Source organism: Pseudoalteromonas xiamenensis, assembly GCF_017638925.1.
Classification (GTDB): domain Bacteria; phylum Pseudomonadota; class Gammaproteobacteria; order Enterobacterales; family Alteromonadaceae; genus Pseudoalteromonas; species Pseudoalteromonas xiamenensis.
Genome location: NZ_CP072135.1, coordinates 576713 through 634383 on the forward strand (window position 1 = coordinate 576713; position 57671 = coordinate 634383).

Below are 57671 nucleotides of genomic sequence, written 5' to 3' on the forward strand. Positions count from 1 at the left end.
TTATTATGAGAATTTAGATGCAACTTTCAGTCGTTTCTGGTCAGCATACCTATCAGTTGAAACCACAGCCTAAAGTGGACAGGAAAGTTGCGTCATCTGATCCCCAGCCTTCTCAATTAGATAGTTATGTCCGTTCAAATGAAAAAGCCATTGCGATGCTTGATAAAGGTGGTTTTGATGGTGAAAAACAGGCTATCTATGACCAACCTAGTTTCAAAAACGGTGTAGCTATCTCTGCATATAAGTCTATCGCCAATGAAGATAGAAGAAATGAGATTAAACAGCTAATCGGCGTCAGTGTTTACGCGTGATATGTAAATTGCTGAAACAAAGAAAAGACGTGTTACAAGAATTTGGCGGCGCAATTGCGCCGCCAAACGTTTTTACTGTTTAATATACCCGATCAACTTATCTGCGATAGCCGTGTTGTTTTGTGAACCTACAAAGTCCATCGCTGAATTGCCGTGAGCAAACACTTGTACGTCAACAGCGGTATGACCGCCTGTTGTCCAGCCAGTGAAACTTGCTGTATTAATAATATTTTTGATAGCTTTGTTTAGCGCTTTGTCGCTTTCTTTTTTAGCGGTTTCAAGCGCCGCTAAGTCTTCTTTACTAAGTGAAATGTCTGAATACGCCGTCCAAGTTTTCGCGATATCATCTGTTTTTAATAACGCTTCAGTGATAGTAACCGCTGAGGCTTTAACGCCGCGTACAACATCCGTAAGCCATTTGTATTCACCGTTTGCACCGAGTGTTAAACCCCCAGTCGAATGATCGGCTGTAATAACGAGTAGTGTATCTGGGTTATTATCTACATAGCGCTTAGCAACCGTGATGGCATTAGCAAAATCATGCATCTCATGCATCGCACAAGCAACGTCATTAGCATGCCCACACCAATCAATCTGTGAGCCTTCAATCATAATGAAAAAGCCTTTCTCATTTTGCTTATCAAGTAAAGAAAGCGCTTTAGTGGTCATTTTCTCAAGACGATTTGGATTGGCATCGATCGCTGAAGGAAACGCCACTTCCGCAAATAAACCTAATGCGGGTAATGATTTAATGTCGTTTAACTTATTAAAATCATCTGCATAGACGTAACCTGCTTCTTTGAACTCATTAACTATATTGCGGTCTTTGCGGATAAAATACTTAGTACCACCGCCTAACATCAAGTCGACAGCCAACTTTCCATCGATTTTGTTGTCGATGTAGTCATTGGCGATTTCATCGTAATTACGACGACTTTCGTTATGTGCTGCAAAACTTGCAGGTGTTGCGTGGTTGATTTGTGATGTTGCAACTAATGCAGTTGTTTTACCCAAGTGTTTCGCAATTTCCAACATTGTTGTTAAATCATGTTTTTGCGTATCAACCGCAATAGCACCGTTATAGCTTTTCGTGCCTGTTGCAAGCGCCGTAGCACCTGCTGCACTGTCAGTTACGTAGGTATGATCATCTGGATAGGTGTGCGCCATACCCTTTAGCATTGAATCAAAAACAGTAGGGTCAACCACTTTCGTTTCAGGGTTGTCCATGTAATAGCGGTACGCAGTCGTGTAAGCAGGTCCCATGCCGTCACCGATCATGTAGATGATGTTTTTCGGTGCCGCGATTGTTACAAATGGCAGCAATAGAGCCGTACATAAGGTTGTTTTAATTTTCATGATTAAATCCCAAAGAGTATCCCGTGTAGATGAAACTGTGCGATGATAAATAAAGAGCTCTTAGTTTACACTTATAATTATGAAAATAGAGACAAAGCGACAAATATTTCAGTTTAAACAAGATGGTATTGCTGGCGTCGAATGGGGTAATCTCGAATCAGGTGCTGAAACGGTTTTGTTCCTTCATGGTTGGTTAGACAATCTAAATAGTTATTTCCCATTGTTAAGTTGTGAGCAATTTGACCCCAAACTACGTTGTATCGCGATAGATTTCCCTGGGCACGGCCTTTCCGATTGGCGCTCGCACGATGCGCAATATTATTTTGTGGACTATGTCGCGGATATCGTAAATTTTCTGGATAACAAAAACATTGAGCGTTGTCATTTTGTTGGACACTCGATGGGCGCCTTAGTCGCAAACGTGGTTGCGAGTTGTTTTCCCCAAAAAGTAATTTCATTAAGTTTGATAGATGGGATGGGGATCCTCTTTTCAAATGAAAATACAGCTAAATCTCAACTAACCCGTTCAATCGAACAGCGCCAAACGATAAAAAGAAGAAAGCCGAAACGGTTTAAGTCAAAAGAAGACATCATACAAGCGCGTAAGTTAGTGAGCGATTTGAGTGAATCACTAATCCGAATTTTAATGGAACGGTCAATCACTGAAACGGATGGTGGATGGACACTGACTTCCGACCCGAAATTAAAAGTTGCCTCTCCATTTCGCTATTCTAAGCAACAAGCCCTATCTTTATTAAGCGGTATAGAAGCATCAACACTTGTTGTGTTTGGTTCTAAAGGGCTTGAAGACATGAAACAGCAAGTAGACGTGTTTAAGGCGTGCTACAAAACAATTAACACCGTGTTTATAGAAGGTGGGCATCATTGCCATATGGAATCACCTAGCCTAACTTTTAAGCACATTTCGGCGCATATTAATGCAAATAACCGAAGTGAATTGTAACTTTGCCGTAAATGTGGGAATATCTCGCGATTAGAGTAAATGCTCGATTGTGTAACTGCCTTAGATAGATTAAGGTTTATTCAACATAAAAATAACGAGAACAGGAGCTAAGAGTGGAAAAAATCTGGCTAAAGCGCTACCCAGAAGGTATGCCTGAGACTATCGATCCAGAGCATTACAACTCGCTGCTTGAATTATTCGAAAAGAGTTTTGCAGAATTTGCTGATTTACCAGCTTATACCAACATGGATAAAACGCTTACATACCGTGAGCTAGACAAAGAAACCAAAGCGGTTGCAAGCTACGTTCAAAATGAATTAAAACTTGGCAAAGGCGATAAAATCGCTGTGATGATGCCTAACTTGCTACAGACACCGGTCACTATTTTAGGCGTGTTACGCGCAGGATGTACGGTGGTAAACGTAAACCCACTTTACACGGTTCGCGAACTAGAACATCAACTTAATGATTCAGAGTCTAAAGCCATTTTTATTCTCGCGAATTTTGCTGATACATTGCAAAAGGCGCTACCTAAAACCGCGGTAAAGCATATCATCGTGACTCAAATTGGTGATATGTTGGGTGGCATTAAAAAGCACCTTGTTAACTTTGTCGTAAAACGAATCAAAAAAATGGTGCCGGATTATTCGCTACCTAATGCCATTCCATTTGCTAAAGTAGTGAACTTCGATGGTTCGAAGTACAAAAAGCCTGAAGTTACGTTAAAAGATTTAGCGTTTTTGCAGTACACAGGTGGTACAACGGGCGTCTCTAAAGGTGCGATGTTAACGCACGGCAACATGGTAGCGAATTTAGAACAAGTATCAGGTTGTTTAGACAAAGTACTTGATAACGGAAAGGAAATCGTCATTACAGCGCTTCCGCTCTATCATATTTTCGCACTAACGGCTAACTGCTTAACCTTTATGAAGTATGGTGGTCACAACATTTTGATCACCAACCCGCGCGATATGCCTGGTTTCGTGAAGGAACTACAGAAATACCGTTTTACGGCGATCACAGGGGTAAACACGCTGTTCAACGGCCTTTTAAATACGCCAGGATTTGCGGAGCTTGATTTTTCAACGTTGAAGATGTCGTTAGGCGGTGGTATGGCCGTACAGCGACCAGTTGCAGAAAAATGGCAGAACACCACCAAGACAAAATTGATGGAAGGCTACGGCCTGACCGAATGTGCGCCACTGGTAACAATTTGTCCTTATGACTTAGATGGATATAACGGTTCAATTGGTCTGCCTGCTCCAAGTACAGAACTTAAAATCATGCTTGATAACGGTGAAGAAGCGCCAAAAGGCGAGTCCGGCGAGCTTTGGGTTAAAGGACCACAAGTGATGGCGGGATATTACAACCGTCCAGATGCTACGGCAGACTGTCTTCGTGATGGTTGGTTTGCAACTGGGGATATCGCGACTTACGACGACGAAGGATTTTTCTATATTGTTGACCGTAAAAAAGACATGATCATTGTGTCTGGATTTAACGTGTTCCCAAATGAAATTGAAGAAGTCGTAGCGATGCACGATGGCGTGCTTGAAGTGGCTGCTGTTGGTGTACCTCACGAAGTGAGTGGCGAGCAGGTTAAAGTATTTATAGTAAAAAAAGACCCATCGCTCACAGAAAAAGATATAATAAACCATTGTCGAGCGAACTTAACAAATTATAAAGTACCAAAATTTGTTGAGTTTAAGGATGAATTGCCAAAAACAAACGTTGGTAAAATTCTTCGAAGAGCTTTAAAAGAAAAAGCATAAAAGAGACCGGCGAAAGCCGGTTTCTTTTTGGTTTAATGAGGGACACCCAGTGCAGTATCAATTTATCAACTCTCAAACTGAGCTAGATAGTTTCGTCAGTAAAATTCGTTCTTCCGCTATTATTGCGATAGACACAGAATTTATGCGCCGTAAAACGCTATACCCAGAAATTGCGTTAATCCAAGTGTATGATGGAAACAGTTTGGGCGTTATTGATCCCCTTGCACCTTTAGAGTTCGAAGGTTTATTCGACATATTACAAGATACTTCGGTGATGAAAGTAATTCATTCGCCTTCAGAGGATATTGAAGTATTTCAAAAGTTTGCAGGCTTTGTACCCGCGCCATTGTTCGATACACAATTCGCTCTGTTGCTACTCGGTCATGGTAACTGTGTTGGCTTTGCAAATATGGTGAAGTCGCTTCTAGAGCCTCGAAATTGATAAAAGTGAAAGCCGTACTAACTGGTTACAACGTCCTCTGACTCAAGAACAGCTAGATTATGCAGCAAGCGACGTTTATTACTTGCTTCCTTGTTTTGAACTCCTCAAACCGCAAATTGATGTGCGAAATTGGAATGAAATTGTCGTCGAAGAAAGTGCGTTAGTGGCAAGGAAGCGTTCAGAACGTTTGCCGGACGACGAATTGTTTACTGATATAAAAAACGCTTGGCAACTGAAACCACGAGATTTAGCGGTATTAAAAGTACTTTCTAAATGGCGCCAAAATAAGGCCGAGTTGAAAAATCTAGCGTTGAGTCATGTGCTGAAAGAACACAATATGGTTGAAATAGCCAAACGACGACCGACTAGTTCAACGTCGCTTCGAAATATTCCCGGTGTCGAGCCGATGGAAGTAAATCGTTATGGTAAAGAAATCCTTGCGTGCGTAGAGCAGGGGAAGCAAATCCCTGAATCTGAATGCCCAGAGCGTTTAAAGCGGTTGGTCGATTTTCCAGAATATAAAAAAGCCTTTAAACAAATTAAACACGTCTTAGTTGAAGTCGCCCACAAGCACGACATACCATTTGAAGTCCTTGCATCTAAAAAGCAAATTAACCAAATCATCAGTTGGAAGTGGAAAAAATCAGATGAGTTGAAAGAAGGATTGTTGCAGCCAGACCTTTTTCAAGCTTGGAGAACGGACTACATTGGCAATAAATTAGACGAATGGAAAAGCTAATCTGTTTTATGTAAGTGAAGCGCTCATATCACAAAATAAACGTCCGAAAACGAGGCCAAAGGTCTCGTTTTACTACCAATAGTAATCGAGTGTTAAATACCAAGCGGCAAAATTCCCATCATTGATTTTCATATCACGGTCAAACCAAGCGTTTTGATTTAGATATTCTAAGTAGATCCACCCGCCACCATAGTTGTATCTCACGCCGGGCGCATAGGCGATGGCCATTTTATCTAAACCTCCGACCGTGTTTGATTTCGCTAAGGTTACATCGATTAGAAACGTCCATTTATCGTATTGATAGGATAGTTCACTGTTGTATCGCTGGTTTCTTATGGATTCGGGTAGGCCAGTAAGAGAAAAATAAGCATCAGGCAGATGACGGACGCCTTTGATGTAACTTACTTTAAAAGTAAATTCATCAAATGTGTAGTCGTAATAGAGTGTGTACGCGTGATGCTCGCCATCTTTTTCGTCGCGTCCAGTGATAGACTCTTGTAATTTTCCCTTCTGAACTGAAACTCCAATTTTCTCAGACGACTGAAGCGTCCATGTTATGTCGCCGACCCACGTGTCCAGTTTATGGTAAGTTTTTCTACTGCCCCAATGCCGATTGTCATCAGTACTATCTGTCGAGTCTTTGCGCCAATCGTCTCGTGGGTAAAAGGCCGCTGCCACATTGATACTATCGTACCGACCAACGTATTTTAAACCGACATCCATTTGGTCACCATAAGCCGCTAGAAACATGTCACCGGGCCAAAAATTTCCAGTTTTCCAACCAAACGGCAACTGACTTTTACCTAATATGAAAGTGTGCTGATCATTTTTGCTGTAACTTATCCAAGCCTTATGAAGAACATAGTTGGAGCCGGTTGTGTTGTTTTCAGTATCGCTAAAGCCGCCGGGACCAATCCTAAACTCAGCCGAGTAATTCCAAGGAGTTTGCTCTTCATGTTGTTTGTCTAAATAGATAACGAGTGCTTCATCACCAAAGTGTGAGTCGTGCGTTTGTTGGTTGATATTGTAGTTAAACCAAAATCCGCCGGAAAAGGTTGTTTCACTATGAGATGTAAATGAAACGAGCGAGCAAAGTAGTAGACAGGTATAGTTACATCGCTGAGTTAAGTACATGCCTTTCATCTACAATTCTAATTTGTTCTGCTAATAACAATAGAATAGATTTCCAATATTTGAAGGCTTGAATTTGTAAACGATGGGCAGAGCAAAAGAAAAAGGCGCAGAATGCGCCTTTGATTATTTGTGTTTATCGTCGTCTGGCAAGGTAATGTTTAGTTCTAAAACAGCTAAATCATCTTCTGTTTGCTCAAACTGAACGTTAATGGCATCGCTATCAACGTGTACGTACTTTCTGATTACCTCAAGAATGTCCATTTTTAGTTGAGGTAAGTAATCTGGCGTGCCTCTTTTCGAACGCTCGTGCGCAACAATGATTTGCAAACGTTCTTTTGCTAAAGAAGCCGTGTTTTTCTTTTGTGATCGAAAGTAATCTAATAACGACACATTACCCTCCAAAAATCCGTTTCAATAGGCCTTTTTTCTCAACTGACAAAAATCTAAAATCGATTTGTTCGCCAACTAAGCGACTCACTGTGTCTAGGTATGCTTGGCCCGCATCCGATTCGCTATCAAGAATGACTGGCTGACCAGAGTTAGATGCGTTCAGAACCGCTTTCGATTCTGGAATAACACCAAGTAGGTCAATTGCGAGAATTTCTTGAACGTCATCAACCGAAAGCATCTCACCACGTTCAACGCGTTCAGGGTTGTAACGCGTTAAAAGTAAATGTTCTTTTACTGGTTCTAAACCTTCTTCAGCACGTTTTGACTTACTTTGTAAAATGCCAAGAATTCGGTCTGAGTCGCGTACAGAAGAAACTTCAGGGTTCGTGGTTACGACCGCTTCGTCCGCAAAGTACAGGGCCATTAGTGCTCCAGCCTCGATACCAGCAGGTGAATCACATACGATGAAATCGAATTCTTGTTTTAGTTCATTCAGTACGCGTTCTACACCTTCTTTAGTTAAGGCATCTTTGTCACGCGTTTGTGACGCAGGCAAAATGAAAAGCTTGTCTACGCGTTTATCTTTAATAAGCGCTTGCTTTAAATTTGCTTCACCATTAATCACGTTAACGAAGTCATAGACGACGCGACGTTCGCATCCCATGATTAAGTCTAGATTACGAAGGCCAATATCAAAGTCAACGATTGCTGTTTTGTATCCTTTTAGCGCAAGACCTGTACCAATGGCCGCGCTAGATGTTGTTTTACCAACACCACCTTTACCTGAAGTAACGACAATTATTTTTGCCATATGATTTATCCTTTGACCAAAGCTTGAATTTCTAAAGATTCATTTTTCTGTTGTATTTGTGCAGGCTTGCCCCAAAACTCACCTTGTAACGAGTCACTTATCCAGTAACTGCCATTTATTGAGACTAATTCTGCCTCAAGTTTTTGACAGAAAATACTGGCTTGTTCGTTACCTTTTGCGCCAGCAATCGCTCTACCACGTAGCGCGCCATAAATGTGTACGTTGCCATCTGCAATGACTTCTGCTCCGTGACTTACCGCACCGAGTACGATTAAATCGCGGTCTTTAGCATACACTTGCTGACCTGAACGAACGGTGCCATTTATGATTTGGGCGGGGAGATAAACGGTTTTTTCTACTACTTCTTGAGCCTGAGTGGTTTGTACCGCAGGTTTTGAATCTTGTGAATAATTTAACACTGACAACCCAATTTCTTTAGCTTGGGCGTGTTGGATATCGCTTCCATTGCATACACCAACGGGGTTTAACTTTAAGTTGATGAGTGTTTGGCGGAGCGTCTTAAGATCAATGTCGATTTCTTGTAGATGCGAAAGATTTACAACAATTGGCGCACCTTGAAAAAATTTAGGTGCCTGAGAAATTTTGTTGTCTAATTCATTAGCGAGCTGTTCTGGGTCAAACTTATAAAGATGTAACACCGACAGCGTGAAAAGGTTTCCTTTTAACTCAAAAATTTGTTCTGACATAAGCGCTCAATTACCTTTGCGACTCTTATTCTTGTGTAGTTAAATCTGTATTAGGTACATCTAGCTGAGCCGCAAAACTTTCCAAATACAAGTTGAGTCATGGTATAGTGATGCGCATCGTTAAGCAAGAATTTATGGGCGTTAGAATGCTTTCAGCAGTTTATAAGAGCAGTAAAAAGGCAGATACCTATCTGTTTGTCGAAAAACGTGACGATTTTACAAAAGTACCAGAACCACTTATGGTCACCTTTGGGCGTCCTATCTTTGTGATGTTGATTAATCTTGCAACAAAAGAGAAATTGGGTGTCGCAGACATCAATTCTGTTAAGGCCTCTTTAGAAGAAAAAGGTTTTTATCTTCAGATCCCACCACCAGAGCAGAATTTACTTGATGAACACAAAAAACAAAACGGAGTAGTTAGTGATTAAAAAAATTAGTGCGTTACTTGTTTCCATAGCACTGTCCGGTAATGTTTTAGCTAAAACAGAAGAAGAGTTTTCTCAATATGTTGAGCAACTTAAAGTTGAAGCGACAGAAAAAGGCTATTCACAATCGTTAATTGATACCGCGTTTGCAACCGTTAAATTTAAGAAGAAGGTCATTGCTCAAGATAAGAGTCAGCCTGAGGTCGTTGAAACGCTGGAAACGTACCTGCCAAAACGCGTACCCCAGTGGAAAGTTGACAAGGCTCGCGAGCTTTACAAAGAGAACAAGACTCTGCTTGAAAAAATTGCTAAAGAATATGGTGTTCAAGCACGCTTTATCGTGGCGCTCTGGGGACTTGAAAGTAATTTTGGTCGAGTACAAGGCAGTTACCCAGTTATCAGTGCTTTGGTTACATTGGCATTTGATGGACGCCGTGAAGAAATGTACAAACGGCAATTGTGGGCAGCGTTGGACATCTTAAAAGATGGACATATCGACATTGACCATTTCAAAGGTTCGTGGGCAGGAGCGATGGGGCAAACCCAATTTATGCCAACATCGTTTAATTCCTATGCTGTGGACTACAATAAAGACGGCCGAAAAGACATTTGGACAACACGAGAGGACGCCTTTGCCTCAATTGCAAACTACTTAAGTCAAGTGGGTTGGAATGAAGATTTAACGTGGGGTCGCCAGGTTAAATTACCAGATAGCTTCCAAAAAGAATGGATTGTTCGTCGAGGCACTAAATCGCGTAAAGAGTGGCTAGAAGCATGGAGCAGCTCTGAGCGTTCGCTTCAAGAGTGGCAGCAACTAGGCGTTAAGCGCGCGGATGGGAGCGATTTGCCGAAGGTTGATTTAAAAGCCGCGTTGGTCATGCCTGATGATGAAAAAGGACGCATGTATCTCGCATATGACAACTACAAAGCACTTATGCATTGGAACCGATCATATTACTTTGCAACGAGTGTCGGTTATCTGTCGGACCGAATTGGTTACCCAAAAATCTAATTTAAATATAAAAAAGGCAGCGTCCAACTCGCTGCCTTTTTTGGTTGGGCTAATGCAAATGTGAAAATGGAAGACTCACTACGATTTTCTAAGCAGCTTGTCTTTTAAATCGATGACTTTGCTTACGGAAGCGCCGAGCTTCATCAACGATTGAAGTTGTTCAGGAGAGAGTCTTTGTAACTCGGCTGACCATTTGGTTACGGTTTCAAGCAAATCGTGGATAGTTTGCATTTGTCGCTGTGCATAACGTTCTTCCTCTGATTTTGCTTCGTCTAAAATTTGATCGCGTAACAAACTAAGCGTGGGGTCAATTTCTCGTTTTCTACGTTCTTCAAAAACTTTATTCGCTAGATCCCAAATACTGCCGTTTGGTGCGTAATATTCTTTTCTGTCTCCGGGTATATGATGTACACGAACCAGTTGCCACGATTGCAGTTCTTTGATCCCCATACTGACGTTACCACGAGAAATTTTTAGTGCGTCTGCTATTTCATTCGCTGTTAATGGTTTTTCGTTTATGACCAGCAAACCGACCATTTGTCCAATGGTCCGATTGAAGCCCCAACGGCTGCCCATTTCCCCACAGTGGAGGACAAAATTTTCTATTTTTGGTGTTAACATCATTATGGGTTTTAAAGTTTCAATAAAAACTGAAATTAATATATGGGTTGGGTGGTGTAACTTCAACTTTTATTTCTGTCCTTTCTTTGATGTAGATAAAGTTTTTGTTCGATTTTGTGTTGAGATATATGCAATAGTCCTTGTTCATTGCTTTACCGGAGCAAATTGACCTGTCAGAATGCGCTTCTTTTTTGACGGCAAGAAACGAAATAGGGAATCCGATGTTTAAACCTCTCCTCGTTGCAGCAACCATCGCTAGCGTATTAGCGGGTTGTAACAGTACTACTCAGACAACTCAAACTGTTGTAGAACAAAAAGTAGAAAAAATAACGACAGTATCGTCTCAAGAAACAAAGAAGTTTAATGATCTTCTTGATCGTTTTTTTGCTGAGTCTATCGATCTTACGCCGATCGATGGCACGTATTTGGGTGAAAGAACTTATAACGATAAGTTCGAACTACCACTTCCCCTGAGCAAAGTGAAGTTCGATGCACTCTATGATAAGTACGACGCCTTACTTAAAGGTATAGACCGAGCGACGCTCGATCCACAAGCTCAAATAAGTTATGACATTATTTTGCGTGACTTCGATTTGAGAAAACAAGGTAAGCTATTTGGTGATGAGTACCTACCAATCAATCAGATGGATGGCTTACACAATGAATTCGCCGCATTTGGTTCGGGAGAAAGTGCCCAACCATTTGAAACAGTCGAAGATTATGACGCGTTTTTAGCTCGCGCAAAAGGATTCCAACCTTGGTTAGACAGTGTAAAAACAGCCATGACGACGGGGTTGTCTCAAGGTGTTACTTTACCTAAAGTTATCGCTGAAAAACTAGTACCTCAATTTGCCGCACACGTTGTGTACAACGCGGAGGACTCCTTATTTTGGGGTCCTATCAAGCATATGCCTGAATCATTTAGCAAAGAAGACAAAAAGCGCCTTGTAGAAGCTTACCAAACATTGATTATGGAAAATATTGTTCCGGCATACCGAGATATGGCGGAATATTTAGAAGAAATCTATATACCTCATTGCCGTACAAGTGTTGGTTACAGTAGTTTACCGAACGGCCAAAAATGGTATCAGTATGAAATTGAACATCACACGACATTGAGCTTAACGGCAGAAGAAATTCATGAAATTGGATTGAAAGAAGTAAGCCGTATTTTGAGCGAAATGAAAAAAGTAAAAGACACGGTAAAGTTTGAAGGTGATTTACCTGCGTTCTTCAATCATTTACGTGAGAGTGATGAGTTCTATTTCAGTTCACCTGAAGAACTTATTAAGGCGTACGAAGATGTAAAGAAAAAAATAGATACTCGTATTCCATTGTTGTTCAACATCGCGCCAAAAGCGGATTACGTTGTTAGGCCAGTTGAAGCGTTCAGAGCTGAGTCAGCACCAGGCGCTTCATATCAAGGTCCATCAGCGGATGGTACTAAACCTGGCGTATTTTACATCAACACGTTTAATCTAAAAGCACAGCCCAAGTTTATTGTCGAAACCTTGTCTATTCATGAAGCAGCGCCCGGACATCATTTCCAAATCGCGTTGCAACAGGAAATCGACAATTTACCGATGTTTAGAAAGTTTAGTGGTTATACCGCGTTTGCTGAAGGTTGGGCGCTTTATGCTGAAAGTCTTGGAAAAGAACTTGGATTATTTACGGATCCGTATCAGTGGTATGGTCGTTTAGTTGATGAACAACTTCGAGCAATGCGCTTGGTGGTTGATACCGGTTTACACGCGAAAGGATGGACTCGTGAGCAAGCAATTGAGTTTATGTTAGCGAATTCCTCTATGGCAGAAACCGATGTTGTTGCAGAAGTTGAACGCTATATCGCTTGGCCAGGACAAGCGCTCTCTTATAAGCTAGGTCAGTTTAAAATTCGCGAGTTACGTGATTATGCGGCGAACGAATTGGGTGACAAGTTTGACGTTAAGGAATTTCACACTCAAATTTTAATTGACGGTTCAATGCCAATGAACATCTTAGAAGCTAAGATAAAACGCTGGGTCGCAGCACAAAAAGCGTAATTAAGACGGGGCTTAGCCCCGTTTTTATTTAAATAAACGTTTGTCTATAAATCAAAGTGGTTTAAACATCTTGTGTACACCGATGTCAAATGACGAATAGCTTTATAAATGTAATGAATCATCCGTACTTTTTTTAGTAAAATGTCCGATGTATTGACGTTTAAAGGCCGCACAATGAATTTCTGGGAATTAAAATCACTTAACGAAATGTCTGACACGGAATGGGAGTCGTTATGTGACGGCTGTGGTAAGTGTTGCCTACATTCCTTTATCGACTCAGATTATGAAGATGATGCGGATGGTTTTACAGCCCTTCGTCCCGGTGAAACCTTGGTGTTTACCAACATTTCTTGTGAGTACCTTGACGATCAAACCTGTGGTTGCAAAGACTATATAAATCGACTTACCAACGTGCCAACTTGTGTAAAGCTGCATAAAGATAACATCGAACAAGCGTATTTTATGCCACAGAGTTGTGCATACAGACGAATTTTAGAGGGAAGAGGATTACCGAGTTGGCATCCGCTTCGACATAATGGTAGTCGAGACAAAATGGAAGAGTTGGGCATGACGGTCAAAGGGAGAGTGATTAATGAAACAAACGCTAACTTTGACCAATTTGAAGACTATGTTGTCGATTGGGCTGAAAAAGACTTAGATTAAACCTTTGATTGTTTACAAGTATTGCTATGTTTTACCTTTAAGCTAAACGTAGAACAATGTAGCGAAATGTCTATAAGTAATGAAAAAGAAACAATGTTCCAAAAGTAGGGCGGACGCCCTACCTCGAATCTAAATTGAAACGTCCTGCTGTTCAGGCAATGAGGAAAAAGCGCCTTTTTTTGTAACAGCAAAAGCACCGCAGCGTGACGCAAACTCAAGCATCTTAGTAATCACACTAATATTATTAAGCTCTGATCCCATTTCAGTGAGTGACCGTTGCTTGTCCAAGTACGCAAGCATGCCACCGACAAAAGCATCACCCGCGACGGTTGTGTCAATAGCCGTAACCTTGGGTGTTTCTACCTTTCCCGAAAGTCCCATGTTTGTATAAAAGCGAACAGGGTTAGCGCCGTCAGTAATGATGAGTAATTTTACACCCTTAGAGAGAAGTTGAGATATCGTGTGTTCTATCCCGAGGTTAGCGTGGCTTTTTTCAGTTAAATAATCGAGTCTCTTCTTTCGATAGCTTCACAATATCGCTTAGCGTTATCACATGCCACACGCGTTCAGTAATATAACGTGTCGAGACCCATAAATTCTCGCGTAGGTTCATATCAAAACTGACTACTGCACCATGTTCCTTAGCCTGCGTAAGAGCATGAACGGTTGTTTTATAGATGCGTTGTTCTGTAAGACTGTTGCTACAAACGTGGAGAATGCCTGCTTCTTTGAACATACGACTTTCGAAATCGGAAGATTTGAAAAGTAGGTCAGCTGCGGGGGGACGATAAAAACTAAAGCTTCTTTCGCCTTGTTGGTCAAGTGAAACAAACGCTAACGCTGTTTTTGCTTCATTTGTCATTTTGCAATACTGCGTATCTACGCCAAGACGTTCAAGCTCAGCGAGCAGAAAGTGCCCGAACATATCATCGCCAACCATGCCACAAAAAGCACTTTTAACACCTAATTTCGCGGCAGCAACGGCAACATTGGCAGGTGCACCTCCTGCGTATTTTGTAAATGATTCGGGCGTTTTTCCGTCGGAAAGAAAATCGATCAATACTTCGCCAAAGCAAACTAAACTCATTAAGCTGATCCTTTTAGTTGATAGGCTCTTAACACTTCGTAGCACGCCCCCATGGTGTGATAGTCTGTTTTACCGGCAGGACTTTTTTCGTCGCTATAAGCGTTATTCTGTTGTGATAAAATACGATACCAAGCACCATGTGTATGGTCTATCATGTGTGCCCAGCTATAAGCCCAGATTTTATCATACCAATCCCAGTATTTAGGATCGTTAGTTTCTAATGCGAGCAATGCTGCTGCGGCAAAACTCTCAGCCTGTACCCAAAAGTATTTATCACCGTCGCAAATCTGATATGTAGGGTCAAAACCGTAGACGATACCTTTGTGCTTGTCATCCCAAGCATATTTAAGCGCAGTATCAAACAAGGTTTTTGCTTGGTCGACCAACCATGGGCTGGGCTTATGTCTATTCAGAAGTAGTAATAGTTTTGACCACTCTGTTTGATGTCCAGGCTGAAAACCCCATGGACGAAATAGATGTTTCGGATCTGATTTATTGTAATCCCAATCAATTTCCCAATCGCGATTATAGTGCTCCCAAACTAGTCCGTTCGCAAGCGACGCTTGTACATTTATCATTGTGTCGGCCAACGTATAGGCTCTTTCTAGGTACTTTTGGTCACTGGTTGCTTCAAATACCATAAGAAGTGCTTCGCACATGTGCATGTTGGCATTTTGCCCACGATAGCTGCCCGCTATACTAAAGTCGCTATTGTATTCGTCTAAATAAAGTTGGTACTTAGGCTCGAAGTATTTGTCCTCTAATAGCGCCCAAACTCGTTCGATTGTATTTTTTGCAGATGTCACACCTGCTTTTAACGCGATTGCATTTGCTAACAGTACAAAGGCAAGACCATAACAGTGATTTGTGCCATCGAGTACCTTATTACCTTTGATTAGCCATGCGTACCCACCCGTAGGTTGTTTGTGAACATTTTCCAGAAAAGCGAGACCATGTTCTACAAGTTCTAAGTCTTTTTGCTCGGCAGTGTGGAGGTAGCGCATTGCGTAATTAAAAACAAAACGCGTACTCGAAACAAGATGACGTGTATCTTTGTCATATACCGCACCACTATCTTTAAAATAGTGAAAAAAACCTCCATTCTCATCAACTGCTCGAGGATGATAAAAGGCATAGATCGAGTCGATGTGTTGGTTTAAAAATTCTGAACTTCTAAAATTTGGCGACATATAAAAATCCTAGTTTTTATTTAGCCGTACTATAGTACGTTCAAGTGCGAATTGGAACGGTCCAATAAAACATTTGTGATTTTCTTGTAACAATGTGTAGAATCGAAAAATCCCTTGATCTGGAGACAACAAGTGAGTGAGATAAACACCAATCAAACTTATGTTGCGGCGAGTAATGACGAGAATAAAAATTACGCATTACCGTTGGCAGCAATGACAACTCTATTTTTCTTGTGGGGTTTCATCACGGTACTTAATGACGTTTTGATCCCGCGTTTAAAAGGCGTTTTTGACCTAAGTTATACTGAAGCAATGATGATTCAATTCTGCTTTTTCAGTGCATACTTTGTTATTTCTTTGCCAGCTGGCGCATTAGTTAAAAAATTTGGTTACAAAAATGGCGTGTTAAGCGGTTTGCTCATCGCATCGGCTGGTTGTTTACTTTTTTATCCAGCAGTTGTTGTTCACGAATTTTGGCTATTTTTAGGCGCGTTGTTCGTACTTGCTTCGGGTATTACCATTTTGCAAGTGTCTGCAAATCCATACGTTGCGGCGTTAGGCCCAGCTAAAACAGCGTCTAGTCGACTCAACCTTGCTCAAGCACTTAACTCTTTGGGCACGACTATTGGTCCTTACGTTGGAGCAATGTTGCTGTTTGGTGCTGCAGGCACACTAGCTGCAGATGCAGGTACAGCTGACAACGTTAAAGTACCATATTTAATGCTTGCCGCCGCGTTGCTCACAATTGCAGTCGTATTTGCTTTTTTAAAATTACCTACAATTGCCGCACACTCTGAAGAGCAGGATTGCGTTGCTAAAGGGCACACATTAACGGAAGCGCCGCATTTGATGTTTGGTGTCGCAGCTATCTTTTGCTACGTTGGCGGCGAAGTGGCAATAGGTAGTTTCTTAGTTAACTACTTTGGTCAAGCAAACATTGCCGGACTAGAAGAACACGCTGCAGCTAAACTCATTGCCTATTATTGGGGCGGCGCAATGGTTGGTCGTTTTATTGGTTCAGCCGCGTTACAAAAAGTTCTGCCATCTAATGCTCTGTTATTTAATGCCATTTGTATTATTGCACTTCTTATTATTACGATGAATACGAGTGGAAATATTGCGATGTACAGTGTACTTGCAATCGGTTTATTTAACTCAATTATGTTCCCAACAATATTCTCAATTGCGATAGATGGCTTGGGAACTCACTCACCAGTAAAGGCTCGGGTTGGTTGTGTTTAGCCATTGTAGGTGGAGCACTTGTACCTTTACTTCAGGGTGTTATAGCGGATTCGGCCGGTATTCAGCTGTCATTTGTTATTCCACTTATCTGTTATGTTTATATAGCTTGGTACGCAAAGAGTTACGTCAAACTGCATTCTATATGGAATGAAAAAGTAGGACTTAAATAGTTAAATAGCGCTAGGCATAAAACGTATTAAGGATTTAAGTTCAAACAGCCAACAACGCTGGATGTTTGAATACCCTTACAGGATGTAATCATTTCTGCTCAAAAGGTATGGATCCCCATACCTTTTTTCATTTGTACTTTCTGAATGCACATTGTTACTAAGTTATTAACTGCTGTTCGTCGAATAGGTATTGAATACGTATTCATCCTAGGTATATGATAAGTAAAACTGGAACGATCCAATAATAATTAAAGGAACGAAAATGAAACGTTCAGCTTTGCTTTTAACCCTAATTTGTGGGCTTACGAGTGCCTTATTTAGCGTAGCTGTAAAAAGCGCCAATTTGAGCAAGACTAACCTCGACTATGTAGATCCATTTATTGGAACAGGAGGGGATGGGCATTTGTTTCCGGGAGCCGTTGTGCCTTTTGGAATGGTTCAGTTGAGTCCGGACACGGACAATCCAATGCGTGGAGAAAGTCCACAACCAGAGATTTACAAACGGTGCGCGGGCTATCATTACGACGACAATACAATTACTGGATTCTCACACACACATTTTTCAGGTACGGGGCATTCAGATCTTGGGGACTTATTGATGATCCCAATTACAGGGGAGGTAAAAACGTCCGCTGGGACAAAACAAGATCCCGACTTAGGCTATCGCTCTCGATTCTCACACAATAAAGAATCCGCTTCACCTGGCTATTATCAAGTTGAGCTATTGGATTACAACATTAACGCCGAACTTACTTCATCACCTCGTGTAGGCATGCATCGTTATGACTTCAAAGGGCAAAAAGAAGGCCACGTACTACTGGACTTAACGGCGGCAATCTACAATTTTAAAAACAAAGTATTGTGGAGTGATATTCGCCAAATTGACGCAACGACGTTAGTTGCTTATCGCGCCACCAATGGATGGGCCGAGAATCGTTCAATGTACTTCGCGATTTCATTTTCAAAACCAATTCAACGTTTAGATTTTATCAATGAAGATAACATGCGTTACCGCTGTATGGGATGCCTCGGCACGAGTAAACATAGTACCATCGAAAATAAGGCTGTAAAAAAAGCATCGGGTAAAGCGTTAAAAGTCGTTGCGTCTTTTAACGAGTTAGACAAAGAACCTTTGCTTGTGAAAGTTGCGCTCTCTGCGGTGAGTCGAAAAAATGCACTTGAAAATTTGACGACCGAAATACCACATTGGGATTTTGACAAAGTGCGATCAGACGCAGAAACACAGTGGTTGAGCTATTTAAATAAAGTAAATGTAGAGGGAACAAACGCTCAAAAACGCCAGTTTTACACCGCTTTTTATCATGCGCTTCAAGCACCAAGTCTATATCAAGATGTAAACGGTCAATATCTCGGCGTTGATGGTGAAATTCACGATGGAAAACACTTTAAACACTATACGCTGTTCTCTCTATGGGATACGTATCGTGCACTTCATCCACTTCTAACGTATGTAGACCCTGAACGCGTGTCTGACATGATCCAATCTATGCTTGTTCACTACCAACAAAGTTACGAAAAAATGCTACCTGTTTGGTCATTTCACGGGCATGAGACATGGACAATGATAGGCTATCATGCCGTTTCAGTTATCGCGGATGCCTATTTAAAAGGTATTCGTAATTACGATGTGGATTTAGCTGTCGAAGCCATTTTAAAGACATCGAATAACCCAGTCTACGACGCCATTCCGGAGTATTTAACGTACGGTTACGTGCCTCGAGACGTATTGCCAGAGTCCGTTTCGATGACGCTGGAATACGCCTATGATGATTTCGCAATTGCCAGAATGTTCGAATCAATGGGCAAGCAAAAGGAAGCCGCAACCTATTATGCAAGAGCATTCAATTATCGAAACGTTTATGACGAAGAAACCGGTTATATGCGTGGGCGCGACAGTAAAGGTGTATGGGAGCCAGACTTTAACCCGATGGAAGCAAAATACATGGGTTCGTATACTGAAGGAAACGCTAAACAGTATAGTTTTTACGTGCCTCACGACGTTGCAGGTCTTATAGATTTGATGGGCGGCGATACGCAATTTGAAGCACGACTAGATGCTCTGTTTGACACGCACTTATCAGCTGAAATGATCAAAGAACACGAAGATATTGCCGGTTTGATTGGGAACTATGCGCACGGAAATGAACCAAGTCATCATATCGCCTATCTCTATAATTACGCTGGGAAACCTTGGCGAACGCAAGAACGTATACGTCAAATTATGAATACACTCAGTTCTGATAAACCGGATGGTCTCGCAGGGAATGACGATGTAGGGCAAATGTCAGCATGGTATATCTTTTCAGCACTTGGATTTTACCCTGTTGCACCGGGCGATTTGAGCTACGCAATCGGTGCGCCACAGATCGACCGCGCAGAACTCAAACTGCCCAACGGTAAAACGTTCAAAATGATTGCACAGGGACTGAATGAGGAAAATAAATATATCCAACAGGTGTCTTTAAATGGGAAGCCGTTGACTCGTAGCTACATTACACATAACGATATTATGGCCGGCGGTACATTGCATTTCGTGATGGGAAATGAAGCAAACAAAACATGGGGTAGTGAGACAAAAAATCGACCTGTTAGCCTTTCGGAGTATAAAAAATGAAAAATGTTATAACGACACTTGGGTTGTTTTGTTCGATTATTTCGTCAGCCGCTTATTCACAGATTAATACAACCGTGAAAGCTATTTCGTATGAACCAGACGAAGCGTGGCAATCATTTCGTTTACCGAAAATTACGTTAGTGAATGAGGTAAATGACCACTCTACGGTGTGGAGTGTACTTACGCCGGGTACTGTCAGTATCATTTCGGAAAGAGTAGCCAGATTGCTCTATGCAGATGTAAACGCAGACGCCTTCATTGCCTATTCTAAATATTACTTTGAAGGAAATGAAAGGGGTTGCATACAAAGATGGAGATTTTAAGTCGGCCAGTATTTTTATTAGTCGAGAATACCTAGAAAACTTCCAAAAGAAAAATGGACAACAAGAAGCCTATGATGAGCTTGTGGGTATCTTATTTCATGAGATTGCGCACGCGTATCAATATGATGATAAAAACTACGAAGAAATTGAAGTCCATCATTGAAGGCATTGCTGATCTTGTTCGTTTGAAAGCTGGTTACATTTCACAAAGTGCACAAAAGGCGGGTGGAAACTATGACAGTGGGTATAAGACAACGGCGTTTTACCTGCATTGGTTGGAATTAAACAGTAATGAAGACTATTTAGTAAAGATTAATGAAAGTTTGTCACCATACGATGATGTGAAATGGTCATGGCCGTACTTCGCGAAGCGATTTGGTGTTTCTTTGGAAGCTTCGTGGAGTGAGTATCAAAAACAACTCGGTGATAAATAATATAAGAGGAGCCTCGCTCCTCTACTGCATTTTAAACAAGAGTAAGTTCGAAAAACGTCTTCTCAAAAAAGCAGGTCTAAAAATTTGATCTGCAATTACTCTACCTAAAAAACTTGAAAACGGAATTTTACCTGTAACGATTAAAGAACACGTTAATTTGGTCGATATCGAAGACACACTACTGTTTTTTTGATAAAACAAAACTGTCTCCAAAAAAATAAAGGCTTAGGATGTTCAACAGTCTAAAATTTACAACAAAAGTGACGTTAGCCGCATCTCTCTTACTTGTCGTTGTGCTCGAGCTCTTTACGCTCAATAACTTTTTCGCGATGCGCGCACAAACTCAAGAACAACTCAATTCCGTTCTCAACGAAATTTCCCAATCGGTTTCTCGAAATATTGCCAATTGGCTTAATGCAAAACTTGATATCGTAAAATCAGTTGCACAAGGGCACGAAGACAGTGATTCGAAGCAAGCGGTATTGCGTCGCTTAAAGTCAGCCGACATCGCGGGCAACTTTAAAAACGTCTATATCGGCAAACGAGACGGTACGTTTATCCTCGATGATCAATCTATCGTCTTACCACCAGATTACGACGCAACCCAACGTCCTTGGTTTAAATTGGCTAAAGATAAACGAGACGTTGCGTTTACCTCACCATATATCGACGTAACAACGAATGAATTAACGATTACTGCCGTCGTGCCCATGCTGGACGGGAGCCAATTTAATGGTGTTGCAGGTGGCGATATCGACATGGCAGTCATTGCCAAAATCGTTAATGAAATCGATTTCCTAGGCTACGGATATGCCTTTTTGACTGACAAAGATGGCCGAATTCTGAGTCATCCCAATAATAAGTTTAATGATAAGCCTGTCTCGGATTTGTTTGGCGAATCGATTGCGCTGAATTCAGATTTCATGGAACACCAGGTTGAAGGTCAAACTAAACTGGTGTCTTTTATCAAGATTAACGGTATTAAAAACGTCGATTGGTACTTAGGGGTCGTTATAAACAAAGAAATCGCCTATGCGTCTGTTGCGTCAACTCGAAATATGGCGGCGATTTATATGCTAATCGGTGTTATCGCGGTTATTGTGATGATGCAGTTGTTGCTCAAGTACCTCATGGCTCCAATGCACCAGTTAAACGACACTATAAAAGATATCGCACAAGGAGAAGGTGACTTAACTAAACGACTGGAAGTTACGAACGACGATGAATTCGGCGAATTATCGCGTTACTTCAATTTGTTTGTTGAGAAAATCCAACAGTCAATTATCCAAGTTAAAGCATCAACGATTGAACTTGAACGTTCAGTCTCTAGTTTAGTCTCTCAAACCCGGTCGACCTTAGATATCTATGATGACCAAGTTAAACGCACCGACAGTGTTGCAACAGCGATTAATGAACTATCCTCGAGTGCTGTTGAAATCTCTAACAATGCACATCATGCGTCGTCGCTTGCAAGCGATGCCAATAAACTGTCTGTATTGAGCCAAGAAACCTTGGCTGCAAACATTAGTTCTATTGAGCAACTTTCTCAAAAAATGCAGGAAGCGCAAAAAACGGTAGACAGTCTAGATAAACATACGGCAAGTATCGGTCAGGTTCTTGAAGTTATCCGAGGAGTTTCTGAGCAAACGAATCTATTGGCGCTCAACGCAGCTATCGAAGCGGCACGAGCGGGAGAGGCTGGGCGTGGTTTTGCGGTTGTCGCTGACGAAGTACGACAACTTGCTCAGCGCACGCAAGAGTCAACACAGGAAATTCAAAATACCATAGCGCAATTGCAACAAGGGTCGACTGTGACAGTATCCGTCATGAAGGCAAGTATTGAGGACTCTGCACGAACCGTATCTCAGGCGAGTGATGCTGGAGAGCGTATGCAGGAAGTCAGTAATTCAATAGACGCAATTGACGGGGTTAACCATGCAGTAGCGAGTGCAACGCAGCAACAAAATAGTGTTATCCAATCATTGGACAGTGACATACATTCAATCAGCGACATGTCTATCCATGGAAAGGAAAATCTACAAAATACATTAAACGAATGTACCAACATTAAGCGCCAATTTGAGGAGCTTGAAAAAATGGTTCTAAAATTCAAAGTATAAGTATTTCGAGTAAAAAGTGTTCTGAATAAAGAACACTTTTCAAAACTCGATTTTTAATGAAAAAAATTCGTGTTTTCTCGTATTAAGTTTCTTGTAAAAAATAAAAATTATTGATTAAACTCAGCGAAACCAAAGTGGCTCAATTTTTTAGTTTTTATTTTTGTTAGGAACTAATGCATGAAGAGATTTTATAAGCATCCAGTTAAGCCTGAATGGGGCTTTACTTGTGTTGATCTTGATGAGTGTAACGATGAGTTCGAAAGCTTTTTGTTTTCTGACGTCGGAGAAAAGAAATTAAAGGTATCTATTGCTAAAGCAAACTTAGTCGAACTCGACCAAAGTGAGTCTCAACGCCATTGATCCCGCATTGCTAGATAAACTAAAAGGTTTTTCTCGCAAAGAATTGTTTAGTGCGAAAGCACAAGCAGCGAAGAAAGAAGAAAAAGACAACGATGATGACATCGAATTTGATGACATTGACCTCGGCGACGAAGCAGATTGGCTTGACGAGGAAGAAGAAGTCGAAGATTAATCGTTAAAGGCGGCCTGTGTGCTGCCTTTTTAAATTGTCATTCCTTAACTACAACACCACTCAAATGACTAATTCATTACGCCTGTAATAAATCTGTATTAATTACGAAACATGCTTGTCATTTTCCACCAGTAAACTTTGCGCCAATTCAAATAAGCAACTTGCAATAATTAAGGTGTGTGCGATGAAGTGCGTGAAACCCCTGTTATTGGCGACAGCAATAGCAACGACGTTTGCTGCAGGCGCTAATGAACTTAATACTGTTATTGATAAAAGCAGTGCAATTAATGAGTCGGCTTCTAAGTCTCAAGCAAAGATCGATTCAATTACTGATTCAATGCAGTCTCGTTTAAACAAGTTTAAAACGTTAAACAAAGAAATTGACGGTTTAACGGTCTACAACGCTCAGCTTACCAAGCAAATTAATAACCAAATCGAAGAAATGGCCGCTATCAACGCATCGATGGACCAAGTTTCTGTGATTGAGCGTCAAATTACGCCTTTAATGCTTCGTATGATCACTGGTCTTGAGCAATTTGTTGCGCTTGACGTGCCTTTCTTACCTAAAGAGCGTGCAGAGCGTTTAGACAGCCTTAAAAAGCTAATGGAACGCGCTGACGTAACGAGCAGTGAAAAATTCCGCCGTGTACTTGAAGCTTACCAAGTAGAAATGGATTACGGTCGTACAATCGAAGCTTACACGTCTTTATTGCCTGTGAATGGTCAAGAGCGTGAAGTTGATTTCTTACGCATCGGTCGTTTAGAGCTTCTTTATGTGACGAAAGATGGTTCACATGCAGGAAGCTGGGATGCAGACAAAAAACAATTCGTTGAGCTTCCAGAGTCTAACATTTCACAAATCAACAAAGGTCTTCGTATCGCACGTAAACAGCTTGCACCAGATATGTTGACACTACCAGTTCATGCTGCGGAGTAAGAGGTCACTATGAAACTGATTAAACAATTTTCAAAAGTAGCGATTATCGCAGCATCTGTAGCGATGAGTCTCAGCAGCGATGGCTGATGAGCCGATGAACCTAGATGCGTTACTAAAAACGCTTGAACAAGGTCAGGTTGCACAGACAAAAGAAAACAAAGCACGTGAAGCTGAATTCAAAGCAAAAGAGTCTGAGCAGCTTAGTATGCTTAAATCACTTGAGCAAAATCGCAATGCGAAACTTCAAGACTCGGAGCGTCTAGAGACTCAATTTGAAGAAAATGAAATCAAACTATCTAACCTCTCAGATACACTTTCTAAGCGTATGGGGTCTTTGAAAGAGCTGTTTGGTGTCCTTCAACAAGTTTCAGGCGATAGCAGCAACAAATTCATGACGTCAGTAGTGTCGGCTGAAATCCATGGTCGTAGCGATGAGATGAGTGAGCTTGCGCAGAAGATGGGTTCTACTACGCGCTTAGCGTCAATTGAAGACATCGAAAAAGTATGGTTCGAATTACAACGTGAAATGACAGAGCAAGGTAAAGTTAAGCGCTTTACAGCGGATGTGATTGTAAACGGTGGCGAGAAGCAAGCGAAAGAAGTGGTTCGTGTTGGCGCGTTTAACTTAATCGCAGATGGTAAATACCTTAACTACAACTCAGCGACTGGCACATTATCAGAACTTACACGTCAACCTGTATCTCGTTATACGGCGACTGCTGGTGAACTGCAAAAATCAACTTCAGGCTTAACGGATTTCGCACTTGACCCAACGGGTGGTTCAATCCTAGGTCTACTAGTTCAAGCGCCTACAACAGAAGAACAAATTCACCAAGGTGACACAGTTGGTTATGTAATCATTGGTGTTGGTCTTGTTGCTCTTCTAATTGCATTAGAGCGTTTCTTCGCGTTGATGCTAATGGGCATGAAAATCAATCGTCAGCTTAAAGATTCTACAGCGCGTGATGACAACCCACTTGGTCGCGTTATGAAAGTTAAAGACCAATACCCAAATGTTGCTTACGACACGTTAGAACTTAAGTTGAGCGAAGCAATTCTTCGTGAAATGCCAAAGATTACACGTAATCTAACGCTTATTAAGATTATCTCTGTAGTTGCTCCACTTCTAGGTCTTCTAGGTACAGTAACCGGTATGATCAATACGTTCCAAGCAATCACATTGTTTGGTACAGGTGACCCGAAACTAATGGCTGGTGGTATTTCACAAGCACTTATTACAACTGTACTTGGTCTTGTCGTCGCAATTCCAACAGTATTCTTGTACACAATTTTGAATACTCGCTCGAAAAACCTATTGCTTATCCTTCAAGAGCAATCGGCGGGCATTATCGCTGAGCGAAGTGAAAAAGGAGCGTAATCGTGGTTTTAGTGATTGAGGCAATCAATGCACTACGCGAGTTCCTGGATACAGGTGGTCAGGTTCTCCTGGCCATCGGTCTGCTTATCTTCGTCATGTGGTTGTTAATACTAGAACGCTTTATGTATGTGTTTGGTGGTTACCGTACATACAAAAAGCAATTAACGGCTGACTGGTTTAACCGTGCAGAACGCAATAGCTGGAATGCAGAGCAAATTCGAGAAGCGATTATCTCGAGAGCTGGTATGCAGTTAAACCAAAATATTTCATACATCAACGTAATGGTTGCTTTATGTCCGCTACTAGGACTACTTGGCACTGTAACGGGCATGATTGAAGTATTCGACGTTATGGCAATCACAGGTAGTGGTAGTGCACGTTCAATGGCATCAGGTGTGTCAAAGGCAACTATCCCGACAATGGCGGGTATGGTTGGAGCTCTTTCAGGTGTATTCGCGGCTACGTTCTTACAACGTAAAGCGAAACGTGAAGTTGAGCTACTTGAAGATAAATTAGTACTAGATCATTAATCTAGTCCAAGCGAGGATTAAATCATGAGATCACCTCTAGCAAAAGTAATGCAAGAAGAAGAAGCAGAAGAAATTAACATGACGCCAATGTTGGACGTTGTATTCATCATGCTTATTTTCTTCATCGTAACGGCTTCATTTGTTAAAGAAGCAGGTATCGATGTAAACCGTCCGGAAGCAGCAACTGCAGTTAAAAAAGACCGTGCAAACATCTTAGTCGCGATTTCTGACAAAGGTGAAGTGTGGATCAACAAGCGTCAAATCGACATCCGTGCAGTTCAAGCGAACATTGAACGTTTGAAAGCTGAAAACCCACAAGGTAGCGTTGTTATCCAAGCGGATAAAAAGGCAACGACGGATATTTTGATTAAAGTCATGGATGCGGCTCGTGCAGCTGGCGCTTATGACGTCTCAATCGCCGCTCAAGAGGCATAGAGAGGGAAGACATGCGATACGTTGTTGCGTTAGTTATTGCAGGTCTAGTCACATTCTTCTTGTTTTTGGGAATGCAGGCACTTATCACCGGCGGTGAAGGTGCCATGACAGAACCTGCGAAAGGTAAAGTTTTGGATTTTGTCCGTTTAAAAAGAGAAGAAACGGTTCAAAAGAAAGAGCGTAAACCACAGAAGCCACCAGCTCCAAAAGAGCCTCCACCACCAATGGATGCGCCAGCACCACAAAGTGATAACCTGGCGGCGACGGGTAATAATTTCGATTTCTCTGCAAGTGTTGATGCGGATGTAAGTCTAAACGGCGGTCTTGCGCTCGAATCGAGTGACGGTGAGTACCTTCCAATTGTGAAAGTTGCTCCGGTTTACCCAAGACGTGCACTGTCACGTGGTATCGAAGGTTACGTAATTGTAGAGTTCATCGTAACCAAGCAAGGCACGGTTCGTGACCCTGTTGTAGTAGAAGCAGAACCTGCGGATCTATTTAACCAAGCCGCTATGGATGCAGCATTAAAGTTTAAATACAAGCCACGCGTTGTGAATGGCGAAGCAGTAGAAGTTGCGGGTGTTCAAAACAAAATCTCTTTCCAAATTAATGGTTAGGTGAGTAGTGATGAAAAAGATTGTTAAAGTAAGTATTTATGCAGCAGCCTTTTCGGCCATGCTTGCGGTGCCACCAATGGTGTCACTTATTCCAGGAGTCGATGTAGCGACGGCTCACGCAGAAACAAAAACCAAACGTGTACCAGCACTTCGTGAAAAGGTATACAGCCAGCTTGCGCGTGCGCAAAAACTTGCGGACGATGGTGATGTGAAAGGTGGTTTGGAAGCGCTTGATTCTGTAAAAGAGCGTATGGGTAGTATGAACGCGTATGAAATTGCCATGATGTACAATTTCTACGGGTTTATCTACTACAACCAAAACCAGTTACCAAAAGCGATTGAAGCGTTTGAACAAGTTATCGCTCAAGACGCTATTCCTGAAACATTGGCATTGTCTACTACATTTAGCTTAGCTCAGCTTGCGATGGCGAATGAACAGTACGAAAAAGTAATCGATTATCTGAACGATTGGGACAAAATTAATACCAAGCCTAAAGCAGATAATTATTATGTGCTGAAGTCTCAAGCTTTTTATCAGATGAAAGATTATAAAAACGCGCTTGAGAATATCGAGATCGCGATCAATCTGACAGAAGCTAAAAATGAAATTCCAAATGAGAATTGGTTGGTCTTACAGCGTGCACTTTATTATTCAATGAATCAGCCTGCCAAAGTTGTAACTGTTTTGGAGAAAATGGTAAAACTTTACAATAAACCAGTATATTGGGTTCAGTTGGGTGGAATGTACGGTGAAGTTGGTGAAGAGAAAAAGCAGCTTGCTATTTTAGAATCAGCAAAGCAGCAAGGTTTTATTAAAACGAAATCTGATTTTCAGCAGCTTGCACAAGCTTATTTAATGAGCGGTTTGCCATTTAAATCTGCGTCAACGTATTCCAAAGGACTTAAAGAAGGCGTGATTGAAAACAGCGCTAAAAATAATGCGTTCATTGCAGAAGCTTTTGTTCAGGCTAAAGAAGATCAAAAAGCAGTACCTTATTTCATTGCAGCAGCAAAAGTGACAGACAATGGTAAATACGATCAACGTCTTGCAGAGGTGTACATCGGCCTAGAGAAATATGAACTGGCCGCGGACGCGACGCGTGCAGCACTTGAAAAAGGTGGTCTAGACTCTGAATCTAATGCTTATGTTGCACTTGGTATGGCGCAGTATAACTTGCAAAACTTTGATGCATCTATTCTTGCGTTTGAGCAAGCAGAAAAACACAAGCGTTCTCAACGTCTTGCTCAACAATGGATTAAATACGTTAAGAGCGAAAAGCTTCACGCCGAAACGCTCAGAACAGCTTTACTTTAACAATAATCGCAACACCAAAAGCCACCAAAAGGTGGCTTTTTATTTATTGATTAATCAATTACTCGAACAATTTCATAAAGAGGGAACAAACCGCGGGTTGCGTCATGGCATTTACTTGAGTTCTCGCCGTTTTCAGATGTGTAGACAACTTTTTTGTTACTTTGCATAGCGTTATACATAAGTCCCAAATAATTATAGAAATGTTGGTGAGTAGGTTTTAGTTCAATTGTTTCCTCTTTTACTGGCTGGATCCAATACGAACCGTCGCTTTGTGCGTCAATTGACGCAATGTAGTCAGAGCAAGTCACTGTTTGTGCGTTTACCAATCCGCTGACAAGAAGCGCCACAACTGCAAGTACTTTTTTCATTTTAAAGGTCCTTTTTTTAAATTAAGAATTAAAGCGGGTGGACTGAACCAATGTAGTCGACAACACCGTCGCGACAACTTGCTGCATCATCACCATCTTGTTCTTCTAAAATATAGATTTTTACCGTTTCACCGTTACTTTGAGCACGGACTAAGCTGGCATAGATTGAAGAAAACTGAGAATCGTTGTATGCGATATACATTGGGTCATTTGTACGGCCATTCGTATTTGTATATGCACGAACACCATTATACTCAGAAGCTAGATATTCAACGGATGAATTACAATAATGAGCTGCAAAAGACGTTTGTGACAGAGTTAGTGCTGCAAATGCAATTAGAGTTTTAACTTTCATTTCAATATCCTTTTAAATATTTGCTCGAAATTGAGCGGTCACATCATCATGCACAAATGTTTCCAAAATATTAACAGTTAAAATTTTCATGTGTAATTTAACTTTCGCGAAAGTGTAACCTAATTGTAATACCTAACATTTACCTTAGTCGCAGCTTTTATTTACGCTCATATTTAAAAACATTTTGGAGAATATAATGAAACTTTCTGGGTTATTTAAAGTAAGCTTAGTGGCTTCGGCATTAGTACTTGCAGGTTGTGGTGGTGATATCAATGTTACACCTACAAACATCGACAACAGTGTTGATAACTCTGTAAAAAACCCTACTACGCCAACAGACCCAACTGAACCGACAACTCCAGTAGCGATCAAGTGTGCGTCTTATACACAAGATGGTTCAACTTTCGAAGGTACTCCTGACGAAAATAACAAAAACTGCGTATACAGTCAGGCTTTCGCAAGTAACGCAAAAGACTTAACAACATCTTTCCTTATCCCAGCGCTTAAAAACGGCGGCGCGCACATTTTCGAAGGTGCATTATTCATCGGTAAAGACGTTGATACTTCAAAAGGTGGCGTTATCGATGCAAACGGTCCAACGTTGACGATTGAAGCGGGCGCAACAATCGCATTTACTAAACCAGAAAGTTTCGTTCGCGTAGCTCGTGGCGCTAAAATCCTTGCTCAAGGTGAAACTGGCAAGCCAATTACATTCACTAGTATCGCAGAAATTGACGGCGATGATACGACAACTGCACAAATCGGTGACTGGGGTGGCGTTCAAGTTAACGGCCGTGCTCCAAATATCGAATGTACATTAGAAGCTGCGCAAAACGACCTATGTAATATTAAAGCAGAAGGTATCGTTTCTCACTACGGTGGCAACAATGCAGGCGATAACAGCGGTGTGTTAAAGCACGTAGTAATCAAATACGCAGGTTTTGGTGTAGAAGGCGATGAGCTAAATGGTCTAACACTTAACGCGGTAGGTTCAGGCACAACAGTTGATTATGTTCACGTTCACAACGGTTTTGATGACGGTATCGAAATTTTCGGTGGTAACGTAAACATCAAACACATCGTAATCACAGAAAGCGCGGATGACGGTATTGACTGGGATACAGGTTGGCAAGGTAAAGGTCAATTTATCCTAGTTCAATCTAAGCAATATGGTAACCATGGTTTTGAAACAGATGGTGCTAAGAAAGATCCATTAACTGCTGACGGTCAAGGTAAAGCAACGTCAGTATCATTCCCAACTATCGCAAATGCGACTGTAGTATCTACTGGTAAACAAGGTGCAGAAGGTCGTCGTACTGGTGCTGGTATGGAAATGAAAGAGTGGGGCAAAGCGAAACTACTTAACATGCTTTTCGTTGACTCTTCAACAGATGCTGGTGCAGCGTGTCTTGACCTATTCAACGGTGATGACCTATCAGGCGCAGCTGGTGTACATGCAAACGCAGTTGCTGGCGATATCTCTTTCACAAGCTCAGTATTTGCTTGTGGCTTGAACTTCGAAACAATCAAAGTTCCATTAGAAGGTTCACTCGCAAGCTTCAACTATGAAACATGGTTCAATGCTGGCGCAAACAACCACCTAATCGGCTTTGCTGACTTCTCTAACGTACTAGCAGCGGATGGCGTGTCTACAAAAGGCACTATCACTGATAAAGACGGTAACGTAGTACCAGTTCAAGCAGCGTCTGCTGGTGATAGCTTCTTCACTGACGTTAGCTACATCGGTGCTATCGGTGAAGGCGAAGAAGGCGAGTGGGCTGACTTCGTAGCGGCTTCAATGGCTCGCGCTAACTAATCTAGACCAAAAGTCAAAAAAAGGCGCACTCAAGTTGCGCCTTACTCACACTTAATCTGGTTTAGAGGATAGAAAGATGAAACCAATCAAGCAGTTTAAAAAGAACGTTCTTACCGTTTCTTTGCTATCGCTCCTCGCTCCACTTTCAGTTCAAACATTTGCAGCAGAGAACGATCAAGCTGAAATCGAAGAAGTTGTTGCCGTTGGTAACCGACTAAAAGGTTCAGCTAGCGCGGTAATCGAAGAGCGTAAAAACCAAGCATTCGTTGCAGACATCATGGGTGCAGAGCAAATTTCTCGCACAGGTGATAGTGACGCTGCATCGGCACTTCGTCGTGTAACAGGCCTAACACTTGTAAACGACAAGTTTATTTATGTTCGTGGTCTAGGTGAGCGCTATTCAAGTGTTCGCTTAAATGGCGCGTCAGTTCCAAGTCCAGATTTGACGCGTAACGTCATTCCACTTGATATTTTCCCAACAAACATTATCGAATCGTTATCAGTACAAAAAGCGTACTCGCCAAATATGCCAGCAGCATTTGGTGGCGGTGACGTAAACATTCGTACGAAAAGCTTACCTAATGAGCGTATTTTTAAAGTTGAGTTAGGCACTGGTGTAAACGATAAAATGAGTAATGGTCTAACCTATGAAGGCGGTAGCGACGATTGGTTAGGTAAAGACGATGGCACGCGTGCGATGACAACTGCACTTAGACAGTCATTGTCACATTACATCAAAGGTAGCACGGACATTTCGATCCGTAATATCCGTGAAGTAGACGGTCTGTTGTTCAATCGTACTATTTCTCAGGACGAAGCTGCTGCGACAAACAAATTCTTGTTCAAGCAACTACCAAGAGATTACGCGTTAACCGAAGAGTCTTTAGACCCAGATCTTGGTGGCAAGATAATCTATGGCGACCGCTATGATAACGTATTCGGTTTTGATGGTTCACTCGGTTTCCTAGCGTCTGTTTCGTATGATAACGAATGGTCGAACAGCAAGGAATTTGGTGCCGTACTTGCTGCTGTTGATGTCAAAGACATTTGTGCGGACGACCGTTCTAAATGCTATCGTGCAGAAGATGAAAAACGCGTAACGAAACATAACGTTAAAGTGAACGCCGCGTTCAACGTAGGGTATAAGCTTGACGGACATGAAGTCGGCGTGAGCTACATGAAACTTCGTGATACAGAAGATGAAGCTTCAGTTGGTATCTACCAAGAAGTGTCTAAGTCTTTAAGTATTGCTGATGGTCAGGTTCAACGTAAGCAACTTGTATCCTTTGAACAACGCGAATTAGACATTTTACAAGTTAAAGGTACTCATAATTTAACTTGGGGTCTTCTAGAGGGTGTTGGTTTCGATTGGCAGTATACTGATTCGACTGCTGCGACAGAAATTCCTGGCGAATTAGAAATTACCGTACGTGACCGTTACGTCGATGGTAAGTATGACAGCACGTATTACAATGGTTCGTTAGGTGGTAACCCATTCCTGTATCGCTTCGTTGATATGGAAGACAATGTTGAAAACTACGGCTGGAATACAAGCAAAGCGTTCTATTTTGACGGTGATGAGCTTGAACTGAAAGCCGGTGGTTACTTCATTGACAAGACACGTGAATATCGTACTGATTTCTTCAATACTCGTTTTGCGCAAACACAGCAACTAGAGTTCGCATCAAGTGAAGCTGACGCGTTAAAGATTGGCTCGTATTTTAAAGATGACGCAACGATAGACGCGACCGACGTTGAGTTGTTGTTCCAAGAGCCAATTGCAGACGATTATCTAGCGGCACAAAAGATCGATGCTTACTATGGTCAGTTTGATTATTCATTTGCTAAATCTTGGCGCTTGAGTGGCGGTGTTCGCTATGAAGATTTCCGTCAAGTTGCACTGGCGTTTTCTCGCTCAGCATTTGATCCAAGCCTATTGCAAGATAAATTGAGTGCTGAGGCGATTAAAGAAGCCACAATCATGCAAGACGATTACTTTGGCTCTTTATCGATGACTTATTCGCAAGAAGGCTACCAAGTTCGTCTGGGTTATGGTCAAACGGTTGTACGTCCAGACCTACGTGAGTTGACCGCGGTACAGTTCCAAGATCCATTAACGGATTATCGTACAATCGGTAACCCATTCTTAAAATCGAGTGAGACTCGATAACTATGATGCTCGCGTTGAATTTTACTTTGATGGCGGCGACAACTTCTCTGTAGGCGCGTTCTACAAAGACATCGCGTTGCCAATCGAAGCAAAACTCAATGAAACGGATGGTCGTTTTACACTGCAATATGAAAACGCGAACAGCGCAACAGTTTACGGTGTGGAAGCTGAATGGTTAGTGGAAGTTGCCCCTGACTTCTTAGGCGGAGCGTTCTTTACTTCAGGTAACTTAACAGTGAGTGATTCTGAAGTAGAAATTTTGAAAGAAAACCAAGGCGACTTAACCAATCTTAAACGTCGCATGAGTGGTCATTCAAAATATGTAGCGAACTTCCAGCTCAATTACGATTCACATGATGGTAATCATCAAGCATCTTTAATTTATAACGTTTTCGGTGACCGTATTTTGGCCGCTGGCGTAAATGGATTTGACGATGCGTATGAACAACCTATTAATTCTTTAGATATGGTATATACTTACTATCCAAACTTTAGTACAACGGTAACGTTTAAAGTTAAGAATTTACTAGGTCAAGATTTTGAAGTTCAACAAAACGATGTAGTGATCAGAACAAAAGAAATGGCTCAATCACTCAGTCTTGACGTAGCCATCGAGTTCTAAAATTAGCGCCTTGCTAATTTGCGAACAACCTTTACATGTTGTATCCAAACCCCGCTCTGCGGGGTTTTTTGTTTGTGCTTGTGGCTAAATTATTATTGAAAACGCCACATTGATGACGCTATTTATTCTGAACGCCAACCGCTTTGATTCGAAGCAATTGAAAAAACTCATGCAATGAACGATGACCAAGGAAAATGGCTGTCTAAACGGACTTATTTAGAACTTGAAAAAAACTTATATATAACGAATACGTCTAGTGTGTTAGGTACATGGGTGATATGTTTAGGTCCTCACAATTAAAACTCACGCAATAAAAATTGGTTTTAATTTTCTTAAAGGTAGCTAAAAAATGAATAAAGTAGGACTTGTAGGTTGGCGTGGTATGGTTGGCTCTGTTTTGATGGAGCGGATGCAGCAAGAAGGTGATTTTTCGAAGATTAACGCGACCTTTTTCACCACCTCACAAGCAGGTCAATTAGGCCCTGATTTTGCAGGAGATGCAAAGCCACTGCTAAGTGCGTATGACATAGATGCATTACGCGGTATGGATATTGTCATTACCTGTCAGGGTGGTGATTATACGAAAGAAGTGTATCCAGCTCTAAGAGAGTCAGGCTGGCAAGGCTATTGGATTGACGCAGCATCCGCACTTCGTATGGCTGATGACAGCATCATTGTTCTCGATCCAGTAAATATTGACGTAATAGAGCAGGGATTAGAGCAGGGCGTAAAAACCTTTGTAGGCGGTAACTGTACAGTTTCGCTTATGTTACTTGCATTAGGTGGTCTCTTCGAACGTGATCTAATCGAATGGGTAAGTCCCATGACCTATCAAGCTGCGAGTGGTGCTGGTGCAAAGAACATGCGTGAATTAATTTCACAAATGGGTGCAATTCATAGCGAGGTTGCAGACTTACTCGACAATCCACACAGTGCGATATTAGAAATTGATAAACGAGTAAGTGAAAAGCTTCAATCAGACTCGTTACCAAAGGACCAATTTGGCGTACCGTTAGCTGGGAGCTTGATCCCATGGATTGATGTACCAATGGACTCAGGTCAGAGTAAAGAAGAATGGAAAGCACAAGTTGAAGCGAACAAAATTCTTGGTTCAAGCAAAAGTCCAATTCCTGTAGACGGCCTATGTGTTCGTATTGGCGCAATGCGCTGCCACTCACAGGCACTTACGATTAAATTAAAAGAAGATATATCAGTTGAAGAGATTGAATCAATTTTAGCCTCTCATAACGAGTGGGTTAAAGTTATTCCAAACGACAGATCTCTTTCTTCGACAGACTTAACACCTGTAAAGGTAACTGGCACGCTGTCGATTCCTATTGGTCGCATTCGTAAACTTGCAATGGGTCCAGAATACATTTCAGCGTTTACCGTTGGTGATCAGCTACTTTGGGGAGCAGCAGAACCCCTTAGACGTATGCTCAGAATTATCACCGGCTAATTAAGGCGAGCTTAAAGCTCGCTTTTTTATTATCAGTTTCGTGTCCTGTGGTAATATGCTGCCAATGTTAAAGCTTCCTTTCTATAAACATGAATATTGAAACTTTCTGGTCTCTCGTTACTGTCGAGAACACGACACCTTCTGAAGTAAATGCAGTTTTAAAAAGCCGATTAGATTCACTCACAAATGAGGATTTACAAGCTTTTGACGAATTATACAGCCGACAACTTAAGCAGCTTTGGGATTGGTCGTGTTGGGGGGCAGCCTACGTTATGTGTGGTTGTAACTCTGAATATGATTACCTAGACTTTTGTAATTGGGTTATTAGTAAAGGAAAAGATGTCTATGATTCTTTTAAGAATACGCCTGATTCAATCGCATCGCTTTCAGATGTACCACTAAAAGACGAATTACCATATCCATACATTGATGAAATGGATTTAGTTGCAGGTTTGCTATACGAAGAAAAAAATCAGGATGAGCTAGTACATTTTAATGTCGTTAATGTTCCTGTGACAGGTAAGAAATTCAAGAATAACAAAAAAGCATTGAAGGGCACTTATCCAAACTTATTTGATAAATATTGGTTTAAGGCATAGAAACGGTTAATTGATGACCCGTTTTAAAGTTTATTAAACAAAATTTGGTGCTTTGTTGCAATTTTGGACACGTCATCCTATATTATTTCGACGGTTACTAAATCGATTGAAAGAAGTATCAAGGATGACGGTGTATTCATGATGAAGTCTTTTTGGCTCATAAAGTTTTTATTTGTTTGTTTGCTAACGATTTCGCAGGCGGCAGTTTCTAATGACCGTGTCTCTTTCAATCAGGTTCCCTCGTTAAATTATAAAGATATAGACGACATTCTTGCGGTCTCGGTAGTGAATGTAGGAATAACTAAAAAGAGGGGACTTAATGCTCGAAAAAGTAATTGGTCCACTGGTACTCATATCCGTTACCGAATCAACCGCACATCCGTGATTGAAGCAAATCGCTTCTTATTTAAAGAAGTAAGTGCTTCACGTTTAGCAACTGCGTTCCCTAAAGTGCGAGAAAGTTTAGAGCATGTTAGTGAACAGATTGAAATTTCAGAATTACCTCCCGCGGAACAGCTTGCTTATTGGCTTAATCTCTATAATGTCAGCATGCTTGAGCAACTTATAAAGATTTACCCAATCACAGATTTGAAAGATGAGATCTCTGAGAGAACAACGTTCCTCAACAAAAAATTTATTAAGCATCGTAATACGCGACTGTCTCTAAACGATATTAAGTACAAAATTGTTTTAGAAAAATTTAAGAACCCAGTCGTCATCTACGGGTTCTACCAGGGAAATGTAGGCAGCCCATCGTTAACGTCAAAAGCCTTTACTAAAGACAACGTATATTCACAGCTAAGTTACCTTGCTAGAGAATTCATTAATTCCAATCGTGGTTTATGGTTTGGAGAAAAAGGTGACATTCAAGTGGCTGAATATTATCAAGGTACGATGGATGTGTTCGACAATGAACCGGAAAAGTTCCGCACACATCTAATCGATTACGCGAGAAATGACATTCGCTATAATATCCGCAGCGCCTCGGTGATCACATTTGATAACGCCAACTATGAAATTGCGGAATTTGAGTCACAATATTCAAGTTTTGATTCAATGCAAAGCAAAAAGATCAATGAGCTATTCGACAGACTAAAAAGTTGGAAGAACGAAAGCTATCCAGACGTCGCAATGAACGAACATCAAACTTCGTCTACAAATAAAGTGCATCTAGCTGAACAATTCAAACGTGTGCCTAAAGAATTATTAGAATCGTTTAAAGTGAAAGCCAGTAAGTTATAAATCTCGATATGAAATCGGTTGAAATAGATTTAATGTCCGATACTGACTAGTATTGGACATTAAATCTGATCAATTAAATACAACCGATAAATTACGTTATGTTAAAAGCGGTGAATTGCGTCATCTTGTCGGGTTTTCCTTCTTGCCTCTTAAACTATTGTTAAACTGTCATTTTTATAAGTTTTCTACCAATTTAAAACAATCAATAAAATTACTCAAAGTCCTTGTTATCGATCTAAAAAAATCATCATGGGTATTTAGTTTTTTCCGCTCTGGACGCTCGATAACAACGTCAAAGGAATATAAGGACAAACATGACAGACTTTAAGACGCTTCTTTTTCGCGCTGGTTTTATGAATTTTGGCAAGCTAAACCGTGTACAAGTATGTGATTTTCTTTGTGTGTCTGAGCGAACCCTTGAGCGCTGGATTTCGGATAACAACCCCTGTCCCAGAGCATTGAGGCTTTTAGAGTTACGCATTGATGGGCGCATAAGTACACACCCAGCTTGGCGAGATTTTAAAGTTTGTAGAAATGGCTACTTGTGGACATCGCGCGGACATCGTTACGATGCGGGATTCATAAATAAGATAGACTTTCTTCAGCGATCTAACCGCGCGCACGAATCCCACGCCGTTCAATTGCAAACCGAAATTGATAATCTAAAGGATTTAGTACAAGCATCAGATCGAATGCGAGACATTGGTAAAGAACTCATAACCATGAGTGACCGTTTTAAGTTCCGCAGTATCTTGTTTAACTACGATGCGCAAAAGGATAAAACAGCGTGATTTAAAGCCCCTATTTAGGGGCTTTGTGTTTTATTTGTCGACTTACCATAGTATCTTGTTGTGATTAGTAATTAATAATTTACAAGGACTTTTCATGACTATATTAGTAAGCAGATGCCCAAGGTGTAACACGAACAACATAACTTTTAATGTCTTGGCTGCATATGAGTTTGCTAGAAAACCCGGAAACTGGCAACGAAATTGGGAGGTATTCTGTTTGTGCAGGCACTGCACTCAAACTACAACTTTTTTCGTATCACAAAAAAATCCTTCCGATGATGCATTTTTTAGAGAAAACAAATACCTTCAAGCTACGCAATCTATGAATAACTATGTGTATATAAAAAATTACGTATCTATTACAGGGAATCAAGGAGTTAATCCGCCTGAATATTTACCACAAAGAATAGATGACGTTTTTAAAGAGGCTTCTCAATGCCTCACTCACAGTTGTTATAATGCTTCTGCTTCCATGTACCGATTGTGTTTGGACTTAGCAACTAAAGAAATATTAGAAAAAATTGACACTGACAAGCAGCCAGCCTCTAAAATAGCTAGAAGCTTAGGGTTAAGGTTACAATGGTTGTTTGACAACAACCATCTTCCTCTTGAATTAAAAGATTTATCTCACTGCATAAAAGAGGACGGTAACGATGGAGCCCACGAAGCAACACTCCAAAAAATAGATGCAGAAGATATTCAGGACTTTACAAGCCTACTACTAACAAAAATGTACACAGATCCAAAAAGATTACAAATAGCCGACGAACGGCGAAAAACTCGTCGTCAGCAAATTTTGATATCTAAGTAATTTGAAGGTCGGATACGTTTGTTGGAATAACTAACTTTATGCTCCATACAAAGACACAAGCTCATGATTGTTGGCCCTAAGTAAGGGCTGTTTTACACGAAGTCTGCGGTCATGGTCATGGCGTTAACACTCTTCAACATGACTGCTAAGGCGTGCGATGGCCTAAAATAATTTCACGCGCTCCCCTTGAATCTGTGAAACGCCAAATTCTAACATTATACTTTCAATTTTTTTACTGTAAGGCGCATCAATAAGACCGATACTAACTAGAAAGCCGTTATATCCGCATACATAATCCATTAACTCACTTGTGGCAAACTGAACATCACGTTTATCTCTTGTTAGGTCAATTAAACTAATATTCAAGCCAATAGAACAATACAGTATCTGAAAAGTGTCAAAAAATTCTCCTGAGCAACTATTGAGGTCATATTCAGCAAGAGATTTACTTATTTGTTCTGTGATATCACTAAATGTGTTATTTAAATGAGGTTCCCTAGCACGACTACTAAAATACGAAGAATTTTGAGGTGTATTGTCAGGATAGCAAAGCATATATAACATATCTATATCATAAGAAGCCTCTAACCACTTTCTATCTTTACTAACCTTCAGATAATCATTCATGTAGTAATTTAGGGATGCATTAAGTTGCTTTTTATGCTCCAAATAGAGAATAAAGTTTTCCTTTTTCTCAGCTATGGATATTTGCTTATCCATTTTTTTTAGTTGCTCTTCAGTTTGTAAACTTCTGTAAAACAAACCAAACAAGGCTGTGATTGCTGCACACAATTGAAACACTGCCTGTGTATAGGGAAGTGAAGGACTTTTATATGGTTCATTGCTTAGTCCAGTTATGAACTCTGCAAAGCCAAAAATTACGCAAAGTGGGAGTGTAAGGAAAAAGAAAAACCTAAACACAAATCCAACATATTCCTTCAAATTCCTATTCATCAAACTAACCTCGAATTTTTAAAAACTTGTTATCCTGCCACTTTAAATCGCGGCAAAGCAATAGGTTATAGTTTGAATATGTTTCATTAAAAAATCATCAAATTGTTATCACTCGTTCGATGAACAAGCTAAACTCATTCTAAATCTCATAAATGTAGCTTCGGCCACAACAAAAAGCCCCTTTCGGGGCTTTTTTATTTCAGAGCTTCGTTTACATTAGGGTGAAAACGACCAAATCGAGCTTCTGCTTTTCGCTCAGAACAAACTATCTGAGTTATCACAAGTCTGTTCAAAAAAGAGATAATTAGAAAGGATGAAGCCCTTAGTTTAGGGCTTCATTTAATTCTTTAACGCGTTCGTCATTAAGTTTATTAGTCGTAGATATTTTCCCTTGGCCAAGAATATGCGCTTAATGAATGCCTCAGTTACTCGTTTTACTATCGGGTCTTTTCCGAAAATGAGATTGTTGCTTTTCTGTTCTAAGCCAAGATTGATAAGTTGGGTTAAGGTCTTTTACATCTTGATATATCCAAACCATCCGGTCGACAAACCATGTATTTTCATCCATCGACATAAGTTTTTCTGTGGTTTTTAATATGTCCATAATTTTACTGAGCCGAAACAATTTAATTTCTTGCTGGATTGCGAATCTATTAGTTAATCGTGTAACTTGGCGCCTTTAAAAATCTTATCGACTATTTTTTTGTCAGTACACATAGCGATGCCAACAAGTGGAAGCTTTTCACTAGTATATAGTTCAGTGGTTTTTCTATTCGCTTCATCAAATCCAGTGTAAAACATATCATCGATAAATATTGCAACATCAGTTTGGTCTTTTTTTGCACGCTGAATGAAGGTAGGCAATTTATTTCTAGGGGCCTTTAATACGATAATAGGTTGAGTACACAGTGGCAAATAGGTGTTGCCTTCGCTATCCAGATATTGTTTACCAGTATTAACGTGTTCGCTTTTAGTCACGCCACCGGCTAAAAAGCTGACTACGTTTAGCTTTTGCCACATTGGTAAATCTTCAGCTACAACAATGGTGAATTTGGTCTCGAATTGCATGTAAACCTCGGTATTCTAATTAGTTTAAAGAAACGGGTTTGTTGCCATGCTGATAGCAACGATAAATAAAAAGAAAGCCATTAGTTTGTTTATTATGTTTAGTGCTACTTCGCTTTTTAATGAATTTCCTAGTAAGCGCCCAAAAAGAAAATAGGAAAAAGGTGCACCAAATGCGAATATGGCCAATCCGATACACCACAAAATAATCTCGATACCGCTAATTCCCGCTGCTGGAAATTGAATCGTCGCAACAGGTAAAACCACGACCATAGCCTTTGGATTGAGTAGTTGCATTAGCAAACCATCTCGAAATGTAAGCACCCTATTCTCACATTCTTGCTTTAACGCGATATTAGCGTTGAAAACTTTATACGAGAGCCAAAGAACATATAGTGATCCAAGAACTGAGGCGAGCTTAATGATGCCTTCGTTCATTAACGTCTCTCCTACAATCGCAAATCCGAAAAAGAGTATAAACATCGCCGCGCCTACGCCTACAAAAAAACGAATTATGCTAGGTTGGTTTTGAATACCATTATTAAGGCCAATAGCATTCACAGGCCCTGGCGTATACATAACGCCAAATGCATAAAAAATGATGTCTATCATGATCTGCTCTAGATTGGATGATGGTTTGAAACTAGTAGCTCAGTTGTCGTTGATATTGATGTGGCGTAATGCCGAAAACACGCTTAAATTTTCGGTTTAAATGGTTGATATCTGAAAAACCAAATTGAACCGCAACATCCAATGCCCCTTCCCCACGCTCAATTGCGTGTTTTGCTCTGATAAGCCTGCAATTTAAAACATATTGGTGTGGAGTAATTCCAAACTGTTCATTGAACAATCGAATAAAGTGATACTTAGACAATGAAGCGGAATTTGATATGTCGTCGACAGTCAATTTGGTATTTAAATTATCCTGAATAAAATCTTTTGCCTGTAAAAGTAGCTTGTCTTTACGCACATTATTACGCCCTTCAATAAGTGTACCTCCGCCTAATCGAACAACTGACTGTGCGATATTGAGAAGAGCAGCTTCTTCCTCAAGTTGAGAATTTGATGGTTGTTGCATTTGCTGCCCAAGCTTTAATACTTGATCACGGAGCGCAATGTCATGGAACAATGACATTTTCAATCGAGCTTGTTCTTTAGAAAAACGACCAAGCGTGCTCATTAAATTGACGAGTGTAGCTTCTGGAATGTAGATCATGTCATATTCCAATTCTGTGCGTTCACCAGCGCAGCCATCATGGACTTGTTCTGGGTTAAAGAAAATGACATTGCCCGCGTTACTTTTGTGAAAAACGCCGCTGCTAAAAAAGTCTTGTCGTCCTTTGCGTGTCACGCCGATACTGTACTCGTCATGTGCATGTTTGTCATAACTAAACGATGTAATGCGAGCACTGAATGTACTGAGGCCTTCATGATGATTACTACGAAGATATTGAAAACGTTCAGGCATAGGTCTTTGTTCGTTAATTCGATAGATGACTAAGTATAGAAATGAGTGCAAATGTTGAATAGAACAAAATTGCTAACTTAGCACAGAGTTGCGACTTGCTAGTGTTAATGGTTGATTGTACAGGTATCAGCATTTGAACGGTCACAATAGTGAAAGTCTAAGTAAAGTTTGTCAGTTACAGGTCGCTTACCTTCTGCCAGATATTCAAATAAAATCTCTGCGCCTTTTCTCCCCATTTCAAATGGATTTTGTCCGATATTAATTGTCGACAGGCCGAGTTTGAGTATATCTAGCTGGCTCATTTCGGTATCTGCTGAAATTATCGTTATTTCGTCATTGGACAGTTTGTTTTTAAATCGCTGAATCTCATTACTATATTGCGGATTAAATTGGGCAAAACCTGCAACTGCTATAAAAATTGGCGGCTCGACATCATCAATAATCGTTACGAGTTGCTTTAAGGCGTCTTCCCTTTTTCCCATTGTGTATAGAGGACATCGCTCGTATTCTATCCAACCTGATGTACCGTCGAGCCGATTTTTGCTTTGGCCTGATAATGCAAAGCGAACTCCTTCTACTCGTTTATTCAGATTGGGCGTTGTTCGATGTCCTGTTTGAATACAAATTGGTTGGGGCGATTTCTTTTTGTGCGTTTTAGCTGCATTTCCGAGCGCGACACCAAAATCAAAATTATTTGTACCGACGTACGCAATTCGGTAACTGCTATCTTGTTGTAGAAGATCAGAGTCGAATGTTAGAACTGGAATGTTCTTTTTTTCGCGAGCTTAAGCGCACCTTTGACCAAGTAATTCGAGTCTGTAGTCGACACCATTAATGCATCGATGTTCTTTTCCATTAATTCTTTTACCACAAGCACTTGTGTTCTAACGTCTTGATAATCGTCAGCACCGTCATATAAACAACTTACATCTGTTCGGGTTTTAGCAAATTCTAAACAGCCTTTATAAGACTGTTCATAGAAACTGTCATTTTTTGTTTTCCCAACCACTGCTATCGTGTAAGACGCGCATTGAAATGAAAAACAGAAAACAAGCAGGCTTATTATCGGTCTTAACCACATACTACGTTCATCCTGAAACCTAACTCTGTCGAATCGAAACAATTCTACTTTAACACTAGCTTATTTTAATTTTCCTGCCTTATAGGCTTTGTGCATTTCGAGTATTTTGTCCTCTAAGAATGGCCCGATGACTTCTGTGTCTCGTCCGCCTTTAGATAGGATATCTTTAGCCGATATTTCGAAATCCCAATCAGGATTGTCTCTGCCAAATTCACGATAGAATCGTTGTTTACTTAGACCATAAATAAGCCTGTTGAAACCAGCCCAATAAATAGCAGACGAACACATAGAGCATGGTTCGTCGCTCGTAACAATCGTGCATTGTTTTAAATAGTCTGAAGAGTATTTATTTTTGAGTGCCTGTATTAAGTTTATTTCAGCATGGCCAATTAAGTCGGGTTTAGTCAAAATTGAATTTTCGCCCGTTTCTATTACTTGGCCTTCAGGTGATAGCAAGATGCATCCGTAAGGTAGGTTTCCATTAACTGCTGATTTGATAGCACTTTCGATAGCTAAATCGACATAGTTTTCGTAGTTCATCGTTTTCCTTTGGCCTGTAATAAAAGAACATAGAAACAAAATAGTGTTTCGTTTGTCTAGTAATTATGTGTCTGATTTTGTAATTCTTTAATAGCATCGTCTAAACGCTTGAGATAAAGTGAATTTAATCAAAATAAAGACATTAAGTTTATAACGTATGGCTGGTGGATCATTTTTCGCACTATTGGATGACATCGTTTTTCTAACAAAAGTCGCGGCGAGTAAAACGGCACCTGTTTTAGGTGATGATTTAGCGGTGAACGCGCAAAGTTTATCGGGTGATATTAAGCCTGAGCGTGAACTTCCTGTTGTTTGGGCCGTAGCAAAAGGAAGCTTTCTAAATAAAGCGATAATCGTCCCAATAGCGTTAGCGCTTAGCTTTTTTTACCATTTTTGATCCAACCCCTGCTCATGCTTGGCGGGCTATTTTTGTGCTATGAAGGAAGCGAAAAATTTTTACACCTATTTAAAAAATCGGCTCACCATGAAGCGTTGTTGGCAGCAGTTCAAGATGAAAATGTCTCATTGCTCGAATTCGAAAAAGAGAAAATAAAAGACGCAATAAAAATGGATACCGTACTAAGTGCTGAAATCATTGTTATTGCGCTGGGTTCAATACAGGACCAAACGATAATGATGCAAATTATCGTGCTGTCCATTATCGCCGTTATCATGACGGTTGGGGTGTATGGCTTAGTTGGTCTATTCGTTAAGCTCGATGATATTGCGCTACACATTATTCGTAACGAAATCAAAAAGCGAGCGAGTGGGTTTAAATACTTATTTGGTAAAGGGCTGCTTAGTTTAGCGACGCAACTGATGTCGCTTTTGTCTTTCATCGGAATGGTTGCCTGTTTACTCATTGGTGGAGAAATACTTTCTCATGGTTTGCCTTTTTTAGGTCATTACATAGATTCCCTTACTATTAGCAATAGCATGATAAAAACGTTGTTCTCTTTAAGTTTTAACGCGGTGCTTGGTTTTTGTGCGGGCGTCGTTGTAGTAGGTCTAATTAAGGCGAGTGGTAAAATGTTTAAAAGCAAAACAGAGTGATTCAGAATAACCGTTAATATACGGTTTGGTGTTTCTAAAATGATGAATATTTTTCAATCGAAAACTCGTCTTTGTGTAGCATAAACCTTTACTAAATACGGTAAAGTTTTTGTGGATTTAAACCACAAAAGGAATGCAACATGTATAAGCCAACATTGATGATAGCGGCAATTGCCCTATCCTGTTATGCGCAATCAAAAATCATTGAGGGAACACATCATACTATCTCCTATGAAGGTCGAATATCGAAACAGTACACTGAAGGTTCTGTTTCTTTTAATTGGCCAGGTACTCAGGTAAAAACTCGGTTGATAGGTAAAAAACTCAGCGTCGAAATTGTCGGCTTCGGCGATCAATTTGACGTCTTAATCAATGGGAAATTGCATAAAAAAATACTGACAAGCTATTCCGGCGAACCAGAAAATTTCGTACTTTTTGAAAGCGAAAATCAAATAGACGTAATTGTTGAATTAGTGAAGCGCTGGGAAAACTACGAGCATAATTCTCGGATCCTAAAATTCGAGGTAGACGGGCGAACGGAAGGTGTGGTTAAAAGCCAGCCTCATATTCTATTTATTGGCGATTCGATAAGTGCCGGGTTTGGTAGTGAGTCAAATAAACGAGATTGTGATTGGCAAGAAATCGTGAATACGAGTAATGCTCGAGTTGCTTTTCCCTATTTGAGTGCGAAATCACTTGGAGCAAGTTTAACTCAAGTTTCCTATTCTGGACTTGGACTGATCCGCAATTGGTCGGGTAACCAACCCCACCACACTATTCGTACATACACAGAGAAACTTTCGGCCGTATTTAGTGATAAAACTGAGTTTGAAGATAGATTTCCAAACTTAATCGTAATTGAGGTTGGGACAAATGACTTCAGTACCGATCCACAAAATGGCGAACCATGGGATACCATTTCAGATGTAGAAAATGCGTGGGTCAATGAGATGGTTGCATACACGTTACAAATCCGAAATCGGTACCCAGCAGTTCCGATAGTTTATATGCCGCGGCCTGCCTATCCGTATGACTTGATCATTCCAGCCACAGAAAAGGCAATGACCTTATTGAAAGATAAAGAGGTGCTCCAACTATATTCTCACGTGTTCAGTTCTACTTTTGAAGGTTGCGTTTGGCACCCTACTCAAACTGAACATCAAACTATTTCGAATGACCTAGTTCAGTTTATTAAGAAACAGGGTTTGCTTTAAATGAAGAGGCTCGCGAGAAATCGTGAGCCTAACTTTTTAAAATTATGGCGACGAGGCTGGACAGTATCGGACATAAGAAATAGAATTAAGCCTAAAAAAAGGGATTAACTCCGATGACATTCGTGCCTTTAGTCGATGTGTTTAAACAACTAAGATACCAAATTGCGCATATCGAAGATGGCACATTAAACACAGAGTATCCTGAACTTGCCTCCTTTATTGCCAACGTTCAGCATACTATTCCAACGCTTGGGCAAGAGCTTCTTTTTGTTTATCAATTTTTATATGTGTATGGTCGAAAGTCAGAAGGAACATTTAACCGATTTCGTAATGAAATTGAGCGATTTTGTTTATGGGCCTGGTTAATCAATGGACAATCTGTTTTTACTTTGCGTAGAGAAGACATTGAAGCTTACACTGATTTTGTCGTAGAACCTCGAAAAGATTGGTGTTCGGAAAGTGTGCAATGGCGCTACAAAGATAATGAAGGTAGACGACAAGTTAATGGCGCATGGCGTCCGTTTATTAATAAGCAGGTTCAAGTGAGTCAACAAACGTTGGCCGCTATGTTTACTGCATTGAATGTTTTTTATAAATTTGCGCTACTTGAAGAAAAATGTTTTTCAAATTTTGTCCCTGTAGTTAAGAAAAACTCGCCTTACCTCGTCGTACAATCTCAAATTAACTTACCGGACACGCTGAGTAATCTGCAGTGGGAGTATGTTCTCAATGTTACAAAAGATGCTTGTCAAGAAGAGCCTAATCTAGAGCGAAATTTGTTTGTATTGGCCTGTTTAAAAGGACTGTATCTGCGAATTTCTGAGCTTTCAGAGAGACCACATTGGTCCCCTGTAATGAGCCATTTTTGGCAAGATGCTGACGGATTTTGGTTTTTTAGAGTGATGGGTAAAGGAAATAAGTTGCGAGATGTTACGTTGAGCGATGAAATCGTTGAATATTTAAGACGATACCGGCTCTATCGCGGTTTGCCCCCTTTACCAAGAGTGGATGAAGCGTTTCCTGTGATCCATAAAATTCGGGGTCAAGGTGGTATGACGGTAAGACAACTCAGACGTTTAGTACAAGAAAGTTTTGATTTAGCTGAGACATCATTAAGAAAAGACGGTTTTGTGGATGAAGCTGAACAGTTAGCGAGTGCTACAGCACATTGGTTACGGCACACCGGCGCAACGCATGATGCACAAATAAGACCGTTGAAGCATTTGTCTGAAGATCTTGGACATGCAAAAATCGCAACAACCGACCAGATCTATATTCAAACCAACGTGAAAGAGCGTGCGATTTCCGGTTTGAAGCGAAAGCTGTAGCAACGCCAATTAGAGTGGGATAAAAATTGCTCTTTCTATTTATGTTAAATTGGGCTTTAAATATAAAGCCCAAGTGATTTACTGTGTTCTATAAAATTTCGTTCAAGATCTGAATTGGATGTTTTGGTTTCGAATTTTCGAATCGTTTCACCTGACATCGGCATGAAAAACCAGTAACTGCTAACGAATCAAAATCAGCTGATTGAACATGATGCTGCCAGCTCATTTCATAGAGTTGTCGTGAGTTATCTTGATTCTGAATTTCATGACCGTATGTACCGGCCATACCGCAACAACCTGTGGCTGGCGTTTTTACTTCAACATCTAACGTATTGAAAATAGCTTTCCAAACGTTGGTTGATTTGGGCATTGCGGTCGTTTCAGTACAATGCTGTAAAAGTGTAATTTGTTTTTTCAAATGCGCCTTGGATTGTACATCCGATAAGCTTATGCCTTCTAACCATTCATGGGCGAGTAAGACATGAAAATCGCCTCGCTCTTTCTCCGTTAAAATTCCTTTATACTCATCTCGATAAACCATGACGAGCGAAGCATCAAGCCCTACGAGTGGAACGTTAAAATCGGAAAGTTGATTAAAAAATTCAGCAGCATTTTTGGCTGTTGTTTTAAATTCTTTCAAAAAGCCTTTTACGTGCTGTGGTTTTCCGTTTGGTAAAAATGGAAGCAGATATGGCGTGTATCCAAGCTTTTGGATTAGCGATACAAAATCTGCAACCAATTGAGCGTCATAAAAGGTAGTGAAAGGATCCTGGACAACTAATACAGTTTTAGCCAACTCGGCATCGGACAAGTTAGAAAATTCAACCATGCTAAATTTATTTATGTCCGATACTAAATTGTTGAGCGTGGGCACTGAAAGCTCGGGAGTATCTACATACCCAATGACTGATTTCAGTATCCATGACACAGGTTTAAAAGTTACCAAAGCGTTCACGAGTTTTGGTGCTTTAGCCATTAATGGAGCGGTGTGTTCAACCTGTGCGACAAAAATATCCTTTATAGGACGTAGATATTTACTGTGGTACAGATTTAAAAATCGAGATCTAAAGGTTGGTACATCAACTTTAATAGGGCAAGCAGTTGTACATGCCTTACAAGCCAAACATTCATCCATCGACTCCTTAACTTCATGAGAAAAATCATACTCACCTCTATTACGTTTGTAAGTATGTACTACCCTTTCCCACCACGTAGTATCGTTTTCAGAGTCAATTAACGTTTTCTCGATGTCTAAAATATTTACGCTCTGATTTTCTTGTAAGCGCAACCATTCTTTCATTAATGTAGCGCGGCCTTTAGGGGAATAGCGTCTATCCTTGGTGACTTTATAGGATGGACACATCGGTGAAGCTTCATCGTAATTATAGCAAAGTCCGTTACCATTACAGGTCATCGCGTTATCGAAACTTTCACGAACAGTTACATCTATTTGTTTATCAAACCAAGCACGCTTTTGACCATCTACTGACACGAGTGACGCTTTTGAGTCTAAAGGTGTACAAATTTTGCCAGGATTAAGTCGGTTATCTTTGTCAAACGCAGTTTTAACTTTTCTGAGTTCATTAAACAATTCTTCCCCGAAAAAAGTTGGACCGTATTCACTGCGATACCCCTTCCCATGTTCGCCCCACATAAGACCGCCGTACTTAGCAGTAAGAGACACAACTTCATCTGAGATCTGACGCATCATTTTTTCTTGTTCGGGATCGCACATATCAAGCGCTGGTCTCACGTGCAGTACGCCAGCATCGACATGACCGAACATGCCATAGTTCAATCCTTTACTGTCCAACAGTTCTCTGAACTCCACGATGTAGTCAGCTAAATTTTCGGGAGGCACAGCGGTATCTTCAGCAAACGCGATTGGTTTTTGGCTACCTTTTGCATTTCCTAAAAGTCCAACTGATTTCTTACGCATTGCGTAGATTTTTAATATGTCGGACTTGTCGCTAGTCAGTTGATACCCGATGATACCCGCCTGCTTCGCTTCAATCATCGAGTCCAATTTAGCGCACAAGGATTCAACTTTGGTTTGGATTTCTTCTGGCGTTTCGCCATTGAATTCAACCATGTTTAGGCCTTGCATATCTTTATTCGGCACATCTTGAATAAGATTCGACACAGAATGCCAAATAATATCTTCACGAGCTAGATTCAGAACTTTGCTATCTACGGTCTCAACGGAAGTTGCGTTAGCTGAAACGAGGAAAGGTGAGTTTCTTAATGCAGAATCAAAGGTGTCGTATTTTATGTTTATTAACGTTTTAAACGGTTGAATTGGTGTAATATTCAATTTCGCTGTAGCGACAACACCCAGAGACCCTTCTGAACCAGTAATAAGTCGGCTTAAGTCGAAGGTTTGTAAGTCATCACTTAGCGTATGTTCTAAGTCATAACCTGTTAGAAAACGATTTAAGCGCGGAAATTTTTGTAAAATTAGTGCTCGTTTTTCGAGACAAGTTTCTAATACGTGCTTATAAATTTTGCCGATTTTGGTATCTTGTTCTGCAAGCAATTTCGCTTTTTCAATTGACATTGGCGCAGTATTTAGCTCAGTACCATCAACTAAGTAAGTTGTTAGCGCAAGTACATGGTCACTGGTTTTTCCATAGACTAAAGAACCCTGCCCTGATGCATCGGTATTAATCATTCCGCCTACGGTTGCACGATTACTGGTTGACAGGTCTGGTGAAAAGAAGAACCCATATGGTTTTAGGTAATCATTTAGTTGGTCTTTGATCACACCCGCTTGAACTTTAACCCAGCGTTCTTCAACGTTGATCTCGAGAATCTCGCGCATGTGTTTCGACAGGTCAATCACTATGCCAGGTGTCAAACTTTGTCCGTTTGTGCCAGTACCTCCGCCTCGAGGTCCAAAGGTTAGCGACAAGAATGGATCACTCGATGCAGTTTGCAAAGCAACTTGAATGTCTTTCGGATTTTTTGGGTAAATGACTGCTTGGGGGACTTCTTGGTAGATACTGTTGTCAGTCGAGTTTACTAGTCGTGTAGCATAGCTCGTGTCGGTTTCGCCAGTAAAACCGTTTTGATTCAAGACCAGAATATACTTGTTAAGTAATTCGTTAGAAGTGACCTGTTTGGTAAGTTTTGCAATCATGATACTGAAGTTCTGCGACTTTTTATCTATTGTACCATGTTGTGTTATTAAGAAAATTGGGATTTACATTCTTTGTTACAACACGAAACAACTTTTTTAGCATGTTCAATTATAGTAGTAGTTAGAAATTGATTTATCGACATGCCAATTGGGGCTAATTTTCCCCTTAGTAAGGCCGTTGCATTGAGGTTGATTATGAAAAAGGCGAAATATTATTTACTGGGGACTTTGTTTATCGTTCTTGCGCTCGTGTTTATTGTGGTGCCAGGGCCTTCTATTTTATTTTTATTGGCTGCACTTGTTTGTTTTTCAATGGTCAATGAAAACGCCAAGCAATATTTAAGAAAAGCGCAAAAAGCATTTAAAGAGGCTAGTATCAAACTAGATAAACGGCTTAAATAAAAATGGCCAACAATGTTGGCCATATTAAATATCGTTTTTACTTAAACTTTTCAGCCAAGTACAACCAAGTTTCAAGAACCGTATCTGGATTTAATGAAACTGAGTCTATGCCTTCATCTACTAGCCAAGCAGCAAAATCTTCATGGTCAGAAGGGCCTTGTCCACAAATACCTACGTATTTGCCTTTCGCTTTAGCCGTTTGAATTGCCATTGAAAGAAGTTTCTTAATTGCAGGATTACGCTCGTCAAACAAATGAGCAATCAATCCTGAATCTCGGTCAAGACCAAGCGTTAATTGCGTTAGGTCATTCGAACCAATTGAGAAACCATCAAAATATTCAAGGAACTCATCAGCTAATAGAGCATTTGAAGGTAGTTCGCACATCATGATGACTTTAAGTCCATTCTCTCCACGTTTTAAACCGTGCTCTTCTAGTAGCTCGATAACACGTGCAGCTTCTTCAAGTGTACGTACAAACGGGATCATGATTTCCACGTTCGTTAAGCCCATTTCGTTACGAACACGTTTAATCGCTTCACACTCAAGTGCAAAACATTCACGGAAGTCTTCAGAAATGTAGCGAGATGCGCCGCGGAAACCAATCATTGGGTTTTCTTCTTCCGGCTCGTACTGATGTCCACCAACTAAATTAGCGTATTCGTTTGACTTGAAATCAGACATACGAACGATTACGCGCTCAGGTGCAAATGCGCAACCTAACGTCGCAATACCTTCTACAAGTTTGCTGACATAAAACTCAACTGGAGACGAATAGCCAGCCATCATGTCGCGAATAGTGTCCTGAAGATCCATATCTTGGGCGTCAAAGTTAATTAACGCTTTTGGATGAACACCAATCATACGGTTAATGATGAACTCAAGACGAGCAAGACCGATACCTGCATGCGGCAGGCGAGCGAAATCGAATGCTCTATCAGGGTTACCTACGTTCATCATAATCTTCATCGGTAGGTCTGGCATTTGGTCAACTCGAGAAGTTAACACATCATACTCGAGTTTACCGTCATAAATATAACCGGTGTCACCCTCAGCACATGAGACAGTTACTAACTGGTTATTTTTAATCAAATCAGTCGCGTTACCACAACCTACTACCGCAGGAATGCCTAATTCACGTGCAATGATTGCAGCGTGACAGGTACGTCCACCGCGATTCGTTACGATTGCGGCTGCACGTTTCATGATAGGTTCCCAGTCTGGGTCTGTCATGTCCGTTACAAGTACGTCACCTTGTTGAACTTTGTCCATTTCATCGATTGAGTTCAACACACGTACAACGCCAGAACCGATTTTGTGTCCAATCGCACGACCTTCAGCAACGACTGTTGAGTGCGCTTTTAATTGGAAACGTTCCATGACGTTGGCATCTTCGTTAGAGCGAACGGTTTCAGGACGCGCTTGAACTATATAAAGTTTGCCGTCGTTACCGTCTTTTGCCCATTCGATGTCCATTGGGCGGCCGTAATGCTTTTCGATGATCACGGCTTGTTTCGCAAGCTCTTGAACTTCTTCGTCTGTTATCGAGAATTGGTTCGACTTAGCAGGCTCAACATCAACGATAGAAACTTGTTTGCCATGCTCTTGATCGTTTGAGTAAATCATTTGAACCGCTTTCGAGCCAATGTTACGGCGAACGACTGCAGGATTGCCTTTAGCGAGAGTCGGTTTGTGGACGTAGAATTCGTCTGGGTTAACAGCACCTTGTACGACCATTTCACCTAGACCAAAAGAGGAGGTAACGAAAACAACATCTTCGAAACCAGATTCCGTATCAATACTGAACATTACGCCTGATGACGCTTTGTCAGAACGTACCATACGTTGTACGCCGGCTGATAAAGCAACGCCACGGTGATCGTAACCTTGGTGTACACGATAAGAAATAGCACGGTCGTTGAATAGTGATGCGAAAACGTGTTTGATTGCAACCATTACGGCGTCAATACCACGAACGTTTAGGAAAGTTTCTTGTTGACCAGCGAAAGAAGCATCTGGCATATCTTCTGCGGTTGCAGAGGAGCGTACTGCGAAGGAGACATCTGTATCAGGATTACCGTGTAGAGTTTGATAAGCTTCACGGATAGCTTGGTCTAGTTCAGGTTGGAAGGGGGTATCTATAATCCATTGTCTTATTTGGGCGCCAACCTTGGCTAATTCATTTACGTCATCTACATCGAGGGTATCTAACGTTGTGTGGATTTTTTCATTTATCCCCGACTGCTCTAGAAACTCATTATAAGCTTCGGCTGTCGTCGCAAATCCACCCGGAACTTGCACACCGGCATTTGCCAGGTTAGATATCATTTCCCCGAGTGATGCATTTTTACCACCCACTCTTGGGACATCATTCATGCCCAATTCTTGGTACCAGAGAACGTAGTCTTGCACGGAACTGTCTCCAAAAACAAATTTTAAATGTGAGAGAAAGGTGACTCTTTTAAAAAAGTCGTGAGCATTCTACACTGGTGGGACATCTGTCGTAAACCTATTGGCTCAAATTCGAAGTCAAAGTAACGTGAAAAAAATCTAATGAGAACTGCTTTTTATATTTCCGATGGCACCGCCATCACGTCAGAAGTGTTTGGACACGCAACACTTTCTTTGTTTCCAACTGAATTTAATCATCGCACGATCCCGTTTGTAGAAACGCCTGAAAAGGCATTAGAGATAAAACGAATCATTGATCAAACTGCCGCAAAGTCGGGTGAACGCCCATTAGTTTTTTTCACGTTTGTGAATCATAAACTTAGTGAAATCATTAGTTCTTCCGATGCGGTGTGTTATGACTTTTTAAGTGTATTTAGTGAACGTATCAAACATGAGCTGAAACTTGAGCCAGTGCCAAAGGTCCACCGTACTCATAGTATGCATGAAAAGAGCTACGATTATCGGATCGATGCGGTAAACTATGCCCTAGCCAATGACGACGGTGCAAATGTTAAAGATTATGAAAAAGCTGACATCATTTTAGTCGGTGTAAGTCGCGACGGGAAAACGCCAACTAGCTTATATCTTGCTCTACAATATGGTATTAAAGCTGCTAACTATCCAATGACGGAAGACGATTTGGAATCTGGTAGTTACCCAAGGTGCTTACTACCCTACAAGCATAAGCTTTTTGGTTTAACGATAAGTCCTGAACGGTTATCGGCTATTCGCGAAGAGAGAATGGCTAACTCTCGTTATGCATCCATACGTCAGTGTCGAATGGAAGTGATGGAAGTCGAACGATTATTTAAGAAAAACAAAACGCCCTTTCTAAATTCAACTTCGTTTTCTATAGAGGAAATTTCGGCAAAGATAATCTCAGAGGCAGGCTTAGAGAGACGTAAATATTAAAAAAGGAGCTTACACTCCTTTTTTATTAACTTGTTCTTGCGTCTTTAAGCAGATCAGCAACTAGGAATCCTAGTTCAAGTACCTGATCAGCATTTAGACGTGGGTCACACTGAGTTCTATAGCGCTGTGCTAGGTCTTCATCAGATAGACCGTATGCACCACCAACGCATTCGGTCACGTGCTGACCAGTCATTTCTAAATGAACGCCACCTGGATATGAGCCTTCCGCTTTATGGACAGCAAAAAACTGGCTAATTTCTTTTAATATATTATCGAAATTACGCGTTTTGTATCCGGTCGTCGCTTTCTCTGTATTACCGTGCATTGGATCTGATGACCAAATTACTTTGCGGCCTTCTTGTTGCACTTTACGGACAAGCGCTGGCAGTTTTTCTGGAAGTATATCAGCACCCATGCGGGTAATAAGCGTTAATCGACCAGGGATGTTTTCAGGGTTGAGCGCATCGATGAGTTCGATAAGCTCATCGGGTTTCATACCCGGGCCAACTTTCACGCCGATAGGGTTTTTAATGCCACGGAAAAACTCGATGTGAGCATGATCTAATTGACGCGTACGTTCGCCAATCCATACAAAGTGCGCAGAACAATCATACCAATCACCGCTTAGGTGGTCGCGTCGAGTGAGTGCTTCTTCGTAGCCTAGAAGTAAAGCTTCATGAGAAGTGTACAGTGACGTTTCTCTTAAGTTTGGCGCGTTGCTGCTTGAAATGCCGCACACTTCCATAAACTCAAGCGCTTCTTGAATTCGGTCCGCGACCTGTTGGAATTTATCCTTTAACGGGTTCGCTGCTACGAAACTCATATTCCATCGATGAACTTGATGTAAATCCGCAAGACCGCCTTGAGCAAATGCCCTGAGTAGGTTCAGTGTTGCAGCGCTATGATGATAGGCTTTCATTAAACGCTGTGGATCTGGAATACGCGCAGCCTCAGTAAAATCAAAACTGTTGATGATGTCGCCGCGGTAAGACGGTAATGCAATACCGTTAATTGTTTCGTAATCAGAAGAACGTGGCTTCGCGTATTGTCCGGCCATTCGAGCGATTTTTACGACAGGACATTTACCGCCATAAGTTAAAACAACCGCCATTTGGAGTATCGTTTTAAACGTATCGCGAATATTTGTTGCGCTGAAATCACCAAACGACTCAGCGCAGTCTCCGCCTTGAAGTAAAAAAGCCTTGCCTTCGCAAACATCGGCCAAACTTTTATAGAGGCTACGTGTTTCTTCAGCGAAAACAAGTGGCGGTGCTGCATTTAGTTCTTTTTCAACAGAGGCAAGTATTGACTTGTCTGGGTATTCAGGCTGCTGAACAATTGGACATTCTCTCCAACTGTTAGGATCCAATTTTTCATTAATTTTCCTCATTCCTAATGTGTATTAACACACATCGAAACTTAACGAATATATCGGTGACAAGCAAGGAAAATAAGGCCTACAAGCGAACACATCTTACATGCAAACGAGGTTTGTGTTGCCTTTGCAACAGTGAACATCAAGAAAAGAGGAGAACACATCATACTGTTTAATCAAAAGATGACGTCTCAGCAATATACACCTGTAAACGAAAAAAATTGACCAAAGAAAAGCGCAATGTATAATTCAGAAACCACCTTATTGTATGATGTGTTCTTATGGATAAATTTAAGCTTTCCGCGGCCTTTAATTATTTAAATGAATGTTTAACGTTACTATGCGAAGAAATGGACTCTGTAGAAATACTGAGCTGTAAATACTTCGAATTGCCAACGACCGAAAAAGGAATGGAAGAAGAGTTATCTGAACGAATCGATGTTTCTACCTATGTGGGTGAACAAGCACTAACAAAATGTTCTAGTGCATTTCGAGATTTGTTCTTAAAGGAAAACCAAAGTGGTAAGGTGATTAAACGCCACCCCGGATTGATTTGCATTAATGACCCTGAAAAAATTATTGAAAATAGACTTAGGCAAATTAATCAGGCTAAGCTCGATTTCAAAAAAATCGTACTTTCCATCAACAATAATGACGCCAGATTTGAACTTGTTCACTCCGCCATTCCAGGTTTAATCACCCTCGCCGCTTATCGACAAATACATTTTGAATCGGACGAACCAAAGTCAGTTCGCTTTACTTGGATGCAAAAGCACGCAACTAAAACGCTTACGAAGGAACAGGCATTAGCACTTTTAGAACGTTCCTCGAATTATTCGAATCCAAGAATGATAGACCAAGCATCTTGGCAAAAATTAGTGGAGTCCGAAAAAGCTAGAGTTCTTTCATTAAAATCTACTGATAAATTGAGAATACGACGACCAACACGAGTGACCCCAGAAGTGAATGTCCGTTTTACCAACACGCATCGATACCACGTTAGTGGAGCCTCTACCATTTTTTGTATTGAATCCAAGCGAAGAAATAAAACTCGGGGACTTAAACGACTTTGTTGCCTCAAAGCCAAACCCAAGAAAAAAGGAATATGATTTTCTTGTAGATAGGATTTATTTGGAAAAAACAGCAGATTAATTATGTTAAAAAGGCCACATTTGTGGCCTTAGTGCAATGAAGCTTTGAAACCTTATTAATCCTTTACTATTTCTTCTAATGTGTCTTCATCGATGACTTCAACGTCTGCGTTTTCCACCTTGAATTTCAATTCGCTTATGGTGTTTGTTAAGCGTTAAAATCTCCTCACAGAATTGTGCAGAAGGATGCATTTCATAGACGTAATCTATGATTTTCCCATTATCATCATCTTTAATATTCGAGATCTCGTATGATGAAATTGCGCCTTTTTCCATAAGATCTTTCATCGTGGTAGTCATGTCTCGACGAAGTGCTTTGAGCTTGTTTTCTGTAATTTCATCGTCATCACCAATAGTGCCATATTTTTCCATAATCGAAATGAGTCGGAAATGGTATGTTTTACCTGGTGCAGCATAACGCCATAGATGATACAAGCGAAGCATCATCCAACGAGAAAGACCACGTTTTAGTTCTTGTGCGCTGTTAAAGTAGTAACCTTTGTACTCGAGATTATCAATCATGTTGTGAACGAAAGCATTCAAACAAGCAACGCATTTGATATTGCCGCCCTGCCCCTTTTTCCCACTAAAATGAAGTGAAGACAAAAAGTTCATATTTGACTCATAAAACGAATCATCAATTTCCGGATTGCGAGTATCAACCGCTGTATATTTAAACGATAACTTTGAACCTTGTAGTGCTTCTAAAGATTCTTTGATTTGCGGATAAGGCATGGACTGACCAACTGCTTTGAGGCTCTTGAGCCAATTCATTCATCGAAAATATCACGGCATATTGAATACCGGACTTAAAATTGATTTTAACAATTTTACCCTTTGAAGCCAGACGAATGAGTGCTCGTTCTACTTTTTCTTCTCTATCCGATGGCCAAACCAAATACTCGACTTCGTCACCTTCTTTCTTACTGCTCACAACTGCGGGCGTAATCTTGATTTCGCCCTCATAAAGCAC

The 57671-nt window shown here is 40.8% G+C and carries 53 protein-coding genes and 5 pseudogenes (1 of these 58 cut by a window edge); 35 read left to right on the plus strand and 23 right to left on the minus strand.

What is annotated here, in order from left to right; all coding sequences use genetic code 11:
- Positions 1-17: 17 nt before the first annotated feature.
- Complete coding sequence (locus J5O05_RS20325; protein WP_208844772.1) at positions 18-311, plus strand: hypothetical protein; 294 nt, start codon at positions 18-20, stop codon at positions 309-311.
- 72 nt (positions 312-383) lie between these two features.
- Here J5O05_RS20325 and J5O05_RS20330 read toward each other — a convergent pair whose 3' ends face one another.
- Positions 384-1667, minus strand: a complete 1284-nt coding sequence (locus J5O05_RS20330) for an alkaline phosphatase (RefSeq protein ID WP_208844773.1) — start codon at positions 1665-1667, stop codon at positions 384-386.
- 79 nt (positions 1668-1746) lie between these two features.
- Between J5O05_RS20330 and J5O05_RS20335 the strand changes: the two genes are divergently transcribed.
- The 3 genes and pseudogenes from J5O05_RS20335 (at position 1747) to rnd (ending at position 5584) form a co-directional block, all read left to right on the plus strand.
- Positions 1747-2631, plus strand: coding sequence for an alpha/beta fold hydrolase (locus tag J5O05_RS20335; RefSeq protein ID WP_208844774.1), 885 nt, complete (start codon positions 1747-1749; stop codon positions 2629-2631).
- A gap of 113 nt (positions 2632-2744) precedes the next feature.
- A complete protein-coding gene (fadD, locus tag J5O05_RS20340) occupies positions 2745-4403 on the plus strand; it encodes a long-chain-fatty-acid--CoA ligase FadD (protein WP_208844775.1) in 1659 nt (552 codons plus the stop codon).
- A gap of 49 nt (positions 4404-4452) precedes the next feature.
- Positions 4453-5584 (plus strand): annotated as a pseudogene (gene rnd / locus J5O05_RS20345) (ribonuclease D).
- Between the two features lie 72 nt (positions 5585-5656).
- Here the strand turns inward: rnd and J5O05_RS20350 are convergent.
- The 4 genes from J5O05_RS20350 to minC form a co-directional block, all read right to left on the minus strand.
- Positions 5657-6727: a hypothetical protein gene (locus tag J5O05_RS20350; protein WP_244370114.1), complete on the minus strand. Its 1071-nt coding sequence runs from the start codon at positions 6725-6727 to the stop codon at positions 5657-5659.
- Positions 6728-6841: 114 nt separating this feature from the next.
- A complete protein-coding gene (minE, locus tag J5O05_RS20355; protein ID WP_208844776.1) occupies positions 6842-7108 on the minus strand; it encodes a cell division topological specificity factor MinE in 267 nt (88 codons plus the stop codon).
- Position 7109: 1 nt separating this feature from the next.
- Positions 7110-7919, minus strand: coding sequence for a septum site-determining protein MinD (gene minD / locus J5O05_RS20360; RefSeq protein WP_208844777.1), 810 nt, complete (start codon positions 7917-7919; stop codon positions 7110-7112).
- Positions 7920-7924: 5 nt separating this feature from the next.
- On the minus strand, positions 7925-8626 hold the full coding sequence (gene minC, locus J5O05_RS20365) for a septum site-determining protein MinC (protein ID WP_208844778.1): 702 nt from the start codon (positions 8624-8626) through the stop codon (positions 7925-7927).
- Positions 8627-8772: 146 nt separating this feature from the next.
- Between minC and J5O05_RS20370 the strand changes: the two genes are divergently transcribed.
- Positions 8773-9054 (plus strand): YcgL domain-containing protein, encoded by a 282-nt coding sequence (locus J5O05_RS20370; RefSeq protein ID WP_208845410.1) that lies wholly within the window; start codon positions 8773-8775, stop codon positions 9052-9054.
- Entirely contained in the window at positions 9047-10063 is a 1017-nt protein-coding gene (locus tag J5O05_RS20375) for a lytic murein transglycosylase (RefSeq protein ID WP_208844779.1), read from the plus strand. The genes J5O05_RS20370 and J5O05_RS20375 overlap by 8 nt, the downstream gene beginning before the upstream one ends.
- A 78-nt stretch (positions 10064-10141) precedes the next feature.
- On the opposite strand, the gene J5O05_RS20380 is transcribed toward J5O05_RS20375, so the two are convergent.
- Positions 10142-10687, minus strand: a complete 546-nt coding sequence (locus J5O05_RS20380) for a GbsR/MarR family transcriptional regulator (protein WP_208844780.1) — start codon at positions 10685-10687, stop codon at positions 10142-10144.
- Between the two features lie 218 nt (positions 10688-10905).
- Here J5O05_RS20380 and J5O05_RS20385 point away from each other — a divergent pair, with 218 nt between their 5' ends.
- Positions 10906-12726, plus strand: coding sequence for a DUF885 domain-containing protein (locus J5O05_RS20385; RefSeq protein ID WP_208844781.1), 1821 nt, complete (start codon positions 10906-10908; stop codon positions 12724-12726).
- A gap of 174 nt (positions 12727-12900) precedes the next feature.
- Positions 12901-13389, plus strand: coding sequence for a YcgN family cysteine cluster protein (locus J5O05_RS20390; RefSeq protein ID WP_208844782.1), 489 nt, complete (start codon positions 12901-12903; stop codon positions 13387-13389).
- A gap of 129 nt (positions 13390-13518) precedes the next feature.
- On the opposite strand, the gene J5O05_RS22790 is transcribed toward J5O05_RS20390, so the two are convergent.
- Genes J5O05_RS22790 through J5O05_RS20400 form a run of 3 tightly spaced genes read right to left on the minus strand, consistent with a single transcriptional unit; the run spans position 13519 to position 15666 of the window.
- Positions 13519-13860: a carbohydrate kinase family protein gene (locus J5O05_RS22790; RefSeq protein ID WP_341874742.1), complete on the minus strand. Its 342-nt coding sequence runs from the start codon at positions 13858-13860 to the stop codon at positions 13519-13521.
- A 22-nt stretch (positions 13861-13882) separates the two neighbouring features.
- Positions 13883-14476, minus strand: a complete 594-nt coding sequence (locus J5O05_RS22795) for a carbohydrate kinase family protein (RefSeq protein WP_341874727.1) — start codon at positions 14474-14476, stop codon at positions 13883-13885.
- Positions 14476-15666 carry an AGE family epimerase/isomerase gene (locus J5O05_RS20400; protein WP_208844783.1) on the minus strand — a complete coding sequence of 397 codons (1191 nt, stop codon included), beginning with the start codon at positions 15664-15666 and terminating at the stop codon, positions 14476-14478. The genes J5O05_RS22795 and J5O05_RS20400 overlap by 1 nt, the downstream gene beginning before the upstream one ends.
- A 132-nt stretch (positions 15667-15798) precedes the next feature.
- On the opposite strand from J5O05_RS20400, the pseudogene J5O05_RS20405 reads away from it, so the two are divergent.
- The 13 genes and pseudogenes from J5O05_RS20405 to J5O05_RS20460 all read left to right on the plus strand — a co-directional run bounded on the left by J5O05_RS20405 (position 15799) and on the right by J5O05_RS20460 (position 28334).
- Positions 15799-17078: pseudogene (locus J5O05_RS20405) on the plus strand (sugar MFS transporter).
- A 262-nt stretch (positions 17079-17340) separates the two neighbouring features.
- The gene (locus J5O05_RS20410) at positions 17341-19713 is read left to right on the plus strand and encodes a GH92 family glycosyl hydrolase (RefSeq protein ID WP_208844784.1); all 2373 of its coding nucleotides are present in this window, start codon (positions 17341-17343) and stop codon (positions 19711-19713) included.
- 288 nt (positions 19714-20001) lie between these two features.
- Positions 20002-20199 carry a basic secretory protein-like protein gene (locus J5O05_RS22645; protein WP_280117702.1) on the plus strand — a complete coding sequence of 66 codons (198 nt, stop codon included), beginning with the start codon at positions 20002-20004 and terminating at the stop codon, positions 20197-20199.
- Positions 20159-20470 (plus strand): basic secretory protein-like protein, encoded by a 312-nt coding sequence (locus J5O05_RS22180; protein ID WP_280117703.1) that lies wholly within the window; start codon positions 20159-20161, stop codon positions 20468-20470. The genes J5O05_RS22645 and J5O05_RS22180 overlap by 41 nt, the downstream gene beginning before the upstream one ends.
- 230 nt (positions 20471-20700) lie before the next feature.
- On the plus strand, positions 20701-22590 hold the full coding sequence (locus tag J5O05_RS20420; RefSeq protein ID WP_208844785.1) for a methyl-accepting chemotaxis protein: 1890 nt from the start codon (positions 20701-20703) through the stop codon (positions 22588-22590).
- A 177-nt stretch (positions 22591-22767) separates the two neighbouring features.
- The gene (locus J5O05_RS20425) at positions 22768-22950 is read left to right on the plus strand and encodes a hypothetical protein (RefSeq protein ID WP_208844786.1); all 183 of its coding nucleotides are present in this window, start codon (positions 22768-22770) and stop codon (positions 22948-22950) included.
- On the plus strand, positions 22931-23122 hold the full coding sequence (locus tag J5O05_RS20430) for a hypothetical protein (protein ID WP_208844787.1): 192 nt from the start codon (positions 22931-22933) through the stop codon (positions 23120-23122). Before J5O05_RS20425 ends, J5O05_RS20430 begins: the two co-directional genes overlap by 20 nt.
- 184 nt (positions 23123-23306) lie before the next feature.
- The gene (locus tag J5O05_RS20435) at positions 23307-24059 is read left to right on the plus strand and encodes a DUF3450 domain-containing protein (RefSeq protein WP_208844788.1); all 753 of its coding nucleotides are present in this window, start codon (positions 23307-23309) and stop codon (positions 24057-24059) included.
- Positions 24060-24068: 9 nt separating this feature from the next.
- Positions 24069-25437 (plus strand): annotated as a pseudogene (locus J5O05_RS20440) (MotA/TolQ/ExbB proton channel family protein).
- 2 nt (positions 25438-25439) lie between these two features.
- Positions 25440-25967 (plus strand): MotA/TolQ/ExbB proton channel family protein, encoded by a 528-nt coding sequence (locus J5O05_RS20445; protein ID WP_208844789.1) that lies wholly within the window; start codon positions 25440-25442, stop codon positions 25965-25967.
- A gap of 24 nt (positions 25968-25991) precedes the next feature.
- On the plus strand, positions 25992-26402 hold the full coding sequence (locus tag J5O05_RS20450; protein ID WP_208844790.1) for an ExbD/TolR family protein: 411 nt from the start codon (positions 25992-25994) through the stop codon (positions 26400-26402).
- 11 nt (positions 26403-26413) lie between these two features.
- Entirely contained in the window at positions 26414-27019 is a 606-nt protein-coding gene (locus J5O05_RS20455) for an energy transducer TonB (protein WP_208844791.1), read from the plus strand.
- A 10-nt stretch (positions 27020-27029) separates the two neighbouring features.
- Positions 27030-28334: a tetratricopeptide repeat protein gene (locus J5O05_RS20460; RefSeq protein WP_208844792.1), complete on the plus strand. Its 1305-nt coding sequence runs from the start codon at positions 27030-27032 to the stop codon at positions 28332-28334.
- A 50-nt stretch (positions 28335-28384) separates the two neighbouring features.
- Here the strand turns inward: J5O05_RS20460 and J5O05_RS20465 are convergent, their stop codons facing one another.
- Positions 28385-28702, minus strand: coding sequence for a hypothetical protein (locus J5O05_RS20465; protein WP_208844793.1), 318 nt, complete (start codon positions 28700-28702; stop codon positions 28385-28387).
- A 28-nt stretch (positions 28703-28730) separates the two neighbouring features.
- Entirely contained in the window at positions 28731-29057 is a 327-nt protein-coding gene (locus J5O05_RS20470; protein ID WP_208844794.1) for a hypothetical protein, read from the minus strand.
- A gap of 196 nt (positions 29058-29253) precedes the next feature.
- Between J5O05_RS20470 and J5O05_RS20475 the strand changes: the two genes are divergently transcribed.
- The 8 genes from J5O05_RS20475 (at position 29254) to J5O05_RS20505 (ending at position 38567) form a co-directional block, all read left to right on the plus strand.
- Positions 29254-30873, plus strand: coding sequence for a hypothetical protein (locus J5O05_RS20475; RefSeq protein WP_208844795.1), 1620 nt, complete (start codon positions 29254-29256; stop codon positions 30871-30873).
- A gap of 76 nt (positions 30874-30949) precedes the next feature.
- On the plus strand, positions 30950-33043 hold the full coding sequence (locus J5O05_RS20480; protein WP_341874728.1) for a TonB-dependent receptor domain-containing protein: 2094 nt from the start codon (positions 30950-30952) through the stop codon (positions 33041-33043).
- Positions 33030-33665 carry a TonB-dependent receptor domain-containing protein gene (locus tag J5O05_RS22800; RefSeq protein WP_341874729.1) on the plus strand — a complete coding sequence of 212 codons (636 nt, stop codon included), beginning with the start codon at positions 33030-33032 and terminating at the stop codon, positions 33663-33665. Before J5O05_RS20480 ends, J5O05_RS22800 begins: the two co-directional genes overlap by 14 nt.
- A 349-nt stretch (positions 33666-34014) precedes the next feature.
- The gene (gene asd / locus J5O05_RS20485) at positions 34015-35124 is read left to right on the plus strand and encodes an aspartate-semialdehyde dehydrogenase (protein WP_208844796.1); all 1110 of its coding nucleotides are present in this window, start codon (positions 34015-34017) and stop codon (positions 35122-35124) included.
- Between the two features lie 89 nt (positions 35125-35213).
- A complete protein-coding gene (locus J5O05_RS20490; RefSeq protein ID WP_208844797.1) occupies positions 35214-35723 on the plus strand; it encodes a DUF4240 domain-containing protein in 510 nt (169 codons plus the stop codon).
- 138 nt (positions 35724-35861) lie between these two features.
- Positions 35862-36965, plus strand: coding sequence for a DUF547 domain-containing protein (locus J5O05_RS20495; protein ID WP_208844798.1), 1104 nt, complete (start codon positions 35862-35864; stop codon positions 36963-36965).
- Between the two features lie 314 nt (positions 36966-37279).
- Positions 37280-37756 carry a hypothetical protein gene (locus J5O05_RS20500; RefSeq protein WP_208844799.1) on the plus strand — a complete coding sequence of 159 codons (477 nt, stop codon included), beginning with the start codon at positions 37280-37282 and terminating at the stop codon, positions 37754-37756.
- A 94-nt stretch (positions 37757-37850) separates the two neighbouring features.
- Entirely contained in the window at positions 37851-38567 is a 717-nt protein-coding gene (locus tag J5O05_RS20505; protein WP_208844800.1) for a DUF4145 domain-containing protein, read from the plus strand.
- Between the two features lie 162 nt (positions 38568-38729).
- On the opposite strand, the gene J5O05_RS20510 is transcribed toward J5O05_RS20505, so the two are convergent.
- From J5O05_RS20510 to J5O05_RS20540, 8 genes are all read right to left on the minus strand, one after another.
- Positions 38730-39521, minus strand: coding sequence for a hypothetical protein (locus J5O05_RS20510; protein ID WP_208844801.1), 792 nt, complete (start codon positions 39519-39521; stop codon positions 38730-38732).
- A gap of 421 nt (positions 39522-39942) precedes the next feature.
- On the minus strand, positions 39943-40125 hold the full coding sequence (locus tag J5O05_RS20515) for a hypothetical protein (RefSeq protein ID WP_208845430.1): 183 nt from the start codon (positions 40123-40125) through the stop codon (positions 39943-39945).
- A gap of 53 nt (positions 40126-40178) precedes the next feature.
- Positions 40179-40589, minus strand: a complete 411-nt coding sequence (locus J5O05_RS20520; RefSeq protein ID WP_208844802.1) for a DUF2000 family protein — start codon at positions 40587-40589, stop codon at positions 40179-40181.
- Between the two features lie 24 nt (positions 40590-40613).
- Complete coding sequence (locus J5O05_RS20525; protein WP_208844803.1) at positions 40614-41198, minus strand: LysE family translocator; 585 nt, start codon at positions 41196-41198, stop codon at positions 40614-40616.
- A 31-nt stretch (positions 41199-41229) separates the two neighbouring features.
- Positions 41230-42054, minus strand: coding sequence for an AraC family transcriptional regulator (locus J5O05_RS20530; protein ID WP_208844804.1), 825 nt, complete (start codon positions 42052-42054; stop codon positions 41230-41232).
- Positions 42055-42158: 104 nt separating this feature from the next.
- Complete coding sequence (locus tag J5O05_RS20535) at positions 42159-42821, minus strand: substrate-binding domain-containing protein (RefSeq protein WP_244370194.1); 663 nt, start codon at positions 42819-42821, stop codon at positions 42159-42161.
- Entirely contained in the window at positions 42809-43135 is a 327-nt protein-coding gene (locus J5O05_RS22185) for a type 1 periplasmic-binding domain-containing protein (protein WP_244370116.1), read from the minus strand. The genes J5O05_RS20535 and J5O05_RS22185 overlap by 13 nt, the downstream gene beginning before the upstream one ends.
- A 60-nt stretch (positions 43136-43195) precedes the next feature.
- On the minus strand, positions 43196-43675 hold the full coding sequence (locus J5O05_RS20540) for a nucleoside deaminase (RefSeq protein WP_208844805.1): 480 nt from the start codon (positions 43673-43675) through the stop codon (positions 43196-43198).
- A 157-nt stretch (positions 43676-43832) separates the two neighbouring features.
- Between J5O05_RS20540 and J5O05_RS20545 the strand changes: the two are divergent.
- From J5O05_RS20545 to J5O05_RS20555, 3 genes and pseudogenes are all read left to right on the plus strand, one after another.
- Positions 43833-44728 (plus strand): annotated as a pseudogene (locus tag J5O05_RS20545) (DUF808 domain-containing protein).
- A gap of 140 nt (positions 44729-44868) precedes the next feature.
- Entirely contained in the window at positions 44869-45942 is a 1074-nt protein-coding gene (locus J5O05_RS20550) for an SGNH/GDSL hydrolase family protein (RefSeq protein ID WP_208844806.1), read from the plus strand.
- A 113-nt stretch (positions 45943-46055) separates the two neighbouring features.
- Entirely contained in the window at positions 46056-47270 is a 1215-nt protein-coding gene (locus J5O05_RS20555; protein WP_208844807.1) for a tyrosine-type recombinase/integrase, read from the plus strand.
- An 88-nt stretch (positions 47271-47358) separates the two neighbouring features.
- Here J5O05_RS20555 and ydiJ read toward each other — a convergent pair whose 3' ends face one another.
- Positions 47359-50409, minus strand: a complete 3051-nt coding sequence (gene ydiJ, locus J5O05_RS20560; RefSeq protein ID WP_208844808.1) for a D-2-hydroxyglutarate dehydrogenase YdiJ — start codon at positions 50407-50409, stop codon at positions 47359-47361.
- A 195-nt stretch (positions 50410-50604) separates the two neighbouring features.
- On the opposite strand from ydiJ, the gene J5O05_RS20565 reads away from it, so the two are divergent.
- Entirely contained in the window at positions 50605-50811 is a 207-nt protein-coding gene (locus J5O05_RS20565) for a PGPGW domain-containing protein (protein WP_208844809.1), read from the plus strand.
- Between the two features lie 37 nt (positions 50812-50848).
- Here the strand turns inward: J5O05_RS20565 and ppsA are convergent, their stop codons facing one another.
- Complete coding sequence (gene ppsA / locus J5O05_RS20570; RefSeq protein WP_208844810.1) at positions 50849-53221, minus strand: phosphoenolpyruvate synthase; 2373 nt, start codon at positions 53219-53221, stop codon at positions 50849-50851.
- Between the two features lie 141 nt (positions 53222-53362).
- Here ppsA and ppsR point away from each other — a divergent pair, with 141 nt between their 5' ends.
- Positions 53363-54172: a posphoenolpyruvate synthetase regulatory kinase/phosphorylase PpsR gene (gene ppsR / locus J5O05_RS20575; RefSeq protein ID WP_208844811.1), complete on the plus strand. Its 810-nt coding sequence runs from the start codon at positions 53363-53365 to the stop codon at positions 54170-54172.
- Positions 54173-54197: 25 nt separating this feature from the next.
- On the opposite strand, the gene J5O05_RS20580 is transcribed toward ppsR, so the two are convergent.
- Positions 54198-55562, minus strand: a complete 1365-nt coding sequence (locus J5O05_RS20580; protein WP_208844812.1) for a class II 3-deoxy-7-phosphoheptulonate synthase — start codon at positions 55560-55562, stop codon at positions 54198-54200.
- Between the two features lie 335 nt (positions 55563-55897).
- Here J5O05_RS20580 and J5O05_RS20585 point away from each other — a divergent pair, with 335 nt between their 5' ends.
- The gene (locus tag J5O05_RS20585) at positions 55898-56656 is read left to right on the plus strand and encodes a DNA replication terminus site-binding protein (protein WP_244370195.1); all 759 of its coding nucleotides are present in this window, start codon (positions 55898-55900) and stop codon (positions 56654-56656) included.
- 98 nt (positions 56657-56754) lie between these two features.
- On the opposite strand, the pseudogene J5O05_RS20590 reads toward J5O05_RS20585, so the two are convergent.
- Positions 56755-57671: pseudogene (locus tag J5O05_RS20590) on the minus strand (replication protein A); it runs 291 nt beyond the window's last position.

Bases quoted from the DNA above. Each gene is read 5' to 3' on its own strand.
- J5O05_RS22645 (WP_280117702.1), top strand. From the start codon at position 20,002: ATGAAAGGGGTTGCATACAAAGATGGAGATTTTAAGTCGGCCAGTATT.
- J5O05_RS22185 (WP_244370116.1), bottom strand. From the start codon at position 43,135: ATGTGGTTAAGACCGATAATAAGCCTGCTTGTTTTCTGTTTTTCATTT.
- J5O05_RS20525 (WP_208844803.1), bottom strand. From the start codon at position 41,198: ATGATAGACATCATTTTTTATGCATTTGGCGTTATGTATACGCCAGGG.
- ppsR (WP_208844811.1), top strand. From the start codon at position 53,363: ATGAGAACTGCTTTTTATATTTCCGATGGCACCGCCATCACGTCAGAA.
- J5O05_RS20540 (WP_208844805.1), bottom strand. From the start codon at position 43,675: ATGAACTACGAAAACTATGTCGATTTAGCTATCGAAAGTGCTATCAAA.
- J5O05_RS20370 (WP_208845410.1), top strand. From the start codon at position 8,773: ATGCTTTCAGCAGTTTATAAGAGCAGTAAAAAGGCAGATACCTATCTG.
- J5O05_RS20325 (WP_208844772.1), top strand. From the start codon at position 18: ATGCAACTTTCAGTCGTTTCTGGTCAGCATACCTATCAGTTGAAACCA.
- J5O05_RS20350 (WP_244370114.1), bottom strand. From the start codon at position 6,727: ATGAAAGGCATGTACTTAACTCAGCGATGTAACTATACCTGTCTACTA.
- J5O05_RS20335 (WP_208844774.1), top strand. From the start codon at position 1,747: ATGAAAATAGAGACAAAGCGACAAATATTTCAGTTTAAACAAGATGGT.
- J5O05_RS20460 (WP_208844792.1), top strand. From the start codon at position 27,030: ATGAAAAAGATTGTTAAAGTAAGTATTTATGCAGCAGCCTTTTCGGCC.
- J5O05_RS20585 (WP_244370195.1), top strand. From the start codon at position 55,898: ATGGACTCTGTAGAAATACTGAGCTGTAAATACTTCGAATTGCCAACG.
- J5O05_RS20400 (WP_208844783.1), bottom strand. From the start codon at position 15,666: ATGTCGCCAAATTTTAGAAGTTCAGAATTTTTAAACCAACACATCGAC.
- J5O05_RS20420 (WP_208844785.1), top strand. From the start codon at position 20,701: ATGTTCAACAGTCTAAAATTTACAACAAAAGTGACGTTAGCCGCATCT.
- J5O05_RS20330 (WP_208844773.1), bottom strand. From the start codon at position 1,667: ATGAAAATTAAAACAACCTTATGTACGGCTCTATTGCTGCCATTTGTA.
- J5O05_RS20425 (WP_208844786.1), top strand. From the start codon at position 22,768: ATGAAGAGATTTTATAAGCATCCAGTTAAGCCTGAATGGGGCTTTACT.
- J5O05_RS20515 (WP_208845430.1), bottom strand. From the start codon at position 40,125: ATGGACATATTAAAAACCACAGAAAAACTTATGTCGATGGATGAAAAT.
- J5O05_RS20505 (WP_208844800.1), top strand. From the start codon at position 37,851: ATGACTATATTAGTAAGCAGATGCCCAAGGTGTAACACGAACAACATA.
- J5O05_RS20580 (WP_208844812.1), bottom strand. From the start codon at position 55,562: ATGAGGAAAATTAATGAAAAATTGGATCCTAACAGTTGGAGAGAATGT.
- J5O05_RS20555 (WP_208844807.1), top strand. From the start codon at position 46,056: ATGACATTCGTGCCTTTAGTCGATGTGTTTAAACAACTAAGATACCAA.
- J5O05_RS20435 (WP_208844788.1), top strand. From the start codon at position 23,307: ATGAAGTGCGTGAAACCCCTGTTATTGGCGACAGCAATAGCAACGACG.
- J5O05_RS20390 (WP_208844782.1), top strand. From the start codon at position 12,901: ATGAATTTCTGGGAATTAAAATCACTTAACGAAATGTCTGACACGGAA.
- J5O05_RS20450 (WP_208844790.1), top strand. From the start codon at position 25,992: ATGAGATCACCTCTAGCAAAAGTAATGCAAGAAGAAGAAGCAGAAGAA.
- minC (WP_208844778.1), bottom strand. From the start codon at position 8,626: ATGTCAGAACAAATTTTTGAGTTAAAAGGAAACCTTTTCACGCTGTCG.
- minD (WP_208844777.1), bottom strand. From the start codon at position 7,919: ATGGCAAAAATAATTGTCGTTACTTCAGGTAAAGGTGGTGTTGGTAAA.
- J5O05_RS20530 (WP_208844804.1), bottom strand. From the start codon at position 42,054: ATGCCTGAACGTTTTCAATATCTTCGTAGTAATCATCATGAAGGCCTC.
- J5O05_RS20380 (WP_208844780.1), bottom strand. From the start codon at position 10,687: ATGATGTTAACACCAAAAATAGAAAATTTTGTCCTCCACTGTGGGGAA.
- J5O05_RS20475 (WP_208844795.1), top strand. From the start codon at position 29,254: ATGAAACTTTCTGGGTTATTTAAAGTAAGCTTAGTGGCTTCGGCATTA.
- J5O05_RS20385 (WP_208844781.1), top strand. From the start codon at position 10,906: ATGTTTAAACCTCTCCTCGTTGCAGCAACCATCGCTAGCGTATTAGCG.
- ydiJ (WP_208844808.1), bottom strand. From the start codon at position 50,409: ATGATTGCAAAACTTACCAAACAGGTCACTTCTAACGAATTACTTAAC.
- J5O05_RS20520 (WP_208844802.1), bottom strand. From the start codon at position 40,589: ATGCAATTCGAGACCAAATTCACCATTGTTGTAGCTGAAGATTTACCA.
- J5O05_RS20410 (WP_208844784.1), top strand. From the start codon at position 17,341: ATGAAACGTTCAGCTTTGCTTTTAACCCTAATTTGTGGGCTTACGAGT.
- J5O05_RS20465 (WP_208844793.1), bottom strand. From the start codon at position 28,702: ATGAAAAAAGTACTTGCAGTTGTGGCGCTTCTTGTCAGCGGATTGGTA.
- J5O05_RS22180 (WP_280117703.1), top strand. From the start codon at position 20,159: ATGATGATAAAAACTACGAAGAAATTGAAGTCCATCATTGAAGGCATT.
- J5O05_RS20510 (WP_208844801.1), bottom strand. From the start codon at position 39,521: ATGAATAGGAATTTGAAGGAATATGTTGGATTTGTGTTTAGGTTTTTC.
- J5O05_RS20495 (WP_208844798.1), top strand. From the start codon at position 35,862: ATGATGAAGTCTTTTTGGCTCATAAAGTTTTTATTTGTTTGTTTGCTA.
- J5O05_RS22795 (WP_341874727.1), bottom strand. From the start codon at position 14,476: ATGAGTTTAGTTTGCTTTGGCGAAGTATTGATCGATTTTCTTTCCGAC.
- J5O05_RS20470 (WP_208844794.1), bottom strand. From the start codon at position 29,057: ATGAAAGTTAAAACTCTAATTGCATTTGCAGCACTAACTCTGTCACAA.
- J5O05_RS20490 (WP_208844797.1), top strand. From the start codon at position 35,214: ATGAATATTGAAACTTTCTGGTCTCTCGTTACTGTCGAGAACACGACA.
- J5O05_RS20565 (WP_208844809.1), top strand. From the start codon at position 50,605: ATGAAAAAGGCGAAATATTATTTACTGGGGACTTTGTTTATCGTTCTT.
- J5O05_RS20455 (WP_208844791.1), top strand. From the start codon at position 26,414: ATGCGATACGTTGTTGCGTTAGTTATTGCAGGTCTAGTCACATTCTTC.
- asd (WP_208844796.1), top strand. From the start codon at position 34,015: ATGAATAAAGTAGGACTTGTAGGTTGGCGTGGTATGGTTGGCTCTGTT.
- J5O05_RS20480 (WP_341874728.1), top strand. From the start codon at position 30,950: ATGAAACCAATCAAGCAGTTTAAAAAGAACGTTCTTACCGTTTCTTTG.
- J5O05_RS20500 (WP_208844799.1), top strand. From the start codon at position 37,280: ATGACAGACTTTAAGACGCTTCTTTTTCGCGCTGGTTTTATGAATTTT.
- J5O05_RS20550 (WP_208844806.1), top strand. From the start codon at position 44,869: ATGTATAAGCCAACATTGATGATAGCGGCAATTGCCCTATCCTGTTAT.